Annotated in this window: 57 protein-coding genes and 2 pseudogenes (1 of these 59 running past the window's edge); 47 read left to right on the forward strand and 12 right to left on the reverse strand. The window is 47.7% G+C overall.

What is annotated here, in order from left to right; all coding sequences use genetic code 11:
* Positions 1-486: 486 nt before the first annotated feature.
* Positions 487-1,593 carry a cysteine desulfurase family protein gene (locus IOQ59_RS10925; RefSeq protein WP_193953327.1) on the reverse strand — a complete coding sequence of 369 codons (1,107 nt, stop codon included), beginning with the start codon at positions 1,591-1,593 and terminating at the stop codon, positions 487-489.
* A gap of 60 nt (positions 1,594-1,653) precedes the next feature.
* The gene (locus IOQ59_RS10930; protein ID WP_228050846.1) at positions 1,654-3,678 is read right to left on the reverse strand and encodes a DNA phosphorothioation-associated putative methyltransferase; all 2,025 of its coding nucleotides are present in this window, start codon (positions 3,676-3,678) and stop codon (positions 1,654-1,656) included.
* A 569-nt stretch (positions 3,679-4,247) separates the two neighbouring features.
* Here IOQ59_RS10930 and IOQ59_RS10935 point away from each other — a divergent pair.
* The 8 genes from IOQ59_RS10935 (at position 4,248) to IOQ59_RS10970 (ending at position 12,215) form a co-directional block, all read left to right on the forward strand.
* Entirely contained in the window at positions 4,248-5,882 is a 1,635-nt protein-coding gene (locus IOQ59_RS10935; protein ID WP_193953328.1) for a DEAD/DEAH box helicase, read from the forward strand.
* A 2-nt stretch (positions 5,883-5,884) separates the two neighbouring features.
* Complete coding sequence (locus IOQ59_RS10940; protein ID WP_193953329.1) at positions 5,885-7,699, forward strand: ATP-binding protein; 1,815 nt, start codon at positions 5,885-5,887, stop codon at positions 7,697-7,699.
* Positions 7,700-7,722: 23 nt separating this feature from the next.
* Positions 7,723-8,637 (forward strand): phospholipase D-like domain-containing protein, encoded by a 915-nt coding sequence (locus tag IOQ59_RS10945; protein ID WP_193953330.1) that lies wholly within the window; start codon positions 7,723-7,725, stop codon positions 8,635-8,637.
* Positions 8,638-9,102: 465 nt separating this feature from the next.
* A complete protein-coding gene (locus IOQ59_RS10950; RefSeq protein ID WP_193953331.1) occupies positions 9,103-9,378 on the forward strand; it encodes a hypothetical protein in 276 nt (91 codons plus the stop codon).
* 184 nt (positions 9,379-9,562) lie between these two features.
* Positions 9,563-9,886, forward strand: coding sequence for a RuvC family protein (locus IOQ59_RS10955; protein ID WP_193953332.1), 324 nt, complete (start codon positions 9,563-9,565; stop codon positions 9,884-9,886).
* 130 nt (positions 9,887-10,016) lie between these two features.
* The gene (locus IOQ59_RS10960) at positions 10,017-10,508 is read left to right on the forward strand and encodes a hypothetical protein (RefSeq protein WP_193953333.1); all 492 of its coding nucleotides are present in this window, start codon (positions 10,017-10,019) and stop codon (positions 10,506-10,508) included.
* A gap of 245 nt (positions 10,509-10,753) precedes the next feature.
* On the forward strand, positions 10,754-11,668 hold the full coding sequence (locus tag IOQ59_RS10965) for an enolase-like domain-containing protein (RefSeq protein ID WP_193953334.1): 915 nt from the start codon (positions 10,754-10,756) through the stop codon (positions 11,666-11,668).
* 148 nt (positions 11,669-11,816) lie between these two features.
* Positions 11,817-12,215 carry a hypothetical protein gene (locus IOQ59_RS10970; RefSeq protein ID WP_193953335.1) on the forward strand — a complete coding sequence of 133 codons (399 nt, stop codon included), beginning with the start codon at positions 11,817-11,819 and terminating at the stop codon, positions 12,213-12,215.
* A 109-nt stretch (positions 12,216-12,324) separates the two neighbouring features.
* Here the strand turns inward: IOQ59_RS10970 and IOQ59_RS10975 are convergent.
* The 4 genes and pseudogenes from IOQ59_RS10975 to IOQ59_RS10990 form a co-directional block, all read right to left on the reverse strand.
* A pseudogene (locus IOQ59_RS10975) lies at positions 12,325-12,617 on the reverse strand (helix-turn-helix domain-containing protein); the annotation flags it as partial.
* 94 nt (positions 12,618-12,711) lie between these two features.
* On the reverse strand, positions 12,712-13,242 hold the full coding sequence (locus IOQ59_RS10980) for a hypothetical protein (RefSeq protein ID WP_193953336.1): 531 nt from the start codon (positions 13,240-13,242) through the stop codon (positions 12,712-12,714).
* Complete coding sequence (locus tag IOQ59_RS10985; protein WP_193953337.1) at positions 13,242-13,475, reverse strand: hypothetical protein; 234 nt, start codon at positions 13,473-13,475, stop codon at positions 13,242-13,244. The genes IOQ59_RS10980 and IOQ59_RS10985 overlap by 1 nt, the downstream gene beginning before the upstream one ends.
* Positions 13,462-14,052 carry a hypothetical protein gene (locus tag IOQ59_RS10990; protein WP_193953338.1) on the reverse strand — a complete coding sequence of 197 codons (591 nt, stop codon included), beginning with the start codon at positions 14,050-14,052 and terminating at the stop codon, positions 13,462-13,464. The genes IOQ59_RS10985 and IOQ59_RS10990 overlap by 14 nt, the downstream gene beginning before the upstream one ends.
* 125 nt (positions 14,053-14,177) lie before the next feature.
* On the opposite strand from IOQ59_RS10990, the gene IOQ59_RS10995 reads away from it, so the two are divergent.
* Positions 14,178-14,423 (forward strand): hypothetical protein, encoded by a 246-nt coding sequence (locus IOQ59_RS10995; RefSeq protein ID WP_193953339.1) that lies wholly within the window; start codon positions 14,178-14,180, stop codon positions 14,421-14,423.
* Here the strand turns inward: IOQ59_RS10995 and IOQ59_RS21620 are convergent.
* The gene (locus IOQ59_RS21620) at positions 14,404-14,640 is read right to left on the reverse strand and encodes an MbcA/ParS/Xre antitoxin family protein (RefSeq protein WP_371871857.1); all 237 of its coding nucleotides are present in this window, start codon (positions 14,638-14,640) and stop codon (positions 14,404-14,406) included. The two genes, IOQ59_RS10995 and IOQ59_RS21620, sit on opposite strands and share 20 nt — an antisense overlap.
* Positions 14,561-15,031 (reverse strand): hypothetical protein, encoded by a 471-nt coding sequence (locus IOQ59_RS11005; protein WP_193953341.1) that lies wholly within the window; start codon positions 15,029-15,031, stop codon positions 14,561-14,563. Before IOQ59_RS11005 ends, IOQ59_RS21620 begins: the two co-directional genes overlap by 80 nt.
* Positions 15,032-16,052: 1,021 nt before the next feature.
* On the opposite strand from IOQ59_RS11005, the gene IOQ59_RS11010 reads away from it, so the two are divergent.
* On the forward strand, positions 16,053-17,132 hold the full coding sequence (locus IOQ59_RS11010; protein ID WP_193953342.1) for a hypothetical protein: 1,080 nt from the start codon (positions 16,053-16,055) through the stop codon (positions 17,130-17,132).
* A gap of 127 nt (positions 17,133-17,259) precedes the next feature.
* On the forward strand, positions 17,260-18,138 hold the full coding sequence (locus IOQ59_RS11015) for a hypothetical protein (RefSeq protein ID WP_193953343.1): 879 nt from the start codon (positions 17,260-17,262) through the stop codon (positions 18,136-18,138).
* Here IOQ59_RS11015 and IOQ59_RS21690 read toward each other — a convergent pair.
* Positions 18,118-18,300, reverse strand: a complete 183-nt coding sequence (locus IOQ59_RS21690; protein ID WP_443094387.1) for a DUF7695 domain-containing protein — start codon at positions 18,298-18,300, stop codon at positions 18,118-18,120. The two genes, IOQ59_RS11015 and IOQ59_RS21690, sit on opposite strands and share 21 nt — an antisense overlap.
* 136 nt (positions 18,301-18,436) lie before the next feature.
* On the opposite strand from IOQ59_RS21690, the gene IOQ59_RS11020 reads away from it, so the two are divergent.
* The 4 genes from IOQ59_RS11020 (at position 18,437) to IOQ59_RS11035 (ending at position 23,191) form a co-directional block, all read left to right on the forward strand.
* Entirely contained in the window at positions 18,437-19,126 is a 690-nt protein-coding gene (locus IOQ59_RS11020; protein WP_193953344.1) for a division plane positioning ATPase MipZ, read from the forward strand.
* Positions 19,123-19,437 carry a hypothetical protein gene (locus tag IOQ59_RS11025; RefSeq protein WP_193953345.1) on the forward strand — a complete coding sequence of 105 codons (315 nt, stop codon included), beginning with the start codon at positions 19,123-19,125 and terminating at the stop codon, positions 19,435-19,437. Before IOQ59_RS11020 ends, IOQ59_RS11025 begins: the two co-directional genes overlap by 4 nt.
* Before the next feature lie 16 nt (positions 19,438-19,453).
* Positions 19,454-20,860 (forward strand): tyrosine-type recombinase/integrase, encoded by a 1,407-nt coding sequence (locus IOQ59_RS11030; RefSeq protein ID WP_193953346.1) that lies wholly within the window; start codon positions 19,454-19,456, stop codon positions 20,858-20,860.
* A gap of 450 nt (positions 20,861-21,310) precedes the next feature.
* On the forward strand, positions 21,311-23,191 hold the full coding sequence (locus IOQ59_RS11035) for a methyl-accepting chemotaxis protein (protein ID WP_193953347.1): 1,881 nt from the start codon (positions 21,311-21,313) through the stop codon (positions 23,189-23,191).
* A 48-nt stretch (positions 23,192-23,239) separates the two neighbouring features.
* On the opposite strand, the gene IOQ59_RS11040 is transcribed toward IOQ59_RS11035, so the two are convergent.
* Positions 23,240-24,136: an HDOD domain-containing protein gene (locus tag IOQ59_RS11040; RefSeq protein WP_193953348.1), complete on the reverse strand. Its 897-nt coding sequence runs from the start codon at positions 24,134-24,136 to the stop codon at positions 23,240-23,242.
* Positions 24,137-24,723: 587 nt separating this feature from the next.
* Between IOQ59_RS11040 and IOQ59_RS11045 the strand changes: the two genes are divergently transcribed.
* From IOQ59_RS11045 to IOQ59_RS11180, 28 genes and pseudogenes are all read left to right on the forward strand, one after another.
* The gene (locus IOQ59_RS11045; protein ID WP_193953349.1) at positions 24,724-24,936 is read left to right on the forward strand and encodes a hypothetical protein; all 213 of its coding nucleotides are present in this window, start codon (positions 24,724-24,726) and stop codon (positions 24,934-24,936) included.
* Positions 24,937-25,254: 318 nt separating this feature from the next.
* Positions 25,255-25,728, forward strand: coding sequence for a MarR family winged helix-turn-helix transcriptional regulator (locus tag IOQ59_RS11050; RefSeq protein WP_193953350.1), 474 nt, complete (start codon positions 25,255-25,257; stop codon positions 25,726-25,728).
* Between the two features lie 606 nt (positions 25,729-26,334).
* Complete coding sequence (locus IOQ59_RS11055) at positions 26,335-27,450, forward strand: amidase (protein ID WP_193953351.1); 1,116 nt, start codon at positions 26,335-26,337, stop codon at positions 27,448-27,450.
* Between the two features lie 24 nt (positions 27,451-27,474).
* Complete coding sequence (locus IOQ59_RS11060) at positions 27,475-28,623, forward strand: acyl-CoA dehydrogenase family protein (protein ID WP_193953352.1); 1,149 nt, start codon at positions 27,475-27,477, stop codon at positions 28,621-28,623.
* A gap of 58 nt (positions 28,624-28,681) precedes the next feature.
* Positions 28,682-29,041 (forward strand): IacB protein, encoded by a 360-nt coding sequence (locus tag IOQ59_RS11065; RefSeq protein ID WP_193953353.1) that lies wholly within the window; start codon positions 28,682-28,684, stop codon positions 29,039-29,041.
* A gap of 34 nt (positions 29,042-29,075) precedes the next feature.
* Positions 29,076-29,597 (forward strand): nuclear transport factor 2 family protein, encoded by a 522-nt coding sequence (locus IOQ59_RS11070; RefSeq protein WP_193953354.1) that lies wholly within the window; start codon positions 29,076-29,078, stop codon positions 29,595-29,597.
* A 54-nt stretch (positions 29,598-29,651) separates the two neighbouring features.
* Complete coding sequence (locus tag IOQ59_RS11075) at positions 29,652-30,929, forward strand: aromatic ring-hydroxylating oxygenase subunit alpha (RefSeq protein ID WP_193953355.1); 1,278 nt, start codon at positions 29,652-29,654, stop codon at positions 30,927-30,929.
* Between the two features lie 26 nt (positions 30,930-30,955).
* The gene (locus IOQ59_RS11080; protein WP_193953356.1) at positions 30,956-31,435 is read left to right on the forward strand and encodes an aromatic-ring-hydroxylating dioxygenase subunit beta; all 480 of its coding nucleotides are present in this window, start codon (positions 30,956-30,958) and stop codon (positions 31,433-31,435) included.
* Positions 31,436-31,445: 10 nt separating this feature from the next.
* On the forward strand, positions 31,446-32,210 hold the full coding sequence (locus tag IOQ59_RS11085; protein ID WP_193953357.1) for an SDR family NAD(P)-dependent oxidoreductase: 765 nt from the start codon (positions 31,446-31,448) through the stop codon (positions 32,208-32,210).
* A gap of 189 nt (positions 32,211-32,399) precedes the next feature.
* On the forward strand, positions 32,400-33,356 hold the full coding sequence (locus IOQ59_RS11090) for a PDR/VanB family oxidoreductase (protein ID WP_193953358.1): 957 nt from the start codon (positions 32,400-32,402) through the stop codon (positions 33,354-33,356).
* Between the two features lie 304 nt (positions 33,357-33,660).
* On the forward strand, positions 33,661-34,680 hold the full coding sequence (locus IOQ59_RS11095) for a TRAP transporter substrate-binding protein (RefSeq protein WP_193953359.1): 1,020 nt from the start codon (positions 33,661-33,663) through the stop codon (positions 34,678-34,680).
* 13 nt (positions 34,681-34,693) lie between these two features.
* Positions 34,694-35,245 (forward strand): TRAP transporter small permease, encoded by a 552-nt coding sequence (locus IOQ59_RS11100; protein ID WP_193953360.1) that lies wholly within the window; start codon positions 34,694-34,696, stop codon positions 35,243-35,245.
* Between the two features lie 3 nt (positions 35,246-35,248).
* A complete protein-coding gene (locus IOQ59_RS11105) occupies positions 35,249-36,565 on the forward strand; it encodes a TRAP transporter large permease (RefSeq protein WP_193953361.1) in 1,317 nt (438 codons plus the stop codon).
* Positions 36,566-36,675: 110 nt separating this feature from the next.
* Positions 36,676-37,167 carry a universal stress protein gene (locus tag IOQ59_RS11110; RefSeq protein ID WP_193953362.1) on the forward strand — a complete coding sequence of 164 codons (492 nt, stop codon included), beginning with the start codon at positions 36,676-36,678 and terminating at the stop codon, positions 37,165-37,167.
* A gap of 32 nt (positions 37,168-37,199) precedes the next feature.
* Positions 37,200-37,511 carry a 2Fe-2S iron-sulfur cluster-binding protein gene (locus IOQ59_RS11115; protein WP_371871858.1) on the forward strand — a complete coding sequence of 104 codons (312 nt, stop codon included), beginning with the start codon at positions 37,200-37,202 and terminating at the stop codon, positions 37,509-37,511.
* Between the two features lie 37 nt (positions 37,512-37,548).
* The gene (locus IOQ59_RS11120) at positions 37,549-38,472 is read left to right on the forward strand and encodes a catechol 2,3-dioxygenase (protein WP_193953364.1); all 924 of its coding nucleotides are present in this window, start codon (positions 37,549-37,551) and stop codon (positions 38,470-38,472) included.
* A 73-nt stretch (positions 38,473-38,545) separates the two neighbouring features.
* Positions 38,546-40,006, forward strand: coding sequence for a 2-hydroxymuconic semialdehyde dehydrogenase (locus IOQ59_RS11125; protein ID WP_193953365.1), 1,461 nt, complete (start codon positions 38,546-38,548; stop codon positions 40,004-40,006).
* 196 nt (positions 40,007-40,202) lie between these two features.
* The gene (dmpE, locus tag IOQ59_RS11130) at positions 40,203-40,988 is read left to right on the forward strand and encodes a 2-oxopent-4-enoate hydratase (protein ID WP_193953366.1); all 786 of its coding nucleotides are present in this window, start codon (positions 40,203-40,205) and stop codon (positions 40,986-40,988) included.
* Positions 40,989-40,998: 10 nt separating this feature from the next.
* Positions 40,999-41,910: an acetaldehyde dehydrogenase (acetylating) gene (locus tag IOQ59_RS11135; RefSeq protein WP_193953367.1), complete on the forward strand. Its 912-nt coding sequence runs from the start codon at positions 40,999-41,001 to the stop codon at positions 41,908-41,910.
* 15 nt (positions 41,911-41,925) lie between these two features.
* Positions 41,926-42,966, forward strand: coding sequence for a 4-hydroxy-2-oxovalerate aldolase (gene dmpG, locus IOQ59_RS11140; RefSeq protein WP_193953368.1), 1,041 nt, complete (start codon positions 41,926-41,928; stop codon positions 42,964-42,966).
* Complete coding sequence (dmpH, locus tag IOQ59_RS11145; RefSeq protein ID WP_193953369.1) at positions 42,966-43,772, forward strand: 2-oxo-3-hexenedioate decarboxylase; 807 nt, start codon at positions 42,966-42,968, stop codon at positions 43,770-43,772. Before dmpG ends, dmpH begins: the two co-directional genes overlap by 1 nt.
* Positions 43,773-43,937: 165 nt before the next feature.
* Positions 43,938-44,129, forward strand: a complete 192-nt coding sequence (gene thmT, locus IOQ59_RS11150) for a 2-hydroxymuconate tautomerase (protein ID WP_193953370.1) — start codon at positions 43,938-43,940, stop codon at positions 44,127-44,129.
* 40 nt (positions 44,130-44,169) lie between these two features.
* Positions 44,170-44,361 carry a 4-oxalocrotonate tautomerase gene (locus IOQ59_RS11155; RefSeq protein ID WP_193953371.1) on the forward strand — a complete coding sequence of 64 codons (192 nt, stop codon included), beginning with the start codon at positions 44,170-44,172 and terminating at the stop codon, positions 44,359-44,361.
* A 54-nt stretch (positions 44,362-44,415) separates the two neighbouring features.
* On the forward strand, positions 44,416-45,348 hold the full coding sequence (locus tag IOQ59_RS11160; RefSeq protein WP_193953372.1) for a flavin reductase: 933 nt from the start codon (positions 44,416-44,418) through the stop codon (positions 45,346-45,348).
* Between the two features lie 317 nt (positions 45,349-45,665).
* Positions 45,666-46,859 (forward strand): LysR family transcriptional regulator, encoded by a 1,194-nt coding sequence (locus IOQ59_RS11165; protein WP_193953373.1) that lies wholly within the window; start codon positions 45,666-45,668, stop codon positions 46,857-46,859.
* A 475-nt stretch (positions 46,860-47,334) separates the two neighbouring features.
* Positions 47,335-48,204 (forward strand): porin, encoded by an 870-nt coding sequence (locus tag IOQ59_RS11170; protein ID WP_193953374.1) that lies wholly within the window; start codon positions 47,335-47,337, stop codon positions 48,202-48,204.
* Positions 48,205-48,502: 298 nt separating this feature from the next.
* Positions 48,503-49,783, forward strand: a pseudogene (locus tag IOQ59_RS11175) (multidrug effflux MFS transporter); the annotation flags it as partial.
* Positions 49,784-49,814: 31 nt separating this feature from the next.
* On the forward strand, positions 49,815-50,192 hold the full coding sequence (locus IOQ59_RS11180) for a group II truncated hemoglobin (protein WP_228050849.1): 378 nt from the start codon (positions 49,815-49,817) through the stop codon (positions 50,190-50,192).
* A gap of 13 nt (positions 50,193-50,205) precedes the next feature.
* Here IOQ59_RS11180 and IOQ59_RS11185 read toward each other — a convergent pair whose 3' ends face one another.
* On the reverse strand, positions 50,206-51,633 hold the full coding sequence (locus IOQ59_RS11185; protein WP_193953377.1) for a sensor histidine kinase: 1,428 nt from the start codon (positions 51,631-51,633) through the stop codon (positions 50,206-50,208).
* Positions 51,634-51,636: 3 nt separating this feature from the next.
* Positions 51,637-52,311, reverse strand: a complete 675-nt coding sequence (locus IOQ59_RS11190) for a response regulator transcription factor (RefSeq protein WP_193953378.1) — start codon at positions 52,309-52,311, stop codon at positions 51,637-51,639.
* 331 nt (positions 52,312-52,642) lie between these two features.
* Between IOQ59_RS11190 and IOQ59_RS11195 the strand changes: the two genes are divergently transcribed.
* The 4 genes in view from IOQ59_RS11195 to flgL are tightly spaced (at most 30 nt apart) and all read left to right on the forward strand, a layout consistent with a single transcriptional unit that may run on beyond the window.
* Positions 52,643-53,326 carry a flagellar hook capping FlgD N-terminal domain-containing protein gene (locus IOQ59_RS11195; RefSeq protein ID WP_193953379.1) on the forward strand — a complete coding sequence of 228 codons (684 nt, stop codon included), beginning with the start codon at positions 52,643-52,645 and terminating at the stop codon, positions 53,324-53,326.
* Positions 53,327-53,338: 12 nt separating this feature from the next.
* A complete protein-coding gene (locus tag IOQ59_RS11200; protein WP_193953380.1) occupies positions 53,339-55,309 on the forward strand; it encodes a flagellar hook protein FlgE in 1,971 nt (656 codons plus the stop codon).
* A gap of 30 nt (positions 55,310-55,339) precedes the next feature.
* Positions 55,340-57,340, forward strand: a complete 2,001-nt coding sequence (gene flgK / locus IOQ59_RS11205) for a flagellar hook-associated protein FlgK (protein WP_193953381.1) — start codon at positions 55,340-55,342, stop codon at positions 57,338-57,340.
* A 14-nt stretch (positions 57,341-57,354) separates the two neighbouring features.
* Positions 57,355-57,671 carry the start of a flagellar hook-associated protein FlgL gene (gene flgL / locus IOQ59_RS11210; protein ID WP_193953382.1) on the forward strand. It continues 904 nt past the right edge of the window, so 317 of the gene's 1,221 nt are visible here — the first part of the coding sequence; the start codon lies at positions 57,355-57,357; its stop codon lies beyond the right edge, outside the window.

Here is a 57,671-nt window from a genome sequence, read left to right on the forward strand (position 1 = left end):
ATTTATGATCGAATTTGAAGACCGCTTGGCGGATTACATTTAACCCTGGCAGTTACACAGAATTATTTACAGGGTCTGGAGCTGCGGGTATCAGGTTAAGTAGTTGGACCTTCAATATCATTTCAAGAGTACTTGTCGTTAAATAAGCTTGCCCCTAAAAGAACCGCTCAATATATTTCAATTAATTCCTTAAGGAATCATAAATAATGAATTGCAAGAGGCGGGGTGTACCATATTTCGATTGGGCACCCCTACAGGTTCTCGCAACACTCACTTTGCACTTGCATCGATAATCAAGATTACTTTTTAATAGATGAGCACACATTTGGAGTGCATAGATCCTGAGATATTTCTTCCTGAAACATCAGCTCGTAGCCTTTTCGCTTACCAGCTGCTACCTAACCTCACAGAATCCTCAATTGTAAACCTGGCTCTATCATCAGGCTTGCGACCACGAGCCCTAGGACTGAAAGAGGATAAGGAGCACTAAGAAATATGCTTAGCCAGAGTTGCTGCTGCAGCCTTAGCTTTCTGTGGCGTATACCCATACCCAAGGCTAATTCTCAATGTTTTTTCTCCCTGCTCGAAGCTTAACCCTATTGCACGAAGAACGTGGGATATATCAATAGCCATCGAAGAACAGGCTGAGCCTTGAGAAATAGCTAACTCTTCATCTCTCATAAGAGACTGAATGTCCAATTTTTGAATTGTTATATTTAGAATGTTTGGAATTACCGAAACCCCGCCATTGATTGTATAGCTACAATATTTGCCAAGTTCATTGAGAAAGGCAGATCTAACTTCACCAATTGCCACTTGATCAATATACAACCCACTTTGTGATACTGCCTCACCCATACCAATGATTAATGGGCTGGCAAGCGTCCCCCCCCTTAATCCTAGCTCTTGGCCTGCCCCATGAATCACAGGGTCAACTTTTGTTTCTCTTAGGTCTCTAATATATAGGGCTCCGATCCCTTTTGGTCCGTAGCATTTGTGGGCCGAAACTGACATAAGGTCGATATACATATCATCAACATTTATGTCCAATTTGCAAAACGATTGTGCTGCGTCGGTATGAAACAAAACACCCTTATCAAAGCACAAAGCACCGATTTCACGAATCGGTTGTGTTGTACCTAATTCGTTATTTACATGGCTTATTGAAACTATGATAGTGTCATCTCGAATCACTTTAGAAATAGAGGCAGAAGTTATTTCACCGTACTTATTCGGCTCAACGTATGTAATCTCAAATCCTTCATTTTCAAGATAGTTACAAATTGAGAGTATGCACTTGTGCTCTATGGAGGAGGTGATAATGTGTCGTCCCTTATCCCTTCGAGCAAGCGCAATGCCTTTTAGCGCGAGATTATTGGATTCAGTGGCACCACTTGTAAAGACTATCTCACTAGGGTAGGCACCAATTTTATCGGCGATTATCTCCCTTGCGCGCTCAACAGCTTTCGCTGCTTTTCGCCCTTGATAGTGTGATGATGAAGGATTTCCAAAGTCTTCGCAAAACCAAGGAATCATAGTCTCCAGAATAGCCTTCGGGAGAGGTGTGGAAGCAGCATAGTCAAGGTAAATCATATTGGGAGCTCTAGGCGCAAGTGTTAGGAGATGATACCTGGCTACAGGCGTAAGAAGAACCTACGCAGTGTAAAAGCGGTAGCCTTTAATGATTTTGCCCTCTGATGCCAACAACCGATCTAGCTCCTCTCTATGCGGCCCATATTCTCTATCTGAATCCACGAATGAGAACGCCGTTAGCTTATGATCAAAAGAAACTTGTTTCTTATAGTCAGGAAATGAAGGATCGATATAGATGCTTTTCCAATATAGAGAAGGAGAGGTGAAGCAACCAGTGTACTCAAAGAAGTCTACATCTTGCTGTCTAAGCTTTACCTTAATCCTCTCTTTCAGCAAGGGGAGAGGAGAAGAGTCAAATCCCTCGTAATTCATAAACGATACTTTGCCAGAAGTGATATGTATTTTCACCAGATCGATATCTTCTAGGTCACCAAACAACTGTGCCGCACACCCAACATAAATTCTAAGAGCTGAAGGCAGTAAGCCCACGAACTTTTCGTGAACAATTAACGAGTGTCCAGGGTTAAGGTGACTGGCAGGGAGTTCTTCATGTGCCTTATTACACAACCCGTTAATTAAGGAAACGTCGCCTAATGAAAAAAGAAGTTTTTTCGCTTCGTCTATCACACTTTTGTATTTATCAAAGAACACCCTTATATCTCGCTTCATTGCTTCGGGCATGTCACTGTAAGTCTTTCTCTTTCCAAATAGCGCAAGCGCAAAGTATACAAGCAAATCCTCTTTTCTCATCTGCTGAGCCCGCGCGAAGTCAGATGTGTCTACACATTGCCCAAGAATTCTGAACGCTTTCTGATGCGAACCGAGTGCTTCTCGCAGCTCACTAGAGCATACGAACTCATCATTAGCAGGCAATCGCCCAAGTTCTAAGCACTTCATCCAAAACTTATCTAAGAGGCTTTTATGCGTAACGAAAAGCATCTCTGCACTTACATTTTTCCGATCACTATCCCCAGTAAGCTGCTTCCAAAGCTGCCTACGCTTATGACGATTTGAAAGAAACTCTTGCTCTTGTAGCTTGTCTTTAAAAACGTAAAAAATGCCTGGAGCCACTGCTATAGCATCATCTTCTAATGTGCGCTCAATGAAGTCTTGAAGCTCAGACTGCGAATAGTATCTCTGGAATGTGTTGCGAGAGGTAAGTATACCGTCCTTATAAGGAGCAAATTTAGAGATCGTCGCTTCACCAGCTATCATGGCTGATATGACAAGAAGCCTTTTTGACAAAGCGAACGCTCTTTGGATAGCCTCAATGCGCTCATCTATATTTTCGATTACATTGATAACAAATCCCAAGTTTACAATATCAGACTCTAGTTGCTCGGTATCAGGTCTAAAGTTAGGATCCCAACCACCCACATTTAAACCATGGGCTTCAAGCTCTCTTAAATCGTCACCTTTACCACACCCGTAATCAAAGACTGAATGATTGCCGTTTAGGTATCCGTGTTTAGCTAAGCACTTGAACGGCGAAGATAGCTCATATCGAGTAATTGCTGTGAGATGGCGGTCGATTTTATCTTCGCTAAGCTCATCGGAAGCTACATCCACTTGAACCAATCGACCGTTGACCAGGCTATATCCTTTTTGCTTAATCAGTCGCTCCCACGAATCTTTGAATCCAATCTTGAAAGGGGTTTCGTACAGCCCTGCTGCTTCACCTTCACGTGTAATTGAGCAAAACTCGTCGTAGCAATCATTCGTAGGTTCGATAAACAGTTCTTTACGATGAAGAATGGGTGGATTCTTCGAATCAGAATACGATGTTACTTTGGTAGTCAGCAGACCCAAATCGACCGCAATGCTTTGCTCAAGTGAGGGGTATGACTCTGAGTAGAATGCTGGGTAACTTAAATACGAAACTTTGAAGTCTCTTGCATGCAGCTTGGCGATATTCCAGTCATCATCGCTAACCTTGATGGCCTGAGCGACTATAGCAAGGAAGCCAAAAAGTGCAGGGGACTGCGACCGCAAGCTTTCTTTATGTAAGTACTTTGCATCAGGAAGCCTTTTCGAATAACGAATTTCCGAAACAAGATGCAAGTATGCCTCTCTATCCATAGCCATATGTGGTCCTACTTTTGGATATTAAACGAAATACAACGACCACGCCCAGAGCTACCTGAAGACACGGTCAGTAACAATCATGATCGCGCAGCAATGTGCTACTCACAAGCTAGTATAGGCACGAGCTTATATAACCATAGGTGCAAATTAATTCAGAAACCAAGCACCATGTTGTCGTATTGCGAAGAACACGCACACTCTCAGCTGAGGCATGACCCATTTGAACACAACAATATGGAAGGAGCATGTGATGTGAACCACAAACACAGAGAAATCTTTTTAATTTCATGCAGTTATGCTATATAGGCAATCCGCATCGTATTAAAGACGATACGAAGATGGTCTGCGACCTAGCTGAACACCTCAACAAGAAGCAGTGTCGCACTCACTTGATTTTTGCGTACCCAGAATAGGCGCCTAGCGGCTATCGCAAAAGTTGTTAGCTAGTTGTGCTTTAACAAGCAAAAGTGGTAGATTCTGGGACAAAAGGTCAGCTACGACTCAGGGACTAGAACATAAGGGAGCTATTCTAAATAGCGTGTTGCAAAGGTGCACGGACGGACCAAAATATGCTTAAAGAAATATTGTCGAACTTTTCTGAGGATGAGCTTCTAAGCTTCCTTCCTAAGGAAGCTGTTGAGTTTGCTTTATGTGTATCTGACACTGATGACGAAGGCGCCTTCAACAAGGAACAATTAGCTGAGATTGTAGCGAACACAAAGAAAGTCGACTTTGTGTTTAACGGAAAATTAAGAAATTTACTAATTGACCGTCTAAAGACCTCAATCTTCATTGATATTTTTCCAGAATTCAAATTAGTCGAAAATGAAGTAAAGCCAATTCATTATCAGGCAGCCATCAGCTGGGCTGATGAAAATATTCAGGAATTTTCAAAAAAAATAGAGCTTGAATCTATATATAAAAGCGAAACAAGCCTAAACACTTCGGTCGAGAGCATATCCAGTATTGAACCTGCCTATCCACTATATCCTTACCAGCAAGCTATATCTAAAAACGTTCTTGCTTCTCTTCAAAATAAAGAAAGAATCCTGATTCACCTCCCTACTGGTGCGGGAAAAACAAGAACAGCAATGAATATTGTATCCGAACACCTTAGAGAGTCTGAGAATAATGTTGTGTTGTGGTTGGCTGATAGGGAGGAACTTTGCACCCAAGCGTTTTCTGAATTTAAAAAAGCTTGGAGTTGCCTAGGCAATAGATCATCAACAATATACGGCATATATTCAACTTCAGATGAAAGCTTAAGCGGCATTGATTCAGGCTTCGTTGTCGGCGGACTTCACAAGCTACTAAGCATAAAAAAGAACGACTCGAATAAATTAAAATTATTATACAGAGAGCTCTGCCGCTCAGTAACTTTAGTGGTTTTCGATGAAGCTCATAAAGCTATTGCGCCTAAGTTCAAGGAAGTAATTAATGACTTTGTTGATAGGGAGGACTTTTCTGCAAAGCTATTGGGCCTAACAGCCACACCTGGTCGTGTATATTCAGACGAACCAATATTTTCCGAAGAGGATAGGCAGCTTTCAGATTTCTTTTATAAAAACAAAGTATCAATGGAGATGCCTGGCTATATATCCCCTATAGATTATCTGGTTGAAAATGGGTATTTAGCAAAAGCCAATTTCAAGTCATTGAATTATGATGGGTCTGGAATATCCGCCTATGAGTTAAGAGACTCAGGCGGAGCAGAAACAGTGACCGCTCTAGCAGGTAATAAGGAACGAAACAAAAGAATCATAAACAAAACTCTCGATGAGTGCGAGAGAGGTTCTCAAATAATCATCTTTGCGTGCACCGTTCAACATAGCATAAACCTTGCGATAGCTCTTGCTTGCGAAGGAATAAAAGCCGCATCTATAGATAGCAAAAATGATTCACCCGAAAGCAGAAGGGCGAAGATCGAACAATATAAAAAATGTGAAATACAAGTCCTAGTTAATTTCAATGTTCTTACAGCAGGATTTGATGCCCCTAAAACCAATGTAACCATTATCGCCAAGCCCATGAACTCCTTGGTTCAATATCTCCAAATGGCAGGAAGAGCTATGAGAGGGATAAAGAGCGGGGGAAACAGGGAGTGCAACATATATACAGTCATGGATGAAATTCCAGAGTTCCAAAGCATAAATATAGCATTTGAATATTGGAACAATATGTGGTCTGTATCAGAAAAGGACTAACAATGAGCAACAGATTTTTAAGTGCCTCTACTGTAATTGAGTCACTAAGAGACAACGGCTATAACAATACAGCTTATGCGCTTGCAGAACTAATTGATAACAGCCTACAAGCAGGTGCAAACAGGGTCGAAGTAGGATTTATTGAAGGACTATTAACCACTGGCGTTAGAAAGAATTATTCAGTATCTGAGATATCTCTTTGGGATAACGGGATTGGAATGGATGCCGAGACCCTGCGCTTAGCAATGCAGTTCGGCGGAGGCACCCACCGCAATGACAGAGAAGGCATGGGTAAATTTGGAATGGGATTACCAAACTCATCAATATCCCAGTGCAAGAGGGTCGAGGTTTGGAGCTGGCAGAATAGCGATACCCCAAACTATACGTACCTTGATGTCGATGAGATGAAATCGGGAGACTTGGAAGAGGTTCCTGAGCCCGTTAAGCGACAAATCCCTCCTGAGTATGAAAAAGCGTTTTTCACCAAAAGGCCGCCGTCAGGAACTCTTGTTGTTTGGTCTAAACTAGATCGATTAAGCTGGAAGACAGGAAAGTCGATATATCGTCACTGCGAGCACCTTGTAGGGCGTATGTATAGGAACTTCATTTGCAACGACAATATAAAGATTGAAAGTATTGTTTATAGAAAAGAAAGCGAAGATCGCCTAGCAGTTTGGGAGCGTGAATTGTTTAAGGCAAATGATCCAATGTATCTCAAAAAGAACACTTCATTACCAGAGCTACCTGGGCATTACAAAAAAGAAGCGTTTTTTGAGCTAATGGACGAGGAGGTTGTATCTGTTGAGTATTTGGATGACAAGGGCAATCCAAAGCGATGCGACGTAACTATAACCACCTCAATGGTTAAAAAAAATATTACGAAGAATATTTTAAAGGATACCGTAGGCAAACTTGGTAGCACAGAGTGGGGCAAGCATTGCAGCAAGAATGTGGGTGTCTCTATTGTACGAGCAAATCGAGAGCTAGTATTGCGTGATTCGTTCCTGACTTCTACTCTCCGAGAAAGTAAAGGTCGCTTTATAGGTATTGAAGTCTCATTTCCTCCATTATTAGATTCTGTATTTGGTGTAACCAACAATAAGCAAGACGCTGTAAAGCTGATCCCTTATGACATGAGATCAATTAGTTCTCAAGCAGGCTTTGATTCAGAACAGGAATACTTGAGAGATTTAGAAGATAATAGTGATTCACTACTTCAAGTTTTAAAAGTTGTGGCAGTAGTAAAAAAACAAATTTCAGCTTTAACCAAGTCTCTAGAAACAATCGATGTGGCGGGAAAGGCTACCAAGCAAGGGGCCAAGTCCGAAGGAGCTGCAGAAGGCGCTGCTGACAAAGCCACACAGGGTTCTGTCCAAAGGGAAAAACATGGTCACAAAACAGGGACTATCACTACTCCTCTGAAAAAGGCTGACGTGGTTGATCATCTCAAAAATGCTGGAGGGATGACCCAGAAAGAGGCGGAAGTTAAGGCAGAGCGACTAATACTAACAGGTAACCGCTTCCTAATAGAGGATGTTGCGAGAGATTCTGAAGCGTTTTTTGATGTCTCAACCAGCAAAGGATTGACTCTAGTTCTGTTAAATACTAACCACGCATTCTACAAGAAACTAGTTAGCAAGCTTGGCGACGAGGAATTAGAAGTGCTTCAAACCGCGATTGCAGGCTTTGCACGTGTAATGAACGAAACCACCGACGAAAAGCGATTAAAGTACCTAAATACAATACGTCGAGAGTGGGGTATTGTTATTAGTGAATTCTTAGACGATCCTTCTGACGACTGTTTCGACGATTTTTAAATACTGGGTTAAGAGGAGCGGTCATGGGGTTAATTTCTAACGAGCAGTTAAAGCGTGAGCTGGATAAATACATCCCAGGCTGCTCCTCATTGAATGTCATCTCTGCATTTGTATCTATGCCTGCAGTAAAATGGCTGAATAGCATTGTTTGCGAAAACGGCACCAAAGTATGCATTGTTGGTAGATTTAGCCCAATGGATTTTGCTAATGGTGCCAGCGATTTCGAGTCTTTAAGACAATGCTTAAGGCAAGGACATACAGTCAAGGCTCTACCTAACCTACATGCGAAGATTTACCAAATAGATTCCGAAATTATTTTTACAGGTAGCGCCAACATGACAGGGAGGGGACTTTCCTTAGTAGAAGCAAGCAATCTGGAGTCATGTGCTAGAGTCGAACCAACAGGAGACACCAAACATTTCATATCAAGAATAGTTGATATTGCATCCATCATTACTCTTAATACATTGGATCAGATGGAGTTATATCTTGACAAGTCATCCTCTGAAAATCAGAAAAAACCTCTAACAGATTGGCCTAAAGATATCTTACCTAAGCCCCAAAGCATCTTTGTTTCTGATTTCCCTTTATGCGAGCCTGGTCAAGCCAATGAGGTCTACCTAGCAAACCCCGCCTTAGAATTCGCCGCGATTGAATACAATCGATCAAACTCATACGTTGCAAAGAATCTGTTTAGAAGTTCGAAAGCATACACATGGCTCGTCTCTCACCTGCATGAAATAGAGAAAGACAGAGGCTTGGGATTTGGAAAAGTATCTAGCCTACTTCATAGAGATTTAGCTGATGACCCAGCTCCGTATCGCCAAGAGGTTAAAGAACTGGTAGCGAATTTATATAAGTATATCGAACTATATGCCAGTGAAGAGGTGCTGGTTCATGTTCCAGGCCGAAAAAGCCAGGTTGTGACACTTCTCTAATGATATTTACCTGACTGCGCCGCCCGCATAAACTTTTGTTACGCGACTGCTCTATGGCCGACAAACGCTCTCATGCCGTCACGTCAACCCGCGCTCAGGGCTTAAAGTAAGAGGCGAGGGGGAGGCCCTCAAGCTGTTCACGCAACAACTCAAATGCCGATCAAAATAAGGTGATGCGTTTTTGAGCAATACGTAGCTGGCTAAAGGTTTAACACAATTCTATTCAACATACTCATAAACAAATAAAAACCCATATATCAAGAGGTTACAACCAACACTTCACAAACAACAAAAACTATGACTTAAAAGACTTTTTGTGCTCTGAAGAATACGCAGACCTATTAAAAAATGCATAATTAGTATTGCTAATATAAAATATAGTATATGTATATTTTGAAGTGGCTAACTTTGTTTTTCTCGCAATTAGTTGAATCGTGCCAGGGATGGTCTTTAAAGGACTTACATGTGACTCTAGATCAGATCAAGAAAGTGGTAGAGATGACAGCAGTAGCACTCGGTTTCGAAGTGCAGGTTGATATTCAAGAAATTGGTGACTCAAACGTTATCTACATGATCATAGATAGCAATCCTTTGCAGCCAGGAGAGACTGGATCTGTAACTGTAGAGACAGAAGGCTTGGAGTCAAAAGAGATTGTAGAGCGCTTGGTAACGGGCTTTGGGCTAGGTCCGAAACCTAGTAAAAATTTAGTAGAAGGTATTTTGTATGTTGATCTTTTTTAGTGTTAGCTGCTGTGCTTGTTGGACTGTACATGCATACTAAAAAGCGCGTCACTTCGATGAATGAGTTCGATAAAGAAGATTTTAACTCGTTGATCAGAGATGCTAGTACTAGATATCAAGAGGCTTTTTCTTTGCTCTTTAATAAATAATATTTGCAATATAAAAATAATAAAAATTTATATTTATGATGGATTTAATAGTCGGCATTGACCCAGGGCTCAAGGGGGCTATTTCATTTATGAAAGCATCTACGGGCGAGATTCTTGATCTCGATGATATGCCAATAAAAAAGGTAGCTCTAATAAGTGGTAAGAAGAAAATCAAGGTGTGCGCTCTGCAGCTCGCTGCTTTGTTTTCAAAGTGGTTTGGTGAGTTTGGGGATGAGATGATGTATCGCTTATCCAGGTTGTTTTGGAGCGTGTCAATTTACAGAGTACCGAAGGTTATGCAGGTTCATTTGGAAACAAACAAAGATCAGCTGGATACACAGATGCATGAAGTAGCGTAAAGAAAAGCCTTGTTTTTCCAGGGATGTTATTATTGACAATAAATACTAAAATACTTAAAAAGTATTCTTGAATAATAAATAAAAATATAATAATATGCGTTTATACTCAATAATAAGAGAGACAAGAATAATGAATGCATTTGAAAGATTGCTTGAAAAAAAGCTTGCAGAGATTGCTGAATACGAAAGAAAGATCAGTAAGGCGCAAGAAGAAGTTGCCATTTACAAAGAGCAGCAAGAAAAATATCAAGCTATTATTGAGATTCTGGTTTCAAAAGAAGAAGAACTAGAAAAAGTCATGACAGAACATTCTGAACAGAAAGAAAAAGAAGAATTACTGAAAGATAATATTAAAAATAGAATTGAGAAGTTTATTGCTTTTAGTGAAGTTGAAGATATGAAGAAACGCATGCTTAAGCTGATTAGAACAAAAAACTCTGTAAATAAATCTGAATTTCATGATATACAGAGAAAGATCGAAGCAGTTGTTGATAAAATGAAAGATGCTGGTTTTGTTAGTAGGGGTTTGTACTATTTAACTTCTGTAAATTACAACAGAGTAGATAAATTTGATCTATCAAAAGCAAGTAAAGAAGAACTTATTACATTGATTGAAGCGTAATTAAGGCTCTCAAAAAGAGCCTAGTGTTTTGCCAGAATTTTTTGTGCGGTAATCCTCCCATTTTAACTGACGTTAGAAGTAGAAGTTAAGACAGTTGGTCATGCATAAAGTCTATTTGATAGCAAAAACAGATATACTATATTGATTAAAAAGTATGGTATTTTATAAAATTGTTTGACATATTGTGGTTAGGTTGCTACGGTTGTCATTATATATCGATACATAAGAATACATCGGAGAGGCGCATGGCTGGCAAAAGAGGTGCAGGTCGTCCAGCTCTAGATCCACTTGAGAAGTTTCGTCGGAAAGTAAAGCGTGCTGAACTAAAGCTGCAGAGCATGAAGACACTAGCAGATCTAGAAACAGAATCTGGACCAATTGACTTGCCTAAACGACGTGGCCGTGTGCCTATGAATGCACAGCAGAAGTTACAGAAAGAGCAGGTCAAGTTTAACAAGCTGATAGCTGAACTTCGAAAAAGGGAAGATGAAGCTGGCGAAGCACACTGTAATCTCGAAGCAGTAGAAGACCCAACGGTCAACGAGCTGGGTCTTTCAACAACGGGAAAGCCACGTTCTGACATTTTTACAATTCTTGATCGCAAACTGAAAGCTGCGAAGAAGAAAGTAAAAGAAGCTGAAGAGATGGAAGAAGTTCGTAATGTAAAAGGCGGCATGGGTCGTCCAAAGATCACAAAAGCTGAACGTGTTCGTCGTGCCAAAATTGAGGCATTTACTCTTGAAGCACGAATACTTGAAGAAGAGGGGAGACTTGACGAAATCGGCCTTCAGAAGCGTAAGCTGAAGAAACTGCGTGATGCTGCTCACGATGCACGTATGCGTATCAAAGCGTACACAAAAGAAGATTACGAGCTTTGCTTTGATGAAATTAATCGAGCAAAACAACTTCTCGAAAGTATTGAAAACACAGTTAAAACAGAAGAGCTTCGTTTCAAGCATCTAGAAGATATGAAAGAAGGCCTGAATGAATACGATGATCTAGAAAATGAATTAAGAGGCATTGCAGAGTATGATCCAAATCTTCCAGCGTGCGAGCACGCTCGAATGATTCAGGTACTGCGAAAGCAGAAAATTATCAAAGATGAACTAAATCGCATTCGAAACGAGCTGAACGCAACTGTTCATATTGATGGTTTTTGATTTCAAGAAGGTCGCTGAGTGAGGCCTTTTTTATTGTCAAAATAAAATAGTAAAATGATAAAAAAGTATCTCAATATGGTTCTGTATATTTTAATGTAAGAATATGGACAAAACATAAAGTATCTGCCACAAAAAATAGGGTAACAACATGATTAGTAAAAAAGATTTAACAGACGAGCTGGCTCTTGCGATAGCACTATGCAGTATCGGCCTGGATATAGGTAAAACATACGAAGATGACGTAAAAGAAGCTGTTAATTCTGATGTAGAAAAGCTGGAAAAACTTGAGAGGAAAGATTTTGAAGGTATTTGGGTTGGAGCTCACTATCTCGCTGTAGTTAATCCAGGTACTCGTGACTTTATCGATCAGCATCCACTTTATAGCTTGGAAGTCATTGATTCAGTAGCTGCAGAATCAAGCTTGTACGACAAGATGATGATGGAAGAGCTGGATCGCATGCTGTGCTGGTTACTCAAGATTGCACTCAAAGCTTACTATTACGAGAACAAGATTTATGAGCGTGTTTTTCTAACTCAAATCAATTAGTATTGTTTGTATAAACTAAATTATAATAATTTTATACTGGGTTTTTTTGGTGAAAGCCAATAAGAATAATAAGAGGTGAATGTGTATATCGAGATCTGTTTTACGGTTCTTTTGCTTTCTGCTGCACTTCAGCAAGCTTCTGCTCAAGTTCTTTGATCCGTTGTTCTGGGGTTAGCTCAAAGGTTTATCTGACATGGTATTGGCAAGGTCCGTAGAGGTTCCTTTAGACCAATCTAGCCGACCATACTTGCGGAGCCAAACCAGAACAGTCGAGCGGCCTTGGATGCCATAACGGTTTTGAGCTTGCTTATATGTTATCTCTCCCGCTTCGACCTGGTCGACAACCGACAATTTAAAAGCGCGAGAATCGTCGCGTTGAGTGCGCTTAGATCTTGATTTCATAATACCTTCCGATTTCATGCTCGAAAAGTGTCAACGTTATTCAGGACGGGACAGAAGAAAGAAAAAGGCCCGCAATTGCGGGCCTTTTTTGTTTTTATCGAAGCCACTCTGGGTGTTTTTGCGAATCCCGTTGAATAACGTGACCAATGCATTTCACTGCATCGCTTGATGACAGAGCTCGTTGCTTGTTCATGATTACGAAAGGACGCAGAAGCCGCTTGTGAATGTTTCGCTTACTCTTGTATGCGGTTACAAAGATATGAGGCTTGATCTCGCTGCCATTGTATACCTTTTTTCGAACTTGCTGCCAAGTTTGTGTGCCGCCAATATATGCGCTCATATGCATTGCAAGTGAACTCATGACAGTTTGTGTGCGCTTGCCATTAAAATATTGCTCAAGTCGCTTGAGAAGCATGTGAGACATTTCATCTGCAGAGTAAGTGGACTGCTGAATTACTTGATAGAAACGCTCTTCGTTCAGAGAGATGAGTTCGAGCTTTTGTTTGTCGAAGTCGAACACGTAGCAGTAGATCTGATGAAAAACAGAGCTGCCTTCTTGATAGTTCTCCAGATTCCAGTCGGAATTTTTCAGGTGCGCTTCTGCAATGATTTTGTCGATATCCATTACTTCAATCCGTAAATATTACATTGAAAACCATTTTGCTCAAAGAAATCTTTTACATCTTGTGCAAGATAGCCCTTTGGATTAATCGTTGTAACTCTGTTTTGAAAGAAAAGAAGAGATTCATTATGTAGCTTATGAATATCTAAAAACTTCTGAAGTTCCTTTTTTAATACAATCTTTCTGTTTTGATGTTTTTGACAAATAAGAAGCGCCCATTTATCACTTCCTTCCATATAGTAGACTCACACCAATAAAGAAAATAAGTATGCAAAGAATTCCGATTACGACAAAACCTATAAAATGGAGATACATAAACATCATATGAAGGAGATGTGGGATTTCAAGATCAAGACCCCATTCATTAACCATGATTTTTGCGATCTCACCGCGAACATACGGTTTAGTTACTGTTGGATAGTAAAGATATGCTCGTGTAAACGTTAAACGAGAGCTTGGGTCGTAGCTAGATTTCTTATTGTATTTTATGAAAATCTCACCTTGAGGGATAAATTTACTTTTGAACTTAATTAACTTAAATCCCTTGTTTCTCAGATCAAAGCCTCGTTTTCGCATGCCAGATTTTGGTAACGGTTTGTCAATTTTCCAGTCTTTGTCTATTATTCTGTAGTAATCATTCACACGAAGGCTGGCCACGTCTATTATGATTTCTTCAGAGGGTTTTGCTTCGAACATATGTGAAAGTTTAGCGAAAATTGGAAACTCGGAGTACAGCCAGATCGAGCCACAAAATATCAAAATCGGAATAATAACAATGCGCTGCAAACGTCCTTCAAGTTGAAGTGGTGTCATAAATTCTCTCCATAGAAAGTCTGATTTCGTGAAAAAATCACAAAATATGCTACTGTGTGTTTTTGGATTGAGACTTGGTATTGCTCAACCAGTTGTTTTAAACAGGGTAAGAAAGACTTCGAAATATGAAAACATTAAAAATCCTTTTGCTGTTATCGTTAATGCCAGTCGTTGCACTAGCAGATCAATTCGCATACGAAATTCTTGAGTACAATAAATTTCATGACTCAAGAGAGATTAAGGGACAGTTAAATAAAATGGGGCAAGTCGGCTGGGAGCTTATCTCTGTTGATAAGCACATCGCTACAGGCGCTGCTACATTTTATCGCTACACATTAAAAAGAAAGGTTATTAGACGCGAAGGTAGTTGATAACTCTCTCAATACCCTCTGGAGTAGTTGCTACAATGACTGGTTTTTCGTAACCAAAAACTTGATTAGATTCATTAAGCCATCCTTTGGCTTCTTCCATGCTTCCATATTTATTTTCTAGAATTGAGAACAGGCAATTAAGACGAACATAATACTCCAAAGCTTCTCTGATCGTCATTGCGTTCACAGTTCTTCTCATCTGCTCTTTTATGTTCATGTTCTACAGCTCCTTCTAGTCGAACTAAATCATTAAAATCGATTCGGGTATTAGTCTCTGAAACAATCTCATCAACGACTGCGGCATTCATGCCATCTTTCAGAAGCTTACTCGCAGTCATAGCAACTGCACGATGTTCTTCAATACCATTATCCAGCAGGCGATCTATAGTCTTATCAAAATCCACACGAACATCACCGACTTTCTTCTCTGCAGTATTCATCTTGATCTCACGCAACTGCTCTTTGTAGCTCTTTACAGTCATTTCGATCAGAGAAAGCTTATTTGAATGCAAAACAATCTTGTCTTCGATCTGCTGTTGTGTGTAATAAATATCAAACTCAATACCAGAAAACAGTTTAGTGATCTTTGCAAGAAGATTTCTGATCACAGTCAGAAATCTTATCAATCTCTGCTTCGAACAGGCCTGCGTCATCCTGAATCTTTTGAGAGTACACGTAGCGTTGCCTGCTTTTAAAGTACGATTTTAGTTCAAGGCAGTGCTGTTTATCTGCATCTAGTGCAGTAATCATTTTAGTTAGATCTGCTTCGTTGAATTGTTTCATGTTCTCTTACCCTGTTTTCATTGTTTGTATGCTCCTGCTAATAAAACGCTCAATCAAAACCAAATATTGGTCCTGATTAACAATTACTATTATAGCGAAGATGAAAATATATGACAAGACATGTAATGATATGTGTGCACGAGAAGCGACAAGAGAAGTGAGCGCATCAGCATATTTCGCAATCACTGATTGCGAGATGAAACACAGCAAAAGTGCTCTTTATGGCAGTAAAAGTGCTTCTAGCGACATTAAAAGTGTCGTCAAGAACACATGAACTGTCTTGAAAGTGAAAAGTCAATTTATGGTATAGATACTATCTCTGCTATAAAGTGATGTTGGAACGCATTGCGAAGCTGTCGAAGACCAAAAGCTCTACCCATACTGGGATAAACGTAGTGTCCGAGTATGGAGGGGCGGTTCGTTGCCTCCCAGACCAGATGCGAGCCTGCGAGTATCTAGGTATGGGTGGTAGCGAATAAGCTCGACAAGCAACGTAGTGACTTGTAATTGTGAGGAACGAGCAATTATAAGGCATGGGAGTTGTGCAGGCGAGTGCAAAGCCTCTACTAGCATTCTTTGAATGCCTGGGCTTTCTGCGAGAACGAAGTGAAGCAGGAAGGGGGCCCAGGTATGCAAAGGAGGCGTTAGGACGCAGCTCTTCAACGCAAGTCCGCACCCCTAAAAACACAAAAAAACAGAACCAAAGCCTGGCACAAGGCCCAAATCCTGGCTTTATATTCAAATACTAAAATATTAAAAATGTGTATTAATTATAGATAATATATTTACTATTATGTATAGTTAGTATTATCACTAAAAAATAAAAACAATAAGAGTGTGATACAAATGAAAGACTTAATGAGTCATGAAGAGTTTATAGAAGCTACTACTGTAGAGTGGCATCTCCACAAAGACACGTACTCTGGATATATCAGAGATGCTTACAAATTCATTTTCTCTAATAAGAAGTTTGCAAGGCTTCTTGATGGGGAAAATACAGAAGATGTTTTGCGATCAATCTTTGATAGTGAACAAGCTATCGATATGATCAAGCAAATGCTGACCAAAGAATCAAAAAGCAGAACTTCAAACTCTTGGAGAAAGCTTCGTAGATCTGCAGCTGTGTTGGCGAAGAGTGTTGGGAGTGATGATTTTGCAGCCTCTATGGTTGGTAAAAATGCTTGGAAGAACCCGACTCCAGAATCGCAGCGCTTTCGTCAGACTGGTAAATCTCTTCGACAGAAAACGGTTACTGATATCGACTTCAATATGATCATGGCAAATAGAAGAGAGTCAGAAGATTCAGAATCTTGTGCATTGCTCAATATTGGAAGATATCTTGGAGCTAGGCCAACTGAAATGAATCGTATTGAAGTTCTTGATGCACAAGGCAGCGGAGAGATAACAGTCTTTATTGGCGGATCAAAGAAGACTAAAAAGGGCGAAAGCGGCCACTGGAAGCAGCGAGGTATTGATCGCACACTGACTCTGAAGTTAAGTCGCACAGAGATGATTGAACTTACAACATCGATTCTGATTGCAGATGGAATGGAAGACAAAGATGTTGAAGCTTGCAGAAAGCGAATCACTAGAAATGTCAGCAAGATCTGGCCACAGCGTTCCAGGAAATTCTGCTTATATAGTTTGCGCTACACGATGGGTAGTAATCTGAAGAAGTCTTACAATGGCTATCGCAATAAAGACAAGCTTATTGCTGCCGCAATGGGTCATCTGTCTACTTCGTCAGCAAGTAGTTATGGCAACATTAAGAGCGGTGTAAAAACTGGTGTTCCAGTGCCCTCAAAAGAAACACTTGCTCAAGTAGAAGTTGATACTGGAAGAAAGCGAAGCTATGGCAAGCAAAGACGCAGACAGCGAACAATGCCAAGTGGAGCACCTGCAGCAGGGATGACTGCAAGGATGTAATAGAAGCCCTGGACCTCTAGGGCTTATCTTTTATAGGGTCTATCAAAACCCATAAATACCATTACATGTATTGACAATAATTCGATCAGCACTAAAATAGATTATAATTGTCATTACATGGATAGATATGAGATTACAGTTTATTGCTGCCACACTTCTTTCTTTGTCTGCATGTACTGCAGAAATCTCCAGTCCCGTCGATCAGATTCTTTCGTTCTACAGTAAGCCAGGTTTACCAATACACATCATTCGCACAGCTCAATACAAAGAAGATATCAACAAGCTCGATGTCGATCCAGCTTTTGTGAAGTCAGTATTTGAGAAGAGATTCAAGTACACGTTTGATGGCGAACCATTGTCAGAGTCGTTCAACAGGGACTACATACAAACCCTGGTTACATACACTAGAAAGGACAAAAGTACTGCTGCGTGTTTGATCCGTATTGGTGAAGATTTTTATGCTTCTATATATAGAAGGGCGCATTTGGAAGGTTTGCTGGTTGTCGCTCATGAAGCAGGTCACTGTCATCAGCTTTCTAGCTTCCTGAAACGTGATCAGTATCAGTCGGCATTGCCAGGTGTTCGTTATCTTCGTAATACTGAAATAACTCAAGAAGTTCGATCAAAAAAGATCTCTAAAAGGGAAGGGATCTTTCTTCTGAAGTACTCAGAGTACATTCGAGAAGTAGCAGCAGACATCTCTTCTCTCTTATATTTGCGACATCAATATCGAGCAAGCGATGAAGCGATACAAAAAGCTCTGGATCATCTTCTGAAAAAGAGAGGTCGTAAAAATATCCACAAGTATCCAAATTCTGTTGGTCACAAGACGACACTGTTTCTGGAAAAACTGACTATAAAGTTGCTGGATTCGCACATGGAAGAGTTTCAAAGAGATACGTTTCTGGCTTCGATGAAGATTGCATACAGTCTTGATCGATCATTTACCTTTGACGGCTTCAAAGAGAAGTACGGTCACTTGGCACTAACTACGAACCACTTCTGATAGCTCGATCACATTTTTTACCTGGCCAGTGCGTGATAGATGTGTTTGGCCACCATCGACAGATATCGATCCACAGTGGCATGTTACAAACTCGTGCTCATGCTTGCTTTCGATGATCTCGCCGCACTTACGGCACTTGGCTCTGTTTCGCTTTATTTCCATCTCTACATTTTAACAGTGTTTTGAACGCAAAACATACAATTTTGTAAATAAATGTAATGACAGATATTGACATTTATCCTACCAGTCCTATAATTCAGGTCATAATATGTCATTACATATATGGAGATATAGAGATATGGCTAGAGGTATATTGATCGGTGGTCAAAAAGGCGGCACGGGAAAGTCACTGGTTGCTTGTAATCTGGCAACGATGATCTCTAGTCAGGGGATGGATGTCGTACTTGTTGATTGCGATATCCAGGCAACCAGTTACAAGTTCTGGAGTCGTAGAAGTGAAAAGGATTTTGACTGCATTCTTGAGCGTCATGATGTTTTTGATATTGCAAAGTTCGAGGACACCCTTCAGCAATGTCGAATTAATTATGACGTGTTGGTGGTTGATGTTGGCGGTCAAGACTCGAAGCATCTTCGCGCTGCCCTGGCTTGTGATGCTATCGATGTACTGCTTTCACCAATACAACCATCTTTCAGTGATATAGAAACTCTTGTGCATCTAGATAATCTTGTTGAGAGCGCGATACAGTTCAATACAGAGCTAGATACGTACTGTCTTGTAAATCGCTGTCATTACAATCACAATGTCACTAGCAGAAAGTCTGCTCTCGGCTTTATCGATAAGCACTGTAAAAACCTCAAGAGCTTCGATCAAACTCTGACTGATCTGATCGCTTACAGACAAGCATTTGGTAAGGGTCAATCTGTTATCGAGTTCGAAGATGTTCGAAACGGTAGTAAGCGATGCAGTGCTGAGATGCAGCTTCTATATAAGTGCTTGACTGGCCGTAACTACAAGGTAATGACATGAGTGATGAATTCGAAGGTGCTGCATCTCCTGAAAAGAATGATTTTGTAAATAAAGCTGGTAAGACACCTGCGGAAGAGGTGGAGCTTCTATTGATGGTTGGTGGCCAAATTTCTGGACGCAAAGAGAACTACTCAAAGAGCCAGACGTACTATCTTCACAACACAATTGATGAATGGATACGTACAAGTGGCAAAGCGGAAGGTAATTTACAGGTCATTGTTAACTATCTTCTTAAGCGTGGTATTGAAGCTGTAGAGAAAGAAGGAAGACAAGTGATGATTAATGCGTCGAAGTTTAAAGGCCTGGAGTAAAGGGAGAGGCTGCTGAATGGCGAAGTCTGTTGTTTTTAATGGTTTTGAAGGTTTTGCTGAACCAGGGGTTGAAGTTCGTGGCTTATCTATTCGAATCTACTTTAATTATCGTAGCAAACAAGAGAAGCCAAGATTTTGTTCGATTGAAAATGTCCATTCAGTAAAGCAATTTCAGGATCTGCTTGATGAAGCAAGCGATATTCAAAGATTGCTTGATCGAATGTCAAAGCGCGGAACGCTGACAGATGAAATCTACGCAACCCATCTTCCAGAGTCTGAACTTGCAAAAAATAGGGGTGGAAGCAGAGCAACAGTAAACTTTAAACAACTGGCTCAGAGATACCTCGATGACCAGGAACCGCTCGTGCGCAGGGGAGATATCTCTGGCGGCACAGTAGAGTCTCGCAGAAAAGCTCTCATAACATCACAACACATGAACAAGCTGTCAGCGATGCGTGATATGCCGAAGAATCATAAGCACACGTTACTGTATCAGCAAGGGCTCGGTGATATGCGAATTGGTGATATCACTTTCGATGTGCTTCGCAAGCTGCAGACATATTTGTATGACTATGCTCCAAGAGAGACTGGTAAGTTCGGATACTCTGAAAAATATGTGAATAACATATTGGATGCCATTCGGCAGGTATTCAAATACGCTCTGCAGCATCAAATAGTAGAGAAAGATCCATCGGAAAACATAAAAACTCTTCGCGTACCCACAAAAAACAAGCTTGAAGAGCAAATGTTTTTCGACTTCGAAGAGCAAGAAGCCATCTATCAAGCTTGCATAGATGACAATAAGCCATGCCTTGCGGAAGCATTTAAGTTCGGATGCTGGACAGGACTTCGAAAAGAAGAACTGCTTGCATTGGCTTGGGAAGACATCAATTTGGAAGCAAATTCGGTGACTGTAACAAGGGCGTACACAAGAGAAGATGAATTTCATCATCCAAAAACCAAAACCTCTTATCGATCAATTGAACTGCTTGATGATGCTCGTGACGCACTAGATAGAGCGTATCAACACACTAGTGAAGCAGAGCCAAAAACATTCATGGTAAAGCGGCCAGAACAGAACGGTAGAGTTCCAGAAGAGCTGCGTTTGGTGTTTCAAAACTTTGCCAAAGGTGGGCCAATACCCCGTGCTTGGAATGAAGGATCGCTTCGAAAGGCTTGGAATAGAATAAAGAAGCTTTCTGGCGTAGATCTGCCATTCAAATACGTTCGGCACACGTATGGTTCTATGCGAATGTCGGCAGGAGGCATGGAAGAGGAAGTAGCTGATGAGATGGGGCACAATGGCACAACGATGGTTCATCGACACTACACAGTGCAGAGCAATAAGTTCAACAAGCAGATGATCGCAAGCAAGAACAAGGCTATGAGCAAACTGAAGGAAGAGCTTGCTGAACTTGAATGAATCTCAATTTTTTATGGTATAAAAGCTACCATATAGGCATTTGGTGTGGTAAGATGTACAAATAAGTGCTAAATCTGCATTTATCCCATGCGTACCCCACGCCTTCTCTGTTTTTCCAAGAATTCCTTTAAATACGCGGCCTACAGAGCAAAGGGGTCGGAGGTTCAAATCCTCTCATCCCGACCATTAATACCCCCCATCTTCTGATTCATTACTGAATAGTGCTTTTTGAATGAATCAAATTTGATTTCCCTTCTGTTTTTGAAAAATTTCCTATCAGAGCACGTGGTTTCCTATATTGAACTGTGCCTCTCACTTGGTTAGGCTTCGGTAGTACGTCTTTGGTCGCATAATAAGATGTCAGCTTGATGAAATATCCATTAGAGATAGTCAGATGTTGGCCGACAACAAGATCAGAGAGATAAAACGTGGCTCAAGAAGGGTTCCCAGATGAAAGTCTCACACAAAATCGCGTTGTTTGCGTCGATCATTGTCGTTCTGGCATTTTCGATTTTTTCATGGGTGCAGTACTACAGTGTGCGTGATGCGCTGTATGAGAAGACGGCAACAGGTACGGCTGAAGCAACACAAGCTTTGGGTCAGCAGATAACGAACTGGCTGAACGGTAAGTTAGCACTGATCGATATGATGGCGGAAACCATTGATGATGATTTCAGTGAGATTGGTATTCAGTCAACGTTTAACACACCGTTGCTGAAGCGCGAGTTTATTTTGATCTTTGGTGGTCTGGATACAGACGGTGAACGCATCACTAATGATCCTTCCTGGAATCCACAGGGCTGGGATGCACGTAAGCGTCCCTGGTATCCCTATGCGCGTAGTCACAAGCGTGCAGTACTGACCGATCCGTACCCTGATGCTGCCACGAAAGAGATTCTGATCTCTGCGGTTGCCAATCTCTACGATAAAGGGCAATTCAAAGGTGCCTTTGGTGGGGACTTGAGTCTCAAGGCTGTGTCTGATGCAGTGAATACACTGAACTTTCATGGTACCGGTTATGCATTTCTGGTGAGTGCAGATGGCAACATCATTAGCCACCCGAACGGCGAGCTGAACGGAAAAGGGCAAGGTGAACTGTTCACTGCGGGTGTACCGAAATTTTCAGAAGATTTGCAGGAAGCTCAGGTGAGTGGGCAGACCGTGTTCACCTCCTACTACAAGCTCAGCGGCCTTTACGGCAGTGAATGGTATTTGGGTGTCGTGCTGGATAAAGCGAAGGTGATGGCAGAGGCGAATGCGTTTGGCTGGGCGGCTTTGATCGGTACATTGATCAGTGCATTGCTGACCTCTATCGCAATCTATTTGGCCGTGTCGCGCACATTGCACCCGCTGCAGGCGTTGCAGGCATCGTTGCAAGAGATTAACAGCGGTGAGGGTGATCTGACTAAACGTCTGGAGGTGACAACCAAAGATGAATTTGGGCAGGTATCCGAAGAATTTAACCGTTTTGTCGATTTTCTGCAGCAGTTGGTCGGACAGGTAAAGAGCATTTCGGTGGATGTGCGAGCCAATACTGATCTGACGGCGACATCGGCTGAAACGGCCTCCGGACAGCTGCGGCAGCAATTGTTTGAACTGGATCAGCTGGCCACCGCAATGCATGAGATGTCCGCAACGGCGCATGATGTGGCGTCTAATGCTCAGCGTACAGCTGCATCGTCACAAGAGGTGGATGAGGCAACGCATGCCGGTGTTGAAGTCGTATCGCGTACGACAGACTCCATCGCGGATCTGGCAAATGATATGGACACTGTTGTGGGGACAATTAACGACCTGTCATCCTACAGCGACAATATCGCGTCTATTCTGACCACTATTACCGACATTGCAGATCAGACTAACCTGTTGGCGCTTAATGCTGCGATTGAAGCGGCGCGTGCGGGTGATTTAGGGCGTGGTTTTGCAGTAGTGGCAGATGAAGTTCGGGCGTTGGCGTCTCGTACGCAGCAGTCAACGGAAGAGATTAAAGACATGATTCAGCAGCTGCAGGCAGGTGTGAAAAATGCCGAGGTGGTGATTATGAAAGGGCGCGATCGTGCGACCCAGACGCAGGCAATGGCCAGCGAAGCCGATGGCGTGTTGAGCAGTATCCGTGAGAGCATTTTGGATATAAATCAGATGACGCTGCAGATTGCGACTGCAGCGGAAGAGCAGAGTGCGACCGCTGAGGAGATTAACCGCAATACGGCCAATATCCGTGATATCAGTGGTTCTGTATCTGAGCAGGCGCATGAGCAGGAGAGTAATTGTAACTCGATGGTTCAGCTGACCAGTCAGCAGGATAGTGCCTTGAGTAAATTTAAGGTCTGAGTGGTATTCAGCCTTTAAGCAGGGTTGTGTCTGAGTATGGCGATTGACTCAGGTGCAGCCGATAGCTTCCGTCCATGCACGTGCTTTCTCCTGAAGAAAGCACAACTCTTCCGAAAGCCGTTTCATCGGCAGGTCGATATCCCCCCACGCTTTATGCACACAGCTCTGTGTGAGGTTTTTTTCCAGCGCGTCGTCTGACAGGTCCAGCCATTCGGGGTTTTTGGTCAGATAGATGCTGATGAAATCCGCCAGTTGAATCACCAATATTAAGCTTCGGAAGCTCTTAGGAAGCTCTTCGTTGGCGTAGATGCTGTATTTGTGGTGGGCGCGAACCATGTTGCAGATGACTTTAGGTAGCTGCCAGTGTTTGCAGGCGATCATGCCAACCTGAGAATGATCATAACCGATACGGCGTTGTTCAACCTGAGGCAGTTCCTGGGGGGATGCCCAGCTTGTGCTAGGGGTACCTTTGAGGGCTTCAGGAGCGACATCAAACATTACAAAGCGACCGATGTCATGCAGTAGGCCACAGATGTAAGCCATTTCTGGATTTACGCCCAATTCCTTCATATTGAGTGCAATATGTTCGGCATAGATCGCTGTTTCGATAGAGTGTTTCCACAGGAGTTTGTGCTCGTCCTGGGATGGTACAAACACACGGGTAACGCCCAGTGTTGTGATGTACTGGGCAATACTTTCTGTGCCGATGCGGGACATCGCCAGGGTCAGGCTATTGATTGGATTGCTGGCTGCAGAAGCGGCTGAGTTGGCGATCTTAAGGATTAAGGTCGTCAGTGAAGGGTCTTTTCGTGCAAGAGCGACCATCTTCTCAAAATAGTCATCCGCTGATTTGTCCATCGCCATCAGCTCAGTGAGCACAATAGGAAGGAAGGGGAGCTGTCTGACTTCTTCTTCAATCTCTAGCAGAGCCGGGACATGAGTCATACAGCGCGTCCATGATCATGAAACAGTTAAGGTATATGTGAAGTGTATAAAAAAGCTGGTTAATGTCACGAATTAAAACGGAATAAACATATATGATGTTTTAATTTTCATGGGGTTAACATGCAGTTGTAAACGATTTTCTGCTTGTTTCAGTCCCGTCTTTAAGGGCGCGACGCCATCAATATCACGATGGGATAATTATCCATTGTCTTGCCGGGGCTTTCAATTCTGCTTTCGATTTAGGATGGCTCTGAGATAGGCCTTTGGCGCTATGGCCTATTCTTGGCTGTGACTATTTCGGTGTTACCTATGTATCTTTGGTGCAAGCGGGAATGCGTTGCTACGCATAAAAATACAATAGCGATGATTAATCTGGTTAGGTGTTTTTCCTGATTATTGCTTCTTGTTAGGTGAATTTTCTGGATCGTTAGGAAATTCAGAGCGGCGATAGGAATCATATTTTTGGATTGGTATTGTTCCGGACATCCCTGATATTTGGGTACGGCTTCCCTTATTTATTGCACCTGTTGCTGACGTTAAGAAACGTCTGCTGATGATGGTGTATTTGACCTAAACAGACCGAGACAATGACTAAAACTTTTGCTTTTGCACCTATTCGTAACGTATATAAAATCCGTCAGGCCGCAGCTGATAGCTGGTGGGTATATTTGCATAACCTCGGAAACAACGGTGAGCTGAGCATTACCTCTCGTGTGGTATTTTTCGCCAATAGCCGTGCGCAGGTTGATCAGTGGATTGAAAGCAAAGATGAGTTCGTATTTGTCATTGCAGACGACTAAGTCCTAGTCTGTATTATCATGGGAAATCATTCAGGGCGTTTGTCGCACTGAATGATAGAGCGGCACTTTTCCTGTCCTTGCTCAGTTCAGCGTTTCTGGTCGTATTTGTAAGTTGCTCAGTTCGATCATCGTTGCATTTCTTCTATTCGTTCGCTATCACTGGATAGCGGCTACTAATTACCCTCGTCTGGTCGCGTGATTTTTGCTATCGTTGGCACCGTGTCGCGGTTGTTTTAAGTGTGTTCTGTTTGTGGCTAATTGATGATTTCAGGTACGGGCCTATGGGAGGTCGATAACTGAAAGCAAAGGTAGAGACTCATGGCTGGTCGATCTGAAAAACTGGAAAAATACCGTCCCGCAAGTGACAACTTCGAGATTGATGAGTTTCCGTTTTATTGGGTAGCCCGTCTGAACTCCTTGTACGCCATGGAGATGGAAAAGACCCTGAAGCCGATGAATATGGATATCTCCCGTTGGCGTGTGGCGATGTTGTTGCGTATTCATGGAGAGCTGAGTATCTCTGATATTGCGGAACATGCACTGGGCAAGCTGCCGACCATTACCAAGATCGTCTACCGTATGAGGGATGAGGGCTTGGTGGATGTGAATACATCCGAAACCGACGGTCGAGTGACAGTCGTAACACTCACTGATCAGGGGCACGAGAACGTGGAAAGCGTTCTGGAAGGCACTCAGAGCGTTTTCAAAAAAGCATTTAAAGGCTTTACGGAGCCTCAGATTCGCAAAAGTAATCAGCTGTTACGTAAGCTGTTCGATAACTTGTCGGACTGATATCCCCCTAATCTTCACTCATTTTTCTTAGTGAAAAATGCCAATCCTTTAGCATTTTTTCCTTCCTGTTTGACCTATTTTACATATTTTCGGTTGTGATCACGGCTGTGCTTTATCGGTTCTTTGTCTGATTTATGCACAAAAAACCTTCTGCTATTTTTCTAACTTTTTTCATCTTTTACGCCTGTTTTCTCGTCTGAATTTTAATTTATTCCTTCGTTTTTTGTCTGTTTTTGTCTGTTTTTGTCTGTTTTTGTCTGGATTTTGGTGCTAATAAAGCAACAATCTGTCCTTCTGATGTTAAGAATAGGGTTCATTCTTGAAACAGCGGTTGTGTTGTTTTAGGTCGAATTTCCTACGTAATTCGCTGTTTTAACTAAAAATTCGTCCATTTTTACTGTCTTTTGGTTTTGCATGTGCGAAATGTATTTGCTTGGATTGTTGAAATTTAAATAGTTGACAATTCAAGTGAATATTACGATTCTGAAATGGCGCTACAGAGGGCAGAAACTAATCAGGATGTTCCGGATAGTTACCCATGCTTCATCAAGCCCTTCTGTAAGCAGCGTCATACGAACAACTAAAACAAAAACGAGCGGTAGGCGGATGACTGTATTTTTTCAGCGTTTTTTTCAAGGTGGCGACAGTTGGTCGGTGGCTGTGAAAGACACCATCGATGTAGCGGGCTGGCCAACCAAAGCAGGTTGCCGGGCGCTGGACGATGCAAAGCCTGCTGAACGGAATGCAGATGTTGTACAAGCGGCACTGGATGCTGGCTGTCGTCTGGTGGGGAAAACCAATACCCACGAGCTCGCTTACGGTATGACCGGCCTGAATGAATGGGCGGGCACACCTGTAAATCATCGCTATCCGGACCTGATCCCGGGTGGCTCTTCTAGTGGCTCAGCGGTAGCAGTGGCCTCAGCGTTGGCCGATTTTTCAATTGGTACCGACACCGGCGGTTCGATCCGTGTCCCGGCTGCGTGTTGTGGCGTATATGGCCTCAAGCCAACATTCGGCCGCATCAGTCGCCGTGGTGCGATGCCAGCTGAAACATCACTGGATTGTGTCGGTCCGTTTGCTGACTCCAGCGAAATGCTGATCAACGCCATGAAGGTTCTTGATCCGGAATTTTCCCCACTCAATGGCCTGAGTGAAATTCGACTGGGTATGGTGTCCGTTGATGTCGATCCACTGATTCAGAGCACAGTTGCGCGGTTTATTCAGCGTACCGAGCTGACCACTGAAGAAGTTGAGCTAACAGGCATGCATGAGGCTTTTGTGGCCGGTATGAGTCTGATTAACGCGGAAACCTTTGCAGCATGTGGCCATCTGCTGGCAACCGGAAAGGTGGGTGACGATGTCGCGCAGCGATTAGCAAAAGCCAAAGACACTTCGCCGGCTGACATTGTGCAGGCTGAAGCTGTTCGCGCTCGATTTACCCGTGAGGTTGATCTGGCGCTCGAAACCGTCACTGCACTGGTCATGCCTACACTGCCAGCTTTTCCGATGTCTCTGGCCGATGCGCAGGCAGGCAAAACCGATCTGCAGATCTCGGCGCTGGTACGACCCTTCAATCTTTCTGGCCATCCGGCCCTGACCATCCCTTTAGAAACCGAAGATCAGCGACCTGTTGGATTGCAGCTGGTGGGGCGTAAAGGGGATGACGAACTGCTATGTGAACTTGCTCGGATCATGAGCGCCTTTATTTCCCAATCCTAATAAGAACAGAGTGGAGCCTGAACAATGCCTTCCAACGTTTTAGATAAGTCCGCCTGGGGTGGTGCAGAGGAGTTTGATTCTCTGCTCGCAGACATCCGCAGCCGCCGTCAGGAATTCGAAGATCAGAAATATATCTCACAGGATATTATCGAGCGCTTTAAGCAGATCGGTGTTTACCGTTCGCTGGTACCTGAGCGTTTTGGTGGCGATGCCAAGTCTCCGTCTGAATTTCTGCAAATGGTGGAAGCGATCTCCGCTGCAGACGGTTCTGCAGGTTGGGTTGCCAGCTTTGGCATGTACCCGATGTATCTGGCGTCCCTGCCGGTAGAAACCATCGAAAAGGTGTGGAAAGAAACTCCGGATGTGGTGTTTGCCGGTGGCATTTTCCCGCCACAACCCGCCAAGCGTGTCGAAGGTGGATTTCAGGTCAAAGGCCGCTGGCAGTTTGGCAGCGGTTCGATGGGCGCGACGGTGTGTGGCGTGGGCATTATGCCGGATGACGGCGAATCTCTGCCGCGTATGGCCGTGATGCCACGTGAAAAACTGACTATCGAGAAAACCTGGAATGTCATTGGCATGGTGGGTACGGGTTCTCATGATCTGGTCGTTGATAACGTGGTGGTGCCCGAAGACTGGACTTTCACTCGCGGTGGTAAACCTAATCTAGACGACCCGTTCTTCAAGTATCCCTCTCTGGCGTTTGCCGCGCAGGTGCTGTCTGTCACTACGCTGGGTCTGGCGCGTGAAGCGATCGATGTTGTACGCGGCATGGCGGCAGGGCGTAAATCGGTCACTGGTGCACCGAATCTGGGTGAACGCGAATACGTACAGATCGAGATCGCTAAGGCAGAAGCCAAGCTGCGCTCCTCCCGAGCATTCTTCTTCGAAGCCACGGATGACGCCTGGGAGGTGATCATCTCCGGTGGGCAGCCAACACCTGACCAGGTCAGCATGATCCGTCTGGCAGCTACCAACCTGACGCATGAATGCGCAGAAGCGATCCGTATTGCCTACGAGGTCTCCGGTATGACGGGGGCGTACAACGATCATCCGCTGTCCCGCATCCTGCGTGATTCACACATGTGTACCCAGCACGCCTTCATGGGCGCGATCACCTACAAAAATGCCGGAGCTATGTTGTTCGATCACAAACCCCTGCCGGGTTATCTGTGATCCGACCGTAATCCTGACTGAATCTGACCAAGACACACAATAAATAAGAGTGAGAGTTATGAGCGAAAACACTACACACCGGGTTCTTTTCTGCATTGGCGTTAATCAGAACTTTATGGATGCACAGCAAAGCGAGATGGGCGATGTATGGCAGGCGTTCAGCGCGATGATGAAAGGCATTGCTGAACTGCCGGATGTGAACGTGCTGGGCATCATGGATGACGACCGCATTCAGGTCGGGCCGTCCACCTCTTCGCCTTGGACCGCTTACATCATGGCCGATGTGCCGGATTTGGAAACCGTGATTGCTGCCTGTGATTTCTTCCGTAGCACGCCGGTGGGTGATGGCACGTACAAGCTGTGGAAGTACTGCAAAGTTGAGGCTCGTATCGGCCGCGAACTCGTTGTTCCTGCTTGATTTCTGGCCTGATAACTGGATCGGAGTTGAACTGATGGCTACCCGCGAAACTGTTGCTTCACTGTCGAAACGCCTGCAGGCCTTTGAGGATGAAAAAGCGATCCGGACCTGTATGAACCAGTACATGTACCTCTGCGACATCCTTGATGTGGGTTTCCCGCTGGATGATCTGATGGTGCTCTTCACTGAAGACGCTGTCTGGGAAGGCCGTGGTCGCCGCTATGGCAAAACTTTCGGTCAGCATCAAGGCAAGGATGCGATCCGCGCCATGTTTGCCAAGTACACCCAGCCGCCCGCGCACTTCGACACCAACGTGCATTTTCTGACCAGTGAGCTGATCGATGTGCAAGACGGTGAAGCCACCGGTAGCTGGGTTCTGCTGCAGACCTCCACTTTTAGCAGCGGTAAGTCACAGCTGAGCAGTGCCCGTTTGAGTGTGAAGTTTCGCTGTGATGACGGCATCTGGCGCATGAACCACTTTCAGACCGAAAGCTTATTTAACCGACCGGTAACGACACCTTGGGATCAGCCCGCTGATCTGCCTGTACCTGAATGATACAGCCTGTTCCGGCCGTGAAAATTGAAACAAATAATAAGAATGGGGAACCCCATGACCGACATGATTGACGTAAAACCCGTAGTTGCAGACTACGAGAGCCTGATTAAACCGGACAAGGTCCACACCTCTTTGTACTCCCACCCGGAGATTTTCGAAGAAGAGTTGGACAAGATCTTTAATAACACCTGGGTTTGGGTAGGTCACGAAAGTGAAGTGCCGGACGTAGGTTCTTATAAAACCGCGATGATTGGTCGCCATTCGGTGATTGTCAGCCGTGACCGTAAGAAAAATATCCACGTCCTGCTGAACCGCTGTCGCCACCGCGCTGCCACTGTGTGTGAAGGCAAAAAAGGCAAGACCAAAAGCTTCATGTGCCCATACCACGGCTGGGGTTACTCACTGGACGGTGCGCTGCGTGCAGTCCCTAAACCAGAAGAGTACGAAGGTGTCTTCGAAAAATCCGAACTGCCGTTGGTGAGCCTGCGCTTTGAAACCTATCAGGGCCTGATCTTCGCAACCTTCAAAGAAGATCTGGAGCCGCTGGAAGATTTCCTCGGTGGTGCAAAGAAATGGATCGATCTGTTCATTAAGCAAGGCGGTGGTTATCCACTGAAAGTGCTGGGCGATCACCGTTTCCGTTTCCCGGGCAACTGGAAGATCCAGCTGGAAAACACCACGGATGCGTACCACTTCCCAATCGTTCATAAGTCGTTTGTTTCCTCCGTGGATGACCAGACCGCTGAAGTATTCGACTTCCTCGACGGTGAAGGTCACGTGGAAGATCTGGGTAACGGTCACAGTGTGATGGTGATGATCCCTGAGCTGGTGGATCTGGACAACGATCTGGAAGCCGCGATTCCTGAACGTTTTCAGGCGTTGGCAGATGAACTGGCTGCAGAAGGTCATTCTGATCTGGAAGTCCGTCGTATGGTGCGTGCCGTTGGCGGTTCCGGTTTCAACCTGAACCTCTTCCCGAACGTTGCTTGTTCCATGGCGTTCTTCCGCACCTTGGTGCCGATATCCGTGAACGAGACTGAAATTCATCACGTTGCACTGGGTGGCGAAGGTGCGCCGAGTGGATTTAACCAGATGCGCATGCGTTTGCATGAACATTTTCAGGGACCGATGGGCTTTGGTACGCCGGATGATGCGGAAGCATGGGAGCGAGTACAGAAAGGTTCTCAGGCGGGCAGTGACGAGTGGATTCTGCTCAACCGGGGTCAGTCAAAACTGACAACCAGCCCGGACGGTAACGTGTCCGGTGCGGTGTGCTCAGAGACCGGAATGCGCGCTGCTTACCAGCAGTGGAAAAAGATGATGACCGTCTGAACGACTGATAATGGAGAGACAGAACAATGACCGATTTGAATTTGCTGAATCAGGTGACGGCGTTCATCAACACCGAAGCCGACATGCTGGATTTTGATGAGTATCAGGCGTGGCTGAACCTGTGGACCGATAACGGTGTGTACGTTGTGCCGATCGATCCAAACGAAACCGATTTCGCCAATACGCTGAACTTCGCCTACGACAAAGCTGATATGCGCAAACTGCGTGTGGCTCGCCTGGAAAGTGGCGAAGCGGTATCCACCCAGACTACAGATAAGACGGTTCGTGCCATGTCCCGTTTCCGCATTCTGGACAGCAACGACACACATGTGACCGTACGTTGTGCGATGAACCTGAGCGAATGCCGTCACGGTAACCTGCGCAGCTATCCGGCTGATGTGACTTACACGCTGCTGAAAGCGGACAACGAATTCCGTATTGAGGAAAAAGTGATTCGCCTGCAGAACTCCGACGCGTATCTCAGCAGCATCGGCTACATCCTGTAAGGAGGTGATCATGAACCAGACTACACAGGACTCAAAACAGGTTGCACTGGTGACGGGTGCAGCACAGGGGTTGGGCAAAGCGATTGCTCAGAGCCTGTTCAATGCGGGCTTTGCGGTGGTGATCACTGATGCCAACGAAGCGGGTGCTGCAGAGACCGCGCGCGAGATCGACGCAACCGCTGAACGTGTGCTGGCTTTGAAGCTGGATGTGTTGCTCAAAACGGACTTTGAAGCGGCACTGCACGCGTCGATTGAACGCTTCGGTAAGGTCAGCGCGCTGGTGAACAATGCTGCGATGACCCCGACCACACCCGTGATGGAGATCTCTCCAGAAGAGTTCGACAAGGTGGTGAGTGTGAATCTGCGTGGCACCTTCTTTGGTTGTCAGGTGTTTGGTCAGTACTTTGCCGACAACGGCTACGGTCGCATCGTCAATATGGCGTCACTGGCGGGGCAAAACGGAGGCACTGCATCGGGTGCTCACTATGCCTCCACTAAAGGCGCAATTCTGACCATGACCAAGATCTTTGCTCGTCAACTGGCCGAGTCAAAAGTGACGGTTAACGCGGTTGCGCCGGGCCCGATGGATCTGCCGTCTGTGCGTGAACTGGTGCCTGCTGAGCGTCTGGAACAGATCATCAACGACATGATCCCGGTGAAAGAACTGGGTAACGCAGACTTTGTGGCGGATATGGTCACCAAGCTGGCGGGACCTGATGCCTCTTTTGTCACAGGTGCAGCCTGGGACGTAAACGGCGGGATCTTTATGCGCTGATCCGAACCTTCGTGAAAGCTACTGCGCTTGATAATACCGCGTTAAAAATCAGCTCAAAGTGCTCATTTACTGCTCGTAAACTGCGCCTTTTCGCCAATTTTTGCCTTGTCTTATCTGCGCTCGTAACGCTTTCACGCCAGTTCGGTCGCCGGGGAAAACCGGCAAGAACTAATTTGTAAGGGTGACATCATGAGCGATCAATTAATCGACGTAGTTATTAGTAAACGTGAGGATCAGGCCGATGCAGTGGCGGTGTTTGAACTCACAGCCAAAGACGGTGCCGACCTGCCAGTATTTGAAGCGGGTGCCCACATTGATGTGCATGTGACACCCGACATTGTGCGTCAGTATTCTCTTAGCAACGATCCGGCGAGCACGGATCATTATCGTCTGGGTATCTTGCAAGATCCTCAGTCTCGCGGTGGTTCTGACGCGATTCATGCCAATTTCAAAGCGGGTACTGAACTTCAGGTCAGTGCGCCGCGTAATCACTTTCCGCTGAATCTGGATGCCGAACGTACGGTATTGATCGGTGGTGGTATCGGCATTACGCCAATGCTGACAATGGCTTACACCTTGCAAGCGGCCGGTAAAGAGTTTGAGTTGCACTACTGCTGCCGTACTCGTGGTAGTGCGGGTTTCCTCGATGAGCTGGCCGCGCAGTTTGGTGACCGAGTACACCTGCACTTTGACGATGCTGGTGATGATCAGCGTTTTAACCCGGAGCAGGTACTGGTGCCCGCGGTTGATGGTTCGCATATGTATGTTTGTGGTCCATCCGGCTTTATGGATTGGGTGATTGGTACCGCTGAATCGGTGGGTTACGCCAAAGACAATATTCACTTTGAGTACTTCAACGTAGACGTCGATACCAGTGGCGTGAGCTTTGAAGTGGTCGCCGAGCAGAGTGGTGTCTCGGTGATCGTTGGTGAAAACCAGACCATCGTGGATGCGCTGGCTGAGGCTGGCATCAAAGTGGATGTGTCCTGTGAACAGGGTGTGTGTGGCACCTGTTTGTGTGACGTGCTGGAAGGTACGCCAGAGCATAACGATAAATTTCTGACTGAGGAGGAGCGTGAGGATAACGATCAGATCGTACTCTGCTGCTCCCGTGCGAAAACCGACAAGCTGGTGCTGGATATCTGATATCGGGTAGCAGGGCGTGTGCTCCGCAGGTGAGCGTCTCCAGCATGAGATACCGCTGATCTGCCGGGCACTTTAGTGCAGCCGACTGACCGGGTGAGGGCAGAGGTCTGTCTTTAAATGGTTGAAAAGTAAACTATTTGGTAATCCCGAATCTGTTGGCAGTTCTATCTGAAGTTCTATCTGAAGTTACATAGCTACATTCGCTAAAGCCCGCCTGAAACCGGGTTGCAGCATTCTTTGGTAAATAACAATAAATAGGCGTGGCTCAGGCCAGAAAACGCCGCTATACCAAGAGAAAAGAAGCATGAGAAAGGTATTCAAAACAGTTGTTGCTGGCATCGTATTCTCAGCCAGTGTCAGCACGGCGTATGCGGAAACAAAACTGACTTTGTCTTCATGGTTACCACCCACGCATCCGGTGGTTAAAAACATGATTGTGCCTTGGACAGAGCAGGTCAAAGAAGTGACTGAGGGTCGTGTCACAGTCAATATTCTGGCGAAAGGTCTGGGGCATCCCAAAGTGCATTATGACATCGCGCGTGATGGTCTGGCTGATATCACCTACAGCGTGCATGGCTACACACCGGGTCGTTTTGTGATGACAAAAGCGGTGGAACTGCCGTTTGGCGGCGACAGTGCAGAAGCGTTGTCCGTGGCTTACTGGCGGGTGCATCAGAAATACCTCTCAAAGGCGCGTGAGCACAAAGATACACAACTGCTGAGTGTCTTCACACACGGTCCGGGTTTGATCCACAACAGCCAGAAAACCGTGAACAACGTATCCGATCTGTCTGGCATGAAAATGCGCGTGGGCGGGGGGGTTGTGAATGATGTTGCCAGCTCTTTGAAAGCGGTACCGCTATTGAAGCCAGCCTCTAAAAGCTACGAGCTGCTGTCTCACGGTGTGGCCGACGGGACCTTGCTGCCGATGGAATCTGTGATGGGCTTCAAGATTCAGGATCTGGTGAAACACACCACGGTGGTGCCCGGTGGTTTGTACAACATCAGTTTCTTTCTGGTCATGAACCGTGATCGTTTCCGCGACATTTCGAAAGAAGATCAGGACGCAATCATGCGTGTCTCCGGTGAAGCGTTTGCCAAGATGGCCGGCCGTGCCTGGGATGAGGCTGACAAAGCGGCATTGAGCGCACTGAAGGCGAATGGCAATGAAGTGATTGTGGCCGATGATGCGTTTATCGATTCGGTTAAACAGCGCACCGCTACATTGGAAGGTGAGTGGATCAAGGAAGCGAAGAAACGTGGCGTTGACGGTGCGGCTGCACTGAACGAACTGCGCCAGATCACTGCCAGCTATAACCAGTAACCGAGACCCGACTATGAGTTTCATTGCATCTTTGTTTAAACCGAAGATGTGGGTCAGCTCGCTCGAATTCTTATTCGAGCGGGTGCTCGCCTACACCGCCGCATGCGTCATGTTTGTGATGATGGCTGTCACGCTGGTGGATGTGGTGGGGCGGGATCTGTTTTCGGCGCCGCTTCCGGGTGGCTTCGAGATCACAGAGCTGTTACTCGCATCATTGATCTTTCTGGGTCTGCCCATGGTCACGGCTGAAAGTGCCCATGTGGATGTAGACCTGCTGGATTCAACCGTTCCGGCATTCCTTAAACCGCTGCAAAACATCCTGATCGGTGTGGTCAATATTGCCGCCTTTGGCATGTTGTCCTGGATGTTGTGGAAGTTTGCGATCCGTACCTACGAATACGAAGACACCACTGCCGTCTTGCAGATTCCGTACGCAGGTTTGGTGTTTCTGATGGCGATCTGCAGTTCGCTTTCGACGTTGGCACTGATCGTAATGCTGATCTTTAAGCGCGGCCAGAAGTTGTTTAGCAGCCACGGTGATGGCGCGCAAGGCAAGGTGGAGTAAGGCATGGAAATCAGTCTGATCGGCTTTGCCGTATTAATGATCTTTATTTTTGCCCGTGTGCCACTGGGTGTGGCGATGGGTGTCGTTGGAGTGTGTGGTTTTGCCTACGTGCAGGTTGAAGAGTTTGGTAACCCGCGTGGCTGGGACGCAGCGTTCAATATGATCTCTCAAGTCGCGTTTGAGACCGGCTTGTCCTACAGCCTCTCAGTGGTGCCGCTGTTTATCCTGATGGGTAACTTCATCACTGAGGCAGGGTTATCCAAACAGCTTTACCGCGCATCGAATGCCTTTCTGGGGCATTTCAAAGGGGGGTTAGCACTGGCGACGGTGGTGTCTTGCGGTGCTTTTTCCGCCGTGTGTGGCAGCTCAATGGCAACCGCTGCAACGATGTCGAAAGTGGCGATGCCATCAATGCGTAAATACAACTACTCCGATGGTCTGGCCAGTGGCTCGATTGCTGCCGGGGGTACGTTGGGCATCCTGATTCCACCCAGTGTGATACTGGTGATCTACGGCATCATGACCGAAACGGATATCGGCAAGCTGTTTATCGCGGGTCTGTTGCCCGGTTTTATTGGCATTGTGCTCTATATGGCTGCGGTGTCCGTCACCGTGCATCTGAAACCGAAAGCGGGTCCGGCGGGTGTGAAATCCACATGGGCGGAACGGCTGGAGGCGGTGAAGCATGTCTGGGCGATTTGTGGCCTGTTTATCGTCGTCATGGGCGGTATCTACAGCGGCATATTCACTCCGACAGAAGCCGCCGGTATTGGCGCATCAGGTGCGTTCTTTATCGCCTTATTGCGTCGCAGCCTCACCTTCAAACGTCTGACCGATACCTTGGTCAGTGCGGTACGTACCACTGCCATGCTGTTCTTCCTGGTGATCGGTGCGGTGCTGTTCTCCAACTTTATCAATCTGGCCGGTTTGCCTGATGCGCTGCGGGACATGGTGCTGGGTATGGATCTAAGTCCGGTGCTGGTGATTCTGGCGATTGTGGGGATCTATGTGCTGCTGGGCTGTGTGCTGGAAAGCATGTCGATGATCCTGCTAACAGTGCCGGTATTTTATCCACTGGTGCAGGCAATGGGGTTTGATCTGATCTGGTTTGGCATCTTGGTGGTGGTTGTCACCGAAATCAGCCTGATCACACCGCCGGTGGGACTCAATGTATTTGTCCTGAAAACCGTATTGCCGGATGTGAAGTTGGCCACGATCTTCCGTGGGGTGACCCCGTTCTGGATCGCAGACATCGTGCGTCTGGTACTGATTGCGACGGTCCCAGCTATCTCTCTGGCGCTGCCCAATATGGTGGGGTGATTAACGCAGGAGTTCGCCCCTGACGATTCGGGTCGCAGGGGCGCTTTTTAACGCAGAACGTTTTAACACTGAGCTTTTTAACATGAGCGATGTAAGGAAGGGCTGAATCAATGATCCCGGAAATTAACACCATTTTGTACGCCTCTGATCTGGGAGAAAGTGCACGCCCGGCCTTTGTGCTGGCCGCCAAAGAGGCCTTTAAGCACAACGCGCAGATCACCTTTCTCAACGTGGTGGAGCCTGCCAGTGATGCGACGGAAGCTTTGCTCGACGGGTACATGAGTCATGGCTCGGTGCAGGAGATGCGCCAGAGTGGGATGAGCAAGCTGAAAGCGTTGATGGAAAGCCGGATCGAGCAGTTTTATGACGAAGAGTTGCAGAACCGTTTGCCCCTGCAACACCGTCCATTGGCACGGATTGAGGAAGGTCCGGCAGCGGAAACCATTATTCAGGTGGCTGATGAACTGAATGTCGATCTGATTGTGATGGGTACCCGCACCCGCACTCATTCGGCGCTGGGCCGGTTTTTTGTCGGCTCCACTGCGCAAAGTGTGCTGCAGCTGTGTGATCGCCCGATGTTGATCGTGCCACTGAAATCGTAACCACCATGACGGCAACGGATCACCGAATACAAGTGAAAAATCGCGAGGCTGAGTTCCACTGCCCGGCAGATAAAACCTTGCTGGTGGGGATGGAGCAGCAGCTGACAAAAGCCCTTGATGTGGGCTGTCGCGGTGGCGGTTGTGGAGTGTGCAAGATCCGCGTCCTGAGCGGTGAGTATGAGCGGAAACGGATGAGTCGCGCTCATATCTCAGAACAGGAAGAAAAAGACGGTTTGGCGTTGGCGTGCCGGATTTTTCCCCGCAGTGATCTCTGTATTGAGGCGATCCCTGCACTGGAAATATCAGGCCACGACTGTGAGACCGATAAGAAAAACGAGTGCTGATCAATCCTGACAATAAGAAAGTAAAGAGGATAAGAAGATGAGAAAAGGCGTCATTCGTCCCGGTCATGTCCAGATTCGTGTGCTGGATATTACAGAAGCACTGGCCCATTACCGTGATCTGCTGGGGCTGATCGAAGTAGAAACGGACTCTCAAGGCCGGGTCTATCTGAAGGGCTGGACCGAAGTGGATAAGTTCTCGGTGGTGCTGCGTGAAGCAGATGTGCCGGGTATGGATTTCATGGGTTACAAAGTGCTGAACAGTGATGTGTTGGGCCAGCTGGAAGAAGATCTGAAAGCTTACGGTTGTGAGGTGGAAGAGATTCCGGCGGGTGAGTTAAACGGTTGTGGCCGTCGTATCCGTTTCGCTGCGCCAACAGGGCATCAGTTCGAACTTTATGCGGAGAAAGAACAGACCGGAAAATGGGGTCTGTCCAAGGTGAACCCGGAAGCCTGGCCACGCGACCTGAAAGGGATGAAAGCCACCCGTTTTGACCACTGTTTGCTGTACGGACCGAACGTTGAAGCAACCTATGAGTTGTTCCGTGATGTTCTGGGTTTTGATCTGGCTGAGCAGGTGATCGATCCGGAAGGCAATCGTGCGGCGGCGTTTTTAACCGCCAGCATGAAAGCCCATGATGTGGCATTCATCGAATGTCCTGAACCCGGCAAGTTCCACCATGCGTCCTTCTTCCTTGAAACCTGGGAAGACGTGCTGCGCGCGGCCGATCTGATCTCCATGACCGATACCTCTATCGATATTGGCCCGACTCGTCACGGCCTGACCCACGGTAAAACCATCTACTTCTTCGACCCATCCGGCAACCGCAACGAAGTGTTCTGTGGTGGTGATTATCACTATCCGGATCACGAGCCGGTGACCTGGAAAGCCGAAGACTTAGGTAAAGCGATCTTCTATCACGATCGTGTACTGAACGAACGCTTCCTGACCGTACTGACCTAAGCAGGCGGTATGCCCGGCAGACCCTGTCGGGCATTTGAAACCCACGGAATTAGCCATCTTCCCGAGACACAACATGAAAGAATTTAAGAATTTTATTAACGGTGAATTCGTTACCACTGAAAGCGGAAAAACTTTCGAAAACCGCAACCCGGTGGATAACAGCCTGATTGGAATGGTGCATGAAGCCGGTCAGCCGGAAGTGGCGGCGGCCGTGGCAGCAGCAAAAGCGGCGATGAAAGGGCCTTGGGGCAAGATGACCCAGGCCGAGCGTATCAAGTTGCTGGATAAAGTTGCCAACCGCATCAACGAGCGTTTCGACGAATTCCTTGATGCTGAATGCAAAGACACCGGCAAACCGCACAAGATTGCCTCACACATCGATATTCCGCGAGGCGCAGCCAACTTTAAAGCCTTTTCCGAGACATTGGCGAACCATCCAACCGAAGCCTTCAAGCTGGATACCCCTGACGGCAAAAGTGCACTGAACTACGGTCACCGCACGCCTAAAGGTGTGATCGCGGTGATCAGTCCGTGGAACCTGCCCCTGTTGTTGATGACCTGGAAAGTCGGTCCGGCAATGGCCTGTGGTAACACCGTCGTGGTGAAGCCGTCCGAAGAAACACCTGCCACCACCACCTTGCTCGGTGAAGTGATGAACGAATGTGGTGTGCCAAAAGGTGTGTACAACGTCGTACACGGTTTTGGACCCGATTCCGCGGGTGCTTACCTGACCGAACACCCTGATGTAAACGCCATTACCTTCACCGGCGAAACCCGTACCGGCGAGATCATCATGCGGGCTGCATCCGTGGGCTTACGCAACATCTCTCTGGAATGTGGCGGCAAGAACCCGGGCATTGTGTTTGCTGATTGCGATATGGATAAAGCGATCGAAGGCACCATGCGTTCAGCCTTTGTGAACTGTGGGCAGGTTTGTCTGGGCACCGAACGTGTCTACGTGGAACGTCCGGTTTTCGAAGAGTTTGTACAGCGCCTGAAAGAGGGCGTGGAGCAGCTCAAGCTGGGGCGTCCGGAAGATGCCAGCGTCGACTTTGGTCCGCTGGTCAGTCAGGAACATAAGGAAAAAGTGCTTTCTTACTACCGTCTGGCGGTAGAAGAGGGTGCCAATGTGGTGATCGGTGGCGGTGTTCCTGAAATGGGCGACGATCTGAATGCGGGTGCCTGGGTAGAACCGACCATCTGGACCGGTCTGGCGGACGATGCCCGTGTGGTGAATGAAGAGATCTTTGGTCCGTGCTGCCATATCCGTCCATTCGATACGGAAGAAGAAGCGATTGAGCTGGCAAATGATACCAAGTACGGCCTGTCTGCGGCGATCTGGACCGAGAACGCGTCCCGCGCCTGCCGTGTAGCCGAGTCACTGGATGTGGGCATCGCGTGGGTGAACAGCTGGTTCCTGCGAGATCTGCGTACCGCGTTCGGGGGGGCGAAAGAGTCCGGTATTGGCCGCGAAGGTGGCGTGCATGGGCTGGAGTTCTATACCGAGCTTAAAAACGTCTGCCTCAAACTTTGAGATTGTCTTTTGATCCGGCGCTGCGTTGCGAGTCTTCCTGCGCGTGCTCATTAACTGGCGTTAACTCCGCTGCTCGTCAGCCTCGCGCCTTGCTCCGAAGCAAAATCCAAGACTCAAGTACGTGGGCAAACCACCTCTGTCGCGCAGCAGTCAGTTCCTTGGACGACCAGCTGCATAAACGGAAAAGAGAAGAATGATGAATAAAGAACAGATTATCCAATGCGGTGACGAGCTGTTTGAGGCGATGTGCAACCGCAGCACCTTGCGTCCATTCACCGAACGTTACGAAGACATCACGATTGAGGATGCTTACCACATCTCCCTGCGTATGGTGGAGCGCCGCGTAGCGGCAGGTGAACGCATCATCGGTAAAAAGATCGGTGTGACCTCCAAAGCGGTGCAGAACATGCTGAATGTGCACCAGCCGGATTTTGGTTTTCTGACCGACCGTATGGCCTTTTCTGAAGGCCAGGAGATGCCGATCAGCGAGCAGCTGATGCAGCCAAAAGCGGAAGGTGAGATCGCGTTCATCCTAAAGAAAGACCTGATGGGGCCCGGTGTGACCAACGCGGATGTGCTGGCCGCAACCGATTGTGTCATTCCGTGTTTTGAAGTGGTCGATTCCCGTATCGAAAACTGGCAGATCAAAATCGAAGATACCGTGGCAGATAACGCGTCGTGCGGCCTCTTTATTCTGGGCGACAAAGCAGTTGATCCGCGCAAAGTGGATCTGGCGACCTGCGGCATGGTGGTGGAGAAGAACGGTTCCATCATTTCGACGGGCGCAGGGGCGGCAGCGTTGGGCAGCCCGGTGAACTGTGTGGCCTGGCTGGCGAATACGTTGGGTCAGTTTGGTATCCCGCTGAAAGCCGGTGAAGTGATCTTGTCCGGTTCGTTGGTACCACTGGAGCCGGTTCAGGCCGGTGACTACATGTCTGTCTCTATCGGCGGTATTGGTTCCGCGTCTGTGAAGTTTGTTTGAGGGAAATACGATGAGTAAAAAACTCAAAGCCGCAATTATCGGACCGGGCAATATCGGCACCGATCTGCTGATCAAGATGTTCCGCTCCGAGTGGATTGAACCCGTTTGGATGGTGGGTATCGACCCAGAATCTGATGGCCTGAAACGTGCTCAGGAGATGGGTATTAAAACCACCGCCGAAGGTGTGGATGGTTTGCTGCCCCACGTGATCGAAGACGATATCCGTGTCGCCTTTGATGCGACTTCTGCTTACGTCCATGCAGAGAACAGCCGCAAGCTGAACGAGCTGGGCGTGATCATGATCGATCTGACCCCTGCGGCTATTGGCCCGTTCTGCGTACCGCCGGTGAATCTGGCTGAGCACGCCCAGAATCTGGAGATGAACGTCAATATGGTGACCTGTGGTGGTCAGGCGACCATCCCAATGGTGGCCGCTGTATCTCAGGTTCAGGGCGTGGAATACGGCGAGATTATCGCAACGGTTTCTTCCCGCTCAGCCGGTCCCGGTACGCGTAAGAACATCGATGAATTCACCCGCACCACGGCCGGCGCCGTAGAGAAAGTGGGCGGCGCAGACAAAGGCAAGGCAATCATCATTATCAACCCGGCTGAGCCACCGCTGATCATGCGTGACACCGTGCACTGCCTGACCAATGAGACACCGAACGAAGCCGCGATCACCGAATCCGTCCACGCGATGGTGAAAGAGGTGCAGAAATACGTACCGGGTTATCGCCTGGTCAACGGCCCGGTGTTCGATGGCAACCGTGTCTCCATGTTTATGGAAGTGGAAGGTCTGGGTGACTACCTGCCGAAATATGCGGGCAATCTGGACATCATGACAGCGGCCGGTTTGCGCACCGCTGAGATGTTTTCCGAAGAAGCGGCGAACGGTTCCATTACCCTGCCCAATCGCGGTTAAGCGGAGGATAACGCTATGAATTTGAAAGATAAAAAAGTCATCCTTCACGACATGAGCCTGCGTGACGGCATGCACGCCAAACGTCACCAGATCTCACTGGATCAGATGGTGGATGTGGCGACCGGTTTGGATGAAGCCGGTATGCCACTGATCGAAGTCACCCACGGTGACGGTCTCGGTGGCACCTCGGTGAACTACGGTTTTCCGGCGCACAGCGACGAAGAGTACCTGGGTGCGGTTATTCCGAAGATGAAAAACGCCAAGGTCTCTGCGCTGCTGTTGCCGGGGATCGGAACCGTTGATCACCTGCGCATGGCAAAAGATCTGGGCGTCAACACCATCCGTGTCGCAACCCACTGCACCGAAGCCGATGTCTCCGAACAGCACATTGGCTTAGCCGCCAAGCTGGAGATGGATACCGTCGGTTTCCTGATGATGGCGCATATGGCCACCCCGGAGAAGATTCTGGAGCAGGCCCGCCTGATGGAATCCTACGGTGCGAACTGCATCTACTGCACCGATTCCGCCGGTTACATGCTGCCGGATGAAGTGACCGAAAAGATCGGTCTATTGCGGGCTGAGCTGAATCCTAATACTCAGATCGGTTTCCACGGTCACCACAACATGGGCATGGCGATTGCCAACTCACTGGCCGCAGTAGATGCCGGTGCGTTCCGTATCGATGGCTCGGTTGCTGGCTTAGGTGCAGGTGCCGGTAACACGCCGCTGGAAGTCTTTGTGGCGGTGCTGGAGCGCATGCAGGCGGATCACGGCATTGATCTGTACAAGATCATGGATGTGGCCGAAGACCGGGTGGTGCCATTTATGGATCAGCCGATCCGGGTGGATCGCGATGCGCTGACACTGGGTTACGCCGGGGTGTACTCCTCCTTCTTGCTCTTCGCACAACGTGCTGAAGCTAAATACGGCGTCACTGCACGTGATCTGCTGGTTGAACTGGGCCGTCGCGGCACAGTCGGTGGACAGGAAGACATGATCGAAGACCTCGCGCTGACGATGTCTCAAGAACGAGCTAAAGAGAAAGGGCTGAACTGATGGCTGATGTTAAAGGCAATAAGCTGACTCAATCACAAATTGAAGAACTGGCGATCCATCTGGAAAACGCAGAACTGGAAGCGTACGAAGTCACCAAAATCACGGACGACTTCCCGGATATGACCTATGACGATGCATTTGATATCCAGTGGGAAATCCGCCGTCGTAAAGAAGCACGCGGCAACAAAATCGTCGGCATGAAAATGGGCCTGACCTCCTGGGCCAAGATGTCCCAGATGGGCGTTGAGCATCCATGTTACGGCTTTCTGGCGGATTACTTCTCGGTCCCTGAAGGCGGAGACATCAAACATGATGAGTTGATCCACCCGAAGATCGAGGCGGAACTGGCGTTTGTGACTAAAGCACCGCTGAAAGGTCCGGGTGTGCATATCGGTGATGTGCTGCGGGCGACTGATTTTGTGATGCCTGCCGTCGAAGTGATTGATTCCCGATACAAAGACTTCAAGTTCGATCTGAAAAGCGTGATTGCTGACAACTCCTCCTCCACCCGTTTTGTGACCGGCGGTCGTATGGCGGATGTGGCCGATCTGGATCTGAAAAATCTGGGTGTAGTGATGGAGATCAACGGTGAAGTTGTTGAAGTGGGTGCGGGTGCTGCGGTGCTGGGTCATCCGGCCGCGTCAGTTGCCATGCTGGCCAATATGTTGGGCGAGCGCGGTGAAGAGCTGCCAGCCGGTTCCTTTGTGATGATCGGTGCAATTACCGCTGCCGTGCAGGTAAACAAAGGGGACTCTTTCTGCGTGCGCTATCAGGATCTGGGCACGATCAGCGGCAAATTTGTTTAAGTCGTTTATCTCAGCGGCGAAATAAAACGCTGTCCGCATTCCCACGCGGGAGCGTGGGAACGAGGTGGATCTGAAAATTTGCTCTGGTTCCCACGGTCCTCCGTGGGAACCCATACAGCGGGATCAGTTACCTCCTGGTGAGAGAAAGACTGTTTAGGAGTATTTATGCCAATTGTTCAGGTCAACATGATGGCTGGTCGGACCAACCAGCAGAAAGAGGCGATGATCCGAAAAGTGACCGATGCAGTGATGGACGCGGTCGGCGCACCGGAGCAGAACGTTACGGTGCTGATTAACGAGATTCCCAAAACCGAGTTTGGGATTGGTGGTGTATCAGCGCAGACGCTAGGGCGCTAACTCAGGCTTTTAACAGGTTAAGTATTTAAGGAGCGATGCAATGCCAATCGCACAGATCAACATGATGGAAGGCCGTACGGATGAGCAGAAAACTGCTCTTATTCGTAAGGTCACCGATGCAATTATGGATTCACTGGATGCGCCCGAAGGGAATGTACGGGTGCTGATCAACGAGATACCTAAGAAGCACTTCGGTATCGGTGGGCAGTCAGCGGATAAGTTGGGCCGGTAAGTAGCCTCGGGCTGAACACCCCGCAAAAACAAATAAGAAATACAGGTGGTTAATATGAGTGATACAACCTTCGATATCCGCGATTTCCGTCGCGCACTGTCCCAGTTTCCAACCGGCGTTACGGTCATCACCACACTGGATGGCAATGGCGAGCCTATCGGTGTCACCGCGAGTAGCTTTAACTCCGTGTCTATCGATCCGCCGCTGATCCTCTGGAGCATCGACAAAGGCGCGTACAGTCTGGAAACCTTCCAGAATACTGAGCATTTTGCGGTGAACGTGCTGGGTCGTGATCAGGTGGAAACCTCCAATCGATTTGCCAGCCGTGGTGAAGACAAGTTCAAAGATGTGGCCTACAGCGCCGGTGTCGGCGGTAGCCCGATTCTGGACAGTTATGCTGCGCAATTCGAATGTAAAACCTGGGCGGTGTATGAAGGCGGCGATCACCTGATTCTTGTCGGTGAAGTACTGGATTACCGTTACAACGATGCCAGTGCACCGCTGGTCTTTGCGCGGGGTAGCTATGCCGTATCGAGTCAGCATCCGGTAGCTTCCAAAGGCGATTCTGAAAATGCATCCGGCGAATTTGTCGGGGATTACCTGCTGTACCTGCTGCGTGAAACCTACAACCGTTTCAGCGCCGAGTTGTACCCAAAAATGCAGGCCGAAGGTGTGAATCCGGAAGAGTGGCGTGTATTAGCGATGTTGCTGGATAACGGTGCTATGCAGATCGATGCATTGGCACCGCTGGTGATGCAGCCATCCGTAGCCCTGCGTCAGACTGCTGAGTGGATGCAGGATCGTGGTCTGGTTGTGTTGGCGGCCAACGATACGCTGGAACTGAGTGCTGAAGGTGCTGCTTTGGCGGACAAGTTACTGGGTATCGCTAAGTGCCATGAAGCCGATGCACTGTGTGCGTTGCCTGCAGAACAAGCCCGTCAGCTGAAAGACGGACTGAAGGCCATTCTGGCAACACAAAGCGCGTGATGGATTGGGTCTGATGGGGGCTAAAGAGATAGCCTCCATTTTCAGATGTACCTTGTCGATTTTGAACAAAAGGCCTGAGTACGGTACCGATAGGATTTTGTAGATTACGTTCTGTATACAAGGCGTGTTTGAGAGATGAAAACAAATGAGGGTTTTTATTGTGTCTATTAGGAATAGATAGCTCATAACCTCTACTGCTTTATGAAAAAGTTATCGCCCTGTATTTATGTTTTTCTTTTATAAACTTGATAAGTGGAGTTGCTTGGTTGAGCTGAATAAATAATTTGATTTAGTGCCTTAAAACACTGGAGTAGGTTGTGAAAAATATAATAAAAAAGATTCCTAATCTTCGTCATCTGCGTGCCTTTATGGTGGTGGTTGAGTGTGAAAGTATTACCTCTGCATCAAGTTTTTTACATGTCTCGCAGCCTGCGATAAGCAAGGCCATATCTAATATGGAAGCATTGGCGGGGACGATGCTCTTTAGTCGATCTCCTGAAGGGACTTATGCGACGGATGAGGGGCGTTTTCTTTATTCCAAGGTTAAGCATGCATTCGAGCATTTAGATAACGGTTTTAAAGACGCTCTAGGCGATATCCATCGTGTTAAACGCTTGTTGCATATTACAACAAGCAATCAATTAAAGGCTTTTATGACGGTTGCGCGTGTCACGAGCTTTAGCGAAGCAGCAGCCATCCTGGGTGTTCCAGCATCCGCTATTCATCGATCAGTACGAGAGTTTGAAGAGAATCTGGAGCTGACCTTGTTTCAGCGGAAAGGAAAGGTGATCGAATCCACGCCTGCTGCAGAACAACTGAATCTGTCGGTGACCAGTGCAGTCCGAGAGATCATCGAGGGATTGGGCGAAATATGCCCTAAGAGCAGTGTTGACGGGGTTAATCTCTCCATTGGTTGCGTCGCAGATGCGGACAACTCGACGTTATTTCATCACATTTCTGAGTTTGCCTCTCAAGCATCAAATTGCAGAGTATCTATCGAAGATGGAACCGTTCGTGAGCAGTTGCAGCGGCTCAGGGCTGGGGAGATCGACGTTGTTATCGGACATGCCGATTCAGAGGAGTCTCTGAGTGGCATCGTATCCAAAAAATCGAGGTTCAGTGATCCTTTGGTGGTCGCGGTAAGCGCAACCCATACGCTGGCTGCGGCAGATCATATTAGTGATGAAACCCTGGCCTCCTTTCCGTGGGTGGTTAGTTCAAACTATGCCATAAACAACCGGAATACTTCCGAACTATGGAAAGAGATTGGGGCAGTACCTGAAAAAACCATTGAAGCTAATTCAATTGATTTAGCTTTAAAGCTCGTTGATGGCAGCAACAGTTTAGGTGTTTTCTTATTATCTCAAGTGAAATGTTTATTTGAGTTAGGGCGGTTAAAGTTGTTGTCGATAGACCTTGAACAACACAGTTGTTCGGAGTCTGTTTTTGTTCGGAGCGGGTGGCAGCCAACCGCTATGCAAGAAAGTTTTGTGGAATCTATTAGTCAATAAGGGTTTTTATATGTGTGTTTATAGGGTTTGTCTTTTGTTTTTAAATTAATGTGTCGCCAATGGTATAGAATTTTGTGAATTCAGATTTATATATTTCATCCCCTTTATTCGTAGGTGAGATTCTAGAACGGTTACGACAGCCGGTGTTTAAGGAACCTGCGAATAAGTCCGAAACGACTCTGGCTTTTAGAGCAATTCGAGATCAAGGCAACGATTACAGCCATGCTGGTTGCCTCAGGATCGCCTGCCGGACGTAAATCGCTAACGTAGAGATCGGGTTGCTCTAAAAGCCCCGAAGGGCGGGTGTTAAAACAGCTTTCTGCTTTGTCAGGCAGCTTGGAAAGGACCAGTCATTCCACTGCACTGCCTTTCGCACATAAAGCTGTTTTATCTCCCGCAGAGAAAGTCTCGGACTTGTTCGTAGGTTCCTCAGCACCACCTAAAAATAAAACTCGCTAAAAAAGCAGGGTGAAGTATGAAATTTAAAGCTATATGTTTTGCAACAGCTGCAGTGATGGCTGCTCCAATGGCCGCGCAGGCTGATGCAACCTTGTATGGTTCTATGCGCATCAAAATGCAGAATCTGGATAACCAGAGCCTTAATATTGCAGACAACACGTCACGTATCGGAATCAAAGGCAGTACCGAACTCTATAACGGGATGAAAGGGCTTTTTCGTTTTGAACAAGCGCTGGATACAGAAGCCGGTGCACTTGGCGGAGGCCGAATAGGCAGTATTGGTATTGCGGGTGACTTCGGTACCGTCCTTATGGGTAAGCAATGGACCTCGTTTGCATTGTGGACCATTCTCCCGGTTCATCAGGTTGATAACACCACCGGCCCTCTGAGCGCAGGTTACGCTGCACGTTATACACGTGAAGCGATGATTCAGTACTTTTCACCGAAGTTTGGCGGTTTCCAGTTTGCTGGTGCAATCACTGCGGACAGTAACGGAAACGGTGAAGATGTAGATACCTACAACCTGTCTGCCAAATATGCCACGGGTGGATTAGCCTTCACTGCGTCTACCGTTGGGTTTCAGGATATCGATGCGAACGTGACTGCTGCAACGGCGTCTTATAAATCTGACAAAGTTTATCTGGCTGCCCGGATCGCTGACGATGAACGAAATGTTGGCGCTGAAAGTTCTTACGTTGTGACCGGTTCATATGCGATGGGTAATACACTCTTGTTGGCCAACTACGGCGACGATGATAACGAAGCGAGCGAAGAGTGGTCTGTCGAGGTGCGTCAGAAGTTGGGTAAACAGGCACGCGTCTTTGCAGCGTACACCGATCAGGGTGCGTCCGATGGCGTTGAAGTGGGTTATCGAGTCGACTTCTAAGGTCTTGTCCTGGTGAAACCAGTTTTTAGTGTTTGCTAGTTCGTTAAACCGCAGGATAGCTACCCCTTCTAGTCGTCCTGCGTTTAACAAAATTAGTTGGATATGCTTGTTTGGAGGGTTGTCGCCAGCCCTCCTTTTTTATTGAAGCCCTATGTATTTGGGGTTTGGCTGCACTCTTATCGCTTTTTTCGCTGAAAGAGCGGCTGAAAGCAATATTGGCAACACAGCGTTCGTCAGGTGCTGTGTTTATTCGGGCTGTCTGGGCATAAACTGAAGGAAGTTAACTTTCCTTTTCAACTTTTTAGTCTGTCCCGAGGCATTGCCTATGTCTGATCAGCAAGTGTCTGATCCATCATCCAATTCTCAGTCCGATCCAGCCCGTGCCGGGTTTGGCGAATTTGTTGCCCTGATGGCCTTAATCATGTGTTTGGTGGCGCTGTCGATTGATGCGATGTTACCGGCGCTTGATCAGATGGGCGTCGCGCTCAATGTGGCTGCGGCCAATGATATCCAGTTGGTTATCTCGGTGGTGTTTCTGGGGGTTGCCACGGGGCAGCTGATCTATGGACCGCTGGCGGATGCGAAAGGCCGGAAGCCTACCGTCTATCTGGGATTTGCCCTGTTTATTTTGGGGACCTTATTCTCTCTGTTTGCACAGGATCTGCAAACGATGTTGGTCGGACGTTTTTTACAGGGCTTGGGTGCGGCGGGACCGCGTATCGTCACAGTGGCGATTGTACGAGACCAATACAAAGGCAAAGAGATGGCGCGGGTGATGTCGCTGATTATGACGATATTTATCCTCTGTCCGGTTGTTGCGCCGTTATTGGGGCAGGGTGTGTTACTGGTGGCGGGCTGGCGTGAAATTTTCGGCTTGCTGCTCGCATTGGCGTTGATCGCAGTGGTGTGGTTTGGGTTAAGACAGCATGAAACCTTACCGCAGGAACGTCGAATTCCCATCTCAGCAAAACGTGTACTGGCGAATATCAAAGAAGTGATCGGGCAACGCGCTGCGCTGTCTTACATGATCGCACTGGGTTTTGTATTCGGGGCATTTATTGGCTTTCTCAGTTCGATTCAACAGGTTTTGCAGGGGCTTTACGATCTGGGGGCGATGTTCCCTGTGTACTTTGCGGTGCTGGCGATCAGCATTGGGACGGCGTCTTACACCAACTCCCGGCTGGTGATGTGGTTTGGCATGCGTTCACTGGCACTGACGGCGACGTTATTTATTACGGCTTTTTCGTTGCTGGCCTTGCCTTTATTTTATGTGTTGGGTGGTGTGCCTCCGCTGTGGTTATGGATGGCCTATCTGCTGCTGACTCTGTTTTGCGTGGGGTTGTTGTTTGGCAACCTGAACGCGATGTCGATGGAACCGTTTGGCCACATTGCAGGGATGGCCTCAGCGATTGTTGGGGCAGTATCCACTTTTATTGCGGTGTCGATGGGCACGGTCGTTGGCCAGTTGTTTGACGGCACAGTGTTACCAATTGTTGGCGGCTTTGCGTTGCTGGGTGGTCTGGCGTTGTTTGCCATATGGCGAGCCTGTCAGGGTTGTGAAAAACCGGTCACCGTATGACATTGTCTGTGCTTAAGAAGAGAAGAAATTGATGAATACACCTTATAAGTTGTTAGGCGGTGAAGCAGGCGTGCGTCAATTGTCGCAAGAGCTTTACCGGGTGATGTCGGGCAGTGCGGAGGCTAAAACCATTCGCGATATGCACGCTGAAGACCTGAGCGGCGTATCAGAAAAGCTGTTTATGTTTCTGTCCGGTTGGCTGGGCGGACCTAATCTCTACCTGCAGAAGTACGGTACGATCTGCCTCTCCACTCCACACTCCAAATACGCCATTGGTCCGGCTGAACGGGACCAGTGGCTGGCCTGTATGGATGGTGCACTGGATAACATCGGGGCTTCAGTCGAGCTGAAAGAGATGCTGAAGGAACCGATGTTTCATCTCGCCGATGTGATGTGTAACCGGGATTAATTCTTAGGTTATCTTAAGGCCCACTCGGTTCCTTCTGTTGTGTATCAACGATCTTTTTATCCGTTGCACGACGTCTTCTGTTCGGATTCACGGGCACTTTACGGGTGACACCTTCCAGCGGTAAACGGACGCTAATTTGTAAACCGGGTTTTGCATTTTCGATGCTCAGAATACCCTGATGTGCGGTGACGATCGCTTGTACCAGCGATAAACCTAAGCCTGTGCCTGACTTGTTGTGACCATTTTCACTGCGGTAGAAGCGGCGGGTGATGTGGTCCAGTTCCTCATCGGGCAGGCCGGGTCCGTAGTCGCGAATCTGCAGCAGGGCGTGATCTTTCTCTTCACTGACGCTGATCTCAATCAACTGGCCGCAGTGGGCGTACTTAAACGCGTTTTCCAGCAAGTTAGTGACGCACTGGAAGATCAGGTTCGGATTGGCATTCAGCTTGACCGGCTTGGCGTAGAGCTTAAGTTCTTGTCCTTCGACCTCGGCCAGTGGCCCATAGATATCCAGTACGGAACCGAGCATATCGTCCAGATAAAATACTTCGCTGCTGTGAGGTTTACCCGCTTCCAAAGCGGCAATATTAAGCGCCGCGTTAAACACCGTCAGAAGGTGATCCACTTCGTCCGTTGCTTTATCCAATGCTCTTTGTGTCTCGGGTTCCTGGACCTGATCTCGCGTATCTTCCAGCAGATTTCTCACACGGGTGAGGGGCGTGCGCAGGTCATGGGCAATATTGTCAGAGACACTTTTGACGGCCGTGACGGTATGGGAGATTTGCGACAACATGCGATTCAGGTGCATGGCGAGGCTGTCGAACTCCTTTTCCTGACCCCGGATCGGAATGCGCTGATCCAGATTGCCACCATCAATCACATCTTCACATAGATCATTAATTGAGCGGATTCGACGTAAGACATAAGCGCTGGCAATCAGACCGCCAATCGCGCCGCTGCCCAGGGTGATAAAGAGCGTCAACTGAACCCAGAACACCATCTTTTCAGCATGGTAGTGGTCGGTATAGTCAAAGCCGTAGATCAGGGTGTTTTTGTTGGGCAGAACCAGCTGCGAAATCATCAAAATACGCGGTTCGTTTTTGATCATCGCTTCGGCCAGTTCGATATTCGGGCCGACCTTTTCATCCAGAAAGCTCAGCTCTCCAATGTCGCCGATGGTCAGGACATTGGTTTTCAGGCGGTAGTGAAGGATGCCACCGCGTCGCCACTCCTCAAACTGTTTGATCATCGTGCCGGCTTGCGCCTGATCTTGTAGTTGCTTGTGGGAGGTTTTCAGAAAGTTGGTGAGGAAGTAGCTGTCGGCGGACATCGGGGTGTTGTGATTACGGATCACCGACAGGGCTGTTAGCAGGGTGACCAGTAACAGCAGCCAGATCGAGAACATGATCCCGATACGGGAGATGGAGACGCGGATTTTCATGGCTCAGGCTTCGATCTTGTAGCCGGAGCCACGCACTGTATGGATCAGCTGTTTATCGTAGGGTTTATCCAGCTTGTTGCGCAGCTTGCTGATATGCACATCGACCACATTCGTTTGTGGATCAAAGTGGTAACCCCAGATCTGTTCCAGTAGCAGGGTGCGGCTGATCACTTCGCCGCGATGTTGCAGCAGGAATAGCAGAATGCGGTATTCCGTGGGTTTTAGCTCCAGCGGATCACCTTGCCGGCTGACCTTATGGGATAACGTATCCACATTCAGGTCATCCATCTGGATCATATGATCCTCGGCCAGTACCAAGGGGCGGCGCAGTAGTACGCTGACCCGCGCTTGTAATTCGCGGAAGGAAAAGGGTTTGGTGAGATAATCATCGGCTCCGGCTTGCAGGCCATCGACGCGATCATCCACTGTCGCCATTGCGCTGAGTAGCAGTACAGGTGTTTTATTCCCCAGACTGCGTAACGCCTTAAGAATTTTGATTCCATCAACCTTTGGCAACATGCGGTCGAGAATGATCGCGCTGAATGATTCAGTGCTTGCCAGAAACAAACCATCCTCGCCGTTGTCGGCGCTTTCCAGCTGGTAGCCCTGCTCTTCCAGACCTTTGCGGATAAAGCCGGAGACTTCCCGGTCATCTTCTATCAACAGTATTCGAGACATAGTGTTTCTGACATCGCTTTTGGCATCGCATCCGTGGAGTGCTGTAGGTCGATTAAGTCATAAGGTGTGCCTTGCATCAAGGTACAGACCGATCAAAAAAATTCATGTCTAAAAATCGAAAGCGTGATTATAAGTTCTTTATAATCAGTATGTTAAGTGTTGTTTTTGTGTCTGGTTTGTTCATGAAACGGATGAAACATTAACAAAACTTAACTCAATCACCAGCTCTCCTTAATACGTCGGGCGTCATTCTCTCAAGCAATCTAAAGAATCCCTTCCGGCTCAGGCACAGAGTCGATGGGCCCGTTAATTCCGTGAGGGAGACGCAGTCATGAGTGACCTGTCCGGTGTCAATAATGCCTCTTCGGTGTTTGATCAGATCAATCAGGCGAATAAAGCCAACAGCACGGCATCTGCATCCAGCACTGAAACGCAAAACGACATGTTTATGGAGCTGCTGATTGCGCAGCTGAAGAACCAAAGTCCGACCAGCCCGACCGACACGAATCAGTTCATGTCGCAGGTGACCGAGATGTCGATGGTGGAATCGATGACCAATATGGAAGCCGCTATCGGTGATATGTCGAGCAGTTTGCTGAGCAGTCAGAGTGCGCTGCAGGCCTCGTCCATGGTGGGCCAGAACGTGTTTGTGGAATCCGATAAGGCAATGGTTGGTTCCGGACAGGGTTCCATCGATGGAGTGTTGGAGTTACCCGCCAGTGCGTCGGACGTACGGGTCCAGATCTTCGACCAGAACGACACATTGGTCGGCACTGTTGAGCTGGGGCAGCAGGCTGCGGGGGATCACGAATACAGCTTTGATTCCAGCGAGTTGCCCGCGGGTGAGTATCGCTTGCTGGCGCAGGCTCAGGTCGATGGTAAGACCCAGACACTCGATAACTTTGTATCCCATCCGGTAGAGAGCGTCACGCTGGGCCAGAACGGCGTCGGTATGACCGTGAACACCGCATTGGGCGGTACATCAATGGGCGACATCAAGCAGATCGCAGCCTGAGGAGCGTGAATCATGGCAGGTTTTAATACAGCAATTACCGGCATCAAAGCGGCCACGACCAGTCTGGATGTGATCGGCAACAATATCGCGAATGCCAGCACCGTGGGTTACAAATCGTCTAGTGTGCAGTTTGGTGATATCTACACCACCGCTGTCGTCGGGGCCGGGTCCAGCAATGTGACCGGCTCGGGTGTGACGGTGATGGATATCCAGCAGGACTTTAGCGGCGGCACCATCGAGTTTACTAACAATAATCTGGATCTGGCCATCGACGGCTCCGGCTATTTTGTACTGGATGACGGTCAGGGCGGTGTGACCTACACCCGTGCCGGTAATTTTGGCCTGGATTCAGACGGCAATATTGTCTCCAGTAACGGTAAAAATGTGCAGGGTTATGGGGTGGATTCAAGTGGTAATCTGCTGCCGGTTGATGATCTGAAAGTATCAGAAACCGAAAGCCCGCCCAAAGCCACGGAAGCGATTGGACTGGCGGTGAATATTGATTCACGCGAAGACTCGTCAAAGCTGGTAACACCTTACGACAAAGACAACGCCGATACCTTTACGCACAGTGCCACGGTGCCTACCTTCGACAGTCTGGGTAACGCCCAGACCATCAAAGTGAACTACGTTGAGCAGCCGCCCCATCGTGAAGTGCAGACGCTTGATCTGACCACCAATGCGGGAGGCTTTGCAGCAGGTGACTCGGCTGAAATTTCAGGCGTGACGGTGGATCTGAATGACCTGTTTAATGGCACTGTGGCGGAGCGGGATGCTCAGATCGATGCGCTGATGGCAGGTGACCCTCGCATTGCCAGTGTCAGTGTAGATGGCACCACTGAAGATATTCAAATCACCTTCAAAGCGTCCGCAACGGATGTTGATAACGTTCAGGTGGGCAGTGTCAGTATTGCCGCGGTGGGTGGTCAGTTCTCCGGAATTTCGTCTACCAATCTGGCAGCGAATGAAGTGCACACCTATGACCTGAACAACGGTGCATTCGATGCCACCGGGGTGTTGGTGGATGACACCACGTTGAGTATTGGTGGTGTGGATGTGCAGCTGACAGCGGGTATGACGGAACAGCAAGTTGCAGAAACAGTCACTGCACAACAAGCGCAGATTCTGGATCAAAACCCGAATGTGGAATCGGTTGAACTGGTCAATAACGGCAGTGACTACCAGATCAAAATCACCTATGACGCACTGGCGGGTAACGTGAAGGACGATGCGCTGTCTGTATCCGCGGGCACCAGTAACGGTGTACCGGTGATGAACAATCAGCAGATTGTAACCGGCGATAACTCCTTCGACGGGGTGTACAGCGTGTATGCCTATCTGGACGGTGAAGAGCTGTTGGATATCGGTAAACAGGTTGATCCGGGTGAAGTGGGAGATGCTTCCGGTGCCACTGAACCGGGAAAAATCATCATGACCTTCGCGCCAACGAGTGGTCTGCTCAGTTCCGTCAACGGTGACAATGTAGTGCCGGGAGGTACGGCTCCGGAACTGACCATCAAAGGCGCTGATCCGGCTAACGCACTGACGGAGATCTCTCTGAATCTGTCAGGTACAACGCAGTTTGCGTCCGCATCTAGTCTGCGTTCTTCATCACAGGACGGCTACACCAAAGGGGATCTGGTGGGTGTGAGCTTCTCTGAAACCGGTGAGATGGTTGCCAGCTTTTCCAACAATCAGAGCCAGACGCTGGGGGTGGTGGCGATTGCGACCTTCTCCAATCAGGACGGGCTTAACCCTGCAGGAGATACCGAATGGAGCGCCAGTTTTGCATCGGGTCAGGCGCTGCTGAATCCACCGGGTACGGGTCTGAACGGCAGCTTGCAATCGGGTGCGCTGGAGCAGTCCAACGTAGATCAGTCGACTGAACTGGTACGCCTGATCGAAGCGCAGCGGAATTATCAGGCCAGCTCCAAGGTGCTGGAAACCCTGAATACCGTCACGCAGTCGATTCTGCAGATCTGATCACGTCTGATTAACTGAGGAGGGCGGGTTATGTCGAATCTCCTGCATATTGGTAGTCAGAGTCTGGCATCCAATAGTTATGCACTGAACATTGTTGGCCAGAACATTGCCAATGTAAATACGCCGGGGTACAGCCAGCAGTCGGTGAACTTTAGTTCCCAAGCGGCGTTTGGTGGTAGTTCAACCAGTGTAGAACGGATCACCAGTGAGTATCTGACCCAGCAGGTCTGGTCAGACCAAGCGGTATATTCACAGGCGGACAGCTATGCCAGCAAGATGGCAGGACTGGATAATCTGTTGGCGGCGGATGGTTCGAACTTATCCAAAGCGATGGATCGCTATTTCTCCGCCTTGCAAAACGTGGTGGATGATCCGACCTCTGCGCCGAACCGTGAGCTAATGGTGGCTGAACTTGAGTCACTGGCGAACTCATTCAATGATATGGATCGTCAGTTACAGGACCAGCAGGCGATGATCGACAGCCAACTGTCGTCGTCCGCCGAGCAGGTCAATCAATTGGCAGAGGGTATTGCGTCACTCAACAGTGCCATTCAGCAGGCTGATGCGCTGGGTAAACCGGATTTTGAGTTGCAGGATCAGCGCGATCAGATGATTGGTGAGCTGGCACAGCAGATGGATCTGAATGTTGTCGAGCAGGGAAGCAGCGGTTACAGCCTCTATCTGGATAACGGTCAGCCGCTGGTGGTGGGCAGTCACGCGGCGACGATCAGTACCACTATGAGTGACAGCAACCCGACCCAAACGGCTTTGCAAATCAACTTTAACGGTCAGCAGTCCGACCTGAACGGCGGCAGTATTGGCGGCAAAGTCGGAGGGCTGCTGGAATATCGGGAATCGCTTAACACTGCACAGAATGAAGTAGATCTGATGGCACTGACCTTTGCTGACAGCATGAATCAGCAGCAGTTAGCGGGTATGGATTTGAACAGCGAAATGGGCAGTGCACTGTTCAGTGATATCAACAGCCATGCGCTGATGAGCGGACGGATAAACGCGTCGCTGGATAACAACGGCAGTCTCAACCGGAGCTGGGTGGAGATCACTGATGCCAATGCACTGACGGGCGCAGAATACACGCTGGATATTACCGGCAGCGAGGCTTTTTCGCTCACCGATGCGAGCAGTGGTCAGCAGATTAAATCTAGTGCTTTGTCACAGGTGGCTTCTGTGGCGGATCTGACCGATGGCAGCTATTACGCCGACTGGGACAGCGGGGAGCTGGTGGTAGCGGTAGAAGGCATGCAGATTCATCTGGAAGCCAGTTCACGTTTTATGCTTTCGGACAGCTTCAACATCGATCCGGCCCATGATGCGGCCGCCGCAATGGAACTGATACTAACAGATGGCAGTAAGCTTGCACTGGCGTCGCCTGTTCGGATCTCTCCGGCGGCGGATAACAGCGGCACATTAAGTGTCACGGTGACGGTGACTGATCCGTTGGCGACAACCTTTACCTCGCCACCCCATGCGCTGTCTCCCCCTGTTGATGTGGTGTTTAGCAACAGCGAACCGCCGACATACAACATCTATGACGTCAGTGATCCCAGTAATCCGGTCCCGCTGGAGCTGAACGGTTCCCCTCTGACCGATCAGGTTTACAGTTCAGGAGAGGCGATTCAACTGAACGGCTTTAGCATCCGTCTGACCGGCCAGGCCAGTCCGGGCGATCGTTTCTCCTTCTCATACAACGACGGTGGTGTTTCGGATAATCGTAACGTGCTGGCGTTGTCAGCCATGCAAAGTGAATCTCAGATGCACGGTGTCAGTTGGCAATCGGCTTACGCCTCAATGATTGAGCGGGTAGGGACGGATACCCAGAGTGCACAATTGCACAGTCAGGCCAGTCTCAGCGTACTGAAATCCAGTGAAGAAGCGAAAGCCAGCCTTAGTGGTGTCAATCTGGATGAGGAGGCGGCCAAACTGGTCCAGTACCAACAGGCGTATCAGGCGTCTGCGCAGCTTATTTCAACCAGCCAGACATTGTTTCAAACTCTGTTGGACGCGGTGTAAGGGGAGTCCTTCCTATGCGTATTTCTACTCAGCAGGTGTACACCCAATCGGTTTACAACATGCAGCAATCGCAGTTGAAACTGGCCGAACTGAATGAACAGATCGCTACCGGTAAACGTATCCAATCGGCGGCGGATGATCCGGTGGGTGCTGCGCAGATGGTCGCGTTGAACGAGGAACTGGCGCAGCTGGAAAAGTATGAAAGCAACATCGGCTACGCACAGAACAGTCTGGATCTGGAAGAAGCGGTGCTGTCGGATATCAATATCGCCATGGACAGAATGAGCGAACTTACGGTTCAGGCGGGCAGCAGTACATTAAGCAATAATGA

This window comes from Pontibacterium sinense, assembly GCF_015209595.1.
GTDB classification, from domain to species: Bacteria; Pseudomonadota; Gammaproteobacteria; order Pseudomonadales; family Balneatricaceae; genus Pontibacterium; species Pontibacterium sinense.

Bases quoted from the DNA above. Each gene is read 5' to 3' on its own strand.
- IOQ59_RS11135 (WP_193953367.1), top strand. From the start codon at position 40,999: ATGAGTAAAAAACTCAAAGCCGCAATTATCGGACCGGGCAATATCGGC.
- IOQ59_RS11030 (WP_193953346.1), top strand. From the start codon at position 19,454: ATGGCGAAGTCTGTTGTTTTTAATGGTTTTGAAGGTTTTGCTGAACCA.
- IOQ59_RS11060 (WP_193953352.1), top strand. From the start codon at position 27,475: ATGCCTTCCAACGTTTTAGATAAGTCCGCCTGGGGTGGTGCAGAGGAG.
- IOQ59_RS11045 (WP_193953349.1), top strand. From the start codon at position 24,724: ATGACTAAAACTTTTGCTTTTGCACCTATTCGTAACGTATATAAAATC.
- IOQ59_RS11020 (WP_193953344.1), top strand. From the start codon at position 18,437: ATGGCTAGAGGTATATTGATCGGTGGTCAAAAAGGCGGCACGGGAAAG.
- IOQ59_RS11200 (WP_193953380.1), top strand. From the start codon at position 53,339: ATGGCAGGTTTTAATACAGCAATTACCGGCATCAAAGCGGCCACGACC.
- IOQ59_RS10960 (WP_193953333.1), top strand. From the start codon at position 10,017: ATGAATGCATTTGAAAGATTGCTTGAAAAAAAGCTTGCAGAGATTGCT.
- IOQ59_RS11010 (WP_193953342.1), top strand. From the start codon at position 16,053: ATGAAAGACTTAATGAGTCATGAAGAGTTTATAGAAGCTACTACTGTA.
- IOQ59_RS11070 (WP_193953354.1), top strand. From the start codon at position 29,076: ATGGCTACCCGCGAAACTGTTGCTTCACTGTCGAAACGCCTGCAGGCC.
- IOQ59_RS11195 (WP_193953379.1), top strand. From the start codon at position 52,643: ATGAGTGACCTGTCCGGTGTCAATAATGCCTCTTCGGTGTTTGATCAG.
- IOQ59_RS10965 (WP_193953334.1), top strand. From the start codon at position 10,754: ATGGCTGGCAAAAGAGGTGCAGGTCGTCCAGCTCTAGATCCACTTGAG.
- IOQ59_RS10985 (WP_193953337.1), bottom strand. From the start codon at position 13,475: ATGGAAGGAAGTGATAAATGGGCGCTTCTTATTTGTCAAAAACATCAA.
- IOQ59_RS11040 (WP_193953348.1), bottom strand. From the start codon at position 24,136: ATGACTCATGTCCCGGCTCTGCTAGAGATTGAAGAAGAAGTCAGACAG.
- IOQ59_RS11180 (WP_228050849.1), top strand. From the start codon at position 49,815: ATGAATACACCTTATAAGTTGTTAGGCGGTGAAGCAGGCGTGCGTCAA.
- IOQ59_RS11085 (WP_193953357.1), top strand. From the start codon at position 31,446: ATGAACCAGACTACACAGGACTCAAAACAGGTTGCACTGGTGACGGGT.
- IOQ59_RS11080 (WP_193953356.1), top strand. From the start codon at position 30,956: ATGACCGATTTGAATTTGCTGAATCAGGTGACGGCGTTCATCAACACC.
- IOQ59_RS11090 (WP_193953358.1), top strand. From the start codon at position 32,400: ATGAGCGATCAATTAATCGACGTAGTTATTAGTAAACGTGAGGATCAG.
- IOQ59_RS11170 (WP_193953374.1), top strand. From the start codon at position 47,335: ATGAAATTTAAAGCTATATGTTTTGCAACAGCTGCAGTGATGGCTGCT.
- dmpE (WP_193953366.1), top strand. From the start codon at position 40,203: ATGAATAAAGAACAGATTATCCAATGCGGTGACGAGCTGTTTGAGGCG.
- IOQ59_RS10970 (WP_193953335.1), top strand. From the start codon at position 11,817: ATGATTAGTAAAAAAGATTTAACAGACGAGCTGGCTCTTGCGATAGCA.
- flgK (WP_193953381.1), top strand. From the start codon at position 55,340: ATGTCGAATCTCCTGCATATTGGTAGTCAGAGTCTGGCATCCAATAGT.
- IOQ59_RS11190 (WP_193953378.1), bottom strand. From the start codon at position 52,311: ATGTCTCGAATACTGTTGATAGAAGATGACCGGGAAGTCTCCGGCTTT.
- IOQ59_RS11110 (WP_193953362.1), top strand. From the start codon at position 36,676: ATGATCCCGGAAATTAACACCATTTTGTACGCCTCTGATCTGGGAGAA.
- IOQ59_RS11155 (WP_193953371.1), top strand. From the start codon at position 44,170: ATGCCAATCGCACAGATCAACATGATGGAAGGCCGTACGGATGAGCAG.
- IOQ59_RS11035 (WP_193953347.1), top strand. From the start codon at position 21,311: ATGAAAGTCTCACACAAAATCGCGTTGTTTGCGTCGATCATTGTCGTT.
- IOQ59_RS11095 (WP_193953359.1), top strand. From the start codon at position 33,661: ATGAGAAAGGTATTCAAAACAGTTGTTGCTGGCATCGTATTCTCAGCC.
- IOQ59_RS11065 (WP_193953353.1), top strand. From the start codon at position 28,682: ATGAGCGAAAACACTACACACCGGGTTCTTTTCTGCATTGGCGTTAAT.
- IOQ59_RS11100 (WP_193953360.1), top strand. From the start codon at position 34,694: ATGAGTTTCATTGCATCTTTGTTTAAACCGAAGATGTGGGTCAGCTCG.
- IOQ59_RS10940 (WP_193953329.1), top strand. From the start codon at position 5,885: ATGAGCAACAGATTTTTAAGTGCCTCTACTGTAATTGAGTCACTAAGA.
- IOQ59_RS10990 (WP_193953338.1), bottom strand. From the start codon at position 14,052: ATGACACCACTTCAACTTGAAGGACGTTTGCAGCGCATTGTTATTATT.
- IOQ59_RS11120 (WP_193953364.1), top strand. From the start codon at position 37,549: ATGAGAAAAGGCGTCATTCGTCCCGGTCATGTCCAGATTCGTGTGCTG.
- IOQ59_RS11050 (WP_193953350.1), top strand. From the start codon at position 25,255: ATGGCTGGTCGATCTGAAAAACTGGAAAAATACCGTCCCGCAAGTGAC.
- thmT (WP_193953370.1), top strand. From the start codon at position 43,938: ATGCCAATTGTTCAGGTCAACATGATGGCTGGTCGGACCAACCAGCAG.
- IOQ59_RS11185 (WP_193953377.1), bottom strand. From the start codon at position 51,633: ATGAAAATCCGCGTCTCCATCTCCCGTATCGGGATCATGTTCTCGATC.
- dmpG (WP_193953368.1), top strand. From the start codon at position 41,926: ATGAATTTGAAAGATAAAAAAGTCATCCTTCACGACATGAGCCTGCGT.
- IOQ59_RS11105 (WP_193953361.1), top strand. From the start codon at position 35,249: ATGGAAATCAGTCTGATCGGCTTTGCCGTATTAATGATCTTTATTTTT.
- IOQ59_RS11075 (WP_193953355.1), top strand. From the start codon at position 29,652: ATGACCGACATGATTGACGTAAAACCCGTAGTTGCAGACTACGAGAGC.
- IOQ59_RS10995 (WP_193953339.1), top strand. From the start codon at position 14,178: ATGAAAACATTAAAAATCCTTTTGCTGTTATCGTTAATGCCAGTCGTT.
- IOQ59_RS11025 (WP_193953345.1), top strand. From the start codon at position 19,123: ATGAGTGATGAATTCGAAGGTGCTGCATCTCCTGAAAAGAATGATTTT.
- IOQ59_RS11015 (WP_193953343.1), top strand. From the start codon at position 17,260: ATGAGATTACAGTTTATTGCTGCCACACTTCTTTCTTTGTCTGCATGT.
- IOQ59_RS11125 (WP_193953365.1), top strand. From the start codon at position 38,546: ATGAAAGAATTTAAGAATTTTATTAACGGTGAATTCGTTACCACTGAA.
- IOQ59_RS11160 (WP_193953372.1), top strand. From the start codon at position 44,416: ATGAGTGATACAACCTTCGATATCCGCGATTTCCGTCGCGCACTGTCC.
- IOQ59_RS10980 (WP_193953336.1), bottom strand. From the start codon at position 13,242: ATGGATATCGACAAAATCATTGCAGAAGCGCACCTGAAAAATTCCGAC.
- IOQ59_RS10955 (WP_193953332.1), top strand. From the start codon at position 9,563: ATGATGGATTTAATAGTCGGCATTGACCCAGGGCTCAAGGGGGCTATT.
- IOQ59_RS21690 (WP_443094387.1), bottom strand. From the start codon at position 18,300: ATGGAAATAAAGCGAAACAGAGCCAAGTGCCGTAAGTGCGGCGAGATC.
- IOQ59_RS11055 (WP_193953351.1), top strand. From the start codon at position 26,335: ATGACTGTATTTTTTCAGCGTTTTTTTCAAGGTGGCGACAGTTGGTCG.
- IOQ59_RS21620 (WP_371871857.1), bottom strand. From the start codon at position 14,640: ATGAACATAAAAGAGCAGATGAGAAGAACTGTGAACGCAATGACGATC.
- IOQ59_RS10930 (WP_228050846.1), bottom strand. From the start codon at position 3,678: ATGGCTATGGATAGAGAGGCATACTTGCATCTTGTTTCGGAAATTCGT.
- IOQ59_RS10945 (WP_193953330.1), top strand. From the start codon at position 7,723: ATGGGGTTAATTTCTAACGAGCAGTTAAAGCGTGAGCTGGATAAATAC.
- IOQ59_RS10935 (WP_193953328.1), top strand. From the start codon at position 4,248: ATGCTTAAAGAAATATTGTCGAACTTTTCTGAGGATGAGCTTCTAAGC.
- IOQ59_RS10925 (WP_193953327.1), bottom strand. From the start codon at position 1,593: ATGATTTACCTTGACTATGCTGCTTCCACACCTCTCCCGAAGGCTATT.
- dmpH (WP_193953369.1), top strand. From the start codon at position 42,966: ATGGCTGATGTTAAAGGCAATAAGCTGACTCAATCACAAATTGAAGAA.